Origin of the sequence: Kribbella hippodromi (assembly GCF_039531045.1) — a bacterium.
GTDB classification, from domain to species: domain Bacteria; phylum Actinomycetota; class Actinomycetes; order Propionibacteriales; family Kribbellaceae; genus Kribbella; species Kribbella hippodromi.
Genome location: NZ_BAAAPH010000028.1, coordinates 1 through 55050 on the forward strand (window position 1 = coordinate 1; position 55050 = coordinate 55050).

The following is a 55050-nucleotide window of genomic DNA, read 5'->3' on the forward strand; positions in this document are numbered from 1 at the left end:
TTGTCTTCCTAAGACCGCTTGGCCTCCGACTTGCCCCGGCGCCCGCGCCTGCCCCGTGCCCGCGCCCGCCCCCCGTCCGCGCCTGCCCCCTGTGCCCGCGCCCGCCTCGGCGCCGGCCCCGCCCCTGCCCCCGCGCTGCAAGCCGCACGCCGCCGCCCACACCCACGCCGACGCGGACCGCTCCCAGCACCATTTGAGGGGTCAGCCCCTGAGGTGATGGGTTGCCCCCCGAAAATCCCAGGGGGCAACCCACCGTTTGAGGGGTCAGCCCCCTGCGGTGATGGGTGGCCTCCGAAAGTCCCAGGGGACAACCCGCCGTTTGAGGGGTCGGCCCCTGAGGTGGTGGGTTGCCCCCCGAAAATCCCAGGGGGCAACCCGCCGTTTGAGGGGTCAGCCCCTGAAGTGGAGGGGTGGCCACTGAAAATTCCAGGGGCAACCGTGCAGTTCAGGGGATGTCCGGCTCTTGTGATTGAGGTGTGGGTCAGTTGCCACCGGGGGTGGAGTTGCGAGGCACCGGCCTGCAACCGCGAGCGTCATCGGCCGCGCTCGCAGTGGACGTTCGGCCGCTCGACAGGTAGTGCACTCCCGAGACGCCGTACATCTTGGCCCTTCACGCTCAGGTGCACTACCTGGTCAACGCATACATCCAGTCCAACCGCGCACCCCCACCCCACAACTCCAGTCGCCCACCCCGCCCCACACCCCCGACCAGATGGTTCCTTCGCGTCAGATGGTGCTGGTGGTGGGCGAGCCGCGGGGGTGATGGCGGGGTGAAGGTGCGGTAGGTGCGGGCGGGCGGCCAGTGGGTGGGTCTGCCGCGGGTGGTTCACGCGAGTTCGGCGGTGCTGAGGGCGGAGATCTGGGGGAGGGCAGTACTGGGAGGCCGAGTAGGTCAGCGGTCCAGGCGAGGGCGGCGCCGGATGAGACGATGTTGCCTTCGAGCGCGTACCTCGGCCGATGCGTCGGCCACGCCAATGTGCATCCGCTCGGGACGAAGCCATCGACCGGCGTCATCACCGACGACCCAGCCGGTGGCCGAATGGAACCCGATCTAGTCGGTGCCGTACGTCGCCTTGACCATCCCGTACGTGCGCAGCCCTGGCCGTACATCGCAGCATGCGAATCCGCGAGTACCGCGACAATCGGAATCCCGTCCGCGAGACCAGGTACGCCCTTTGTAGTACCGAAGCCGAGTGCGCACTTCCGGCAAGGCCGAGCGGCGTACGCCGAAAGCGTCCGGCAGCTCGGCCGACCAGTCGAGGTCGATCGTGTCGTAGAGCAAGGTCCGCGAGGCATTACCGGCTTCGATCAGATGCTCACGGCAACCAGTCAGGCGATGAACCAGCCAGCTGTCGACAATGCCAACCAAAAGCGGTGCCGGCAGAAGCGTCGGAAGTGCGGTCGAGAAGCCAGCGCAGTTTGGGTGCGGAGAACATCGCGTCGACCCGGAGCCCGGTGCGCCGGCGGACGAGATCGTCACCGGATGCGGGAAGTTGACGGCACCACTCGGCCGTACGCGCGTCCTGCCAGCCGAGCACCGGCCCGGCCGGCGCAGGTCATGAGGCGTGGAGCAATCTGTGCGCGGGCGGCACAATGGGCGTCGTCTACGGCGAGGGCAGCCGGTGGCAATGGCGTTTGCACGCGGACGATCCGGGGCACTCCGAGTTCTTCCTCGCACCGGGCGCGGGCTGGCGGGAGGCGATCGGCTTCGAGGGATCCGCGTACGTCGGCATGCTCGGGAAGGTCCTTGCCGGTCTGCCGACGACCGACATCGCCCCGGACTGGACGCGGGTGATTTCGGGGCGTGCGCTGAGTACGCCCGACGGGGGTCTGATCGTGTACCGCGAGAACGGCGGGCCGGTGATGGTGTTCGACGGCAGCGTGCCGCTTGCGTACACGATCGTCGATCCACGGGACGGGGCGATCGTTGCCGCCGGGGAGCGCGACACGCCCCAGACTCCGATCCCTGGTCCTGGTGGCGCGCCGCGGGTCTACATCTGCCTATAGTCCTGGTTCATCGAAAGGAGCGCCGTGAACAGCAACCGTGCTGCGCGCCGGCCGGCGCTGGACGAGCTGCAGGGCCGGTACGGGCTGCGGGAGGCGGTTGTCGTCGACACGCTCGGGGTTGGTGAGGACGTACTGCCGGCGCTCGGTTCGGGCGCGGCGGCGTACTTGGACATGACGCTCACCGGCGGGCATGTCGTGGGCATCTCGTCCTGGAGCGAGACGCTGCTCAGCGCGGTCGACCGGATGCCGCGCAAGAGCGTGCCGGTGGTCGACAAGGTGGTCCAGATCGTTGGCGGGCTCGGTGATGCGGCGGTGCAGATGCAGGCGACCCGGCTGACGGCGCGGTTCGCCGAGCTGACCGGTGTACCTGCCGGCGCCCGGGCTGGTCGGGACACCCGCGGTCCGGCGGGCGATGATGAACGATGTGTCGGTCCGGGACGTTCTGGGCACCCTGGGGACAGCTCACCGACGCCCTGGTCGGGATCGGCAGCCTGGAGCCGTCACCGCTGCTGCAGCGCAGCGGAAACGCGGTCGCCGAGGCCGACCAGGACGAGCTGCGCAGGCTCGGTGCGGTCGGGGACGTGTGTTTCCGGTTCTTCGACGAAGAGGGAAAGCTTGTGCGTTCGACGTTCGACCAGCGGGTCATCGGGGTGACCGCGAAGGAGTTGCTGGCGGTACCACGCCGGATCGGGGTGACCGGCGGCGACCGCAAGTACTCGGCCATCCGCGCGGCGTTGCTCGGCGGCTGGGTGAACATCCTCATCACCGACCTCGCGATGGCTCATCGCTTGCTTGATGGAGCCTGACGAGCAGCGGGAGGTTTACGCGACCATCGACCTGGCGTTGCGGGTCGGTGAGGTGTTGCTGTCCAGCGGCGCCGGTACGGCGGATGCGACCGCGACGATCCTCGGTGTGACCGCGGCCGGTGGACTGCGGGGATGCGAGGTGGACATCACCTTCACGTCGATGGCGGTGTCGTACCAGGAGGCGCCGGATGTCGCGCCCGAAACGCACATCCGCCTGGTCAGGTACCGGTCGCAGGACTTCAGCCGGCTGACCGACGTCGACCGGCTGGTGCGCCGCTTCGCGCGGGGTGACGTGACGCGCGAGGAGGCTTCGCGGGAGCTGGCCCGGCTGACGTCGGCCGGGCCGCCGTACCCGCGCTGGAGTGCCGTGCTCGCGTGGGGCGTGATGGCCGGCGGCGCGACGCTGCTGCTCGGTGGTGGCTGGCTGATCACGGCGGTAGCCGTACTGACCGCGGTCGTGATCGACCTGAACAACCGGTGGTTCAACCGGCAGCGGCTGCCCGCGTTCTATCAACAGGTCGCCGGCGCGTTCGTGGCGACAGCGGTCGCGCTCGGTCTGTACGCCATTGACGCACCGGTGAAACCATCGCTGGTCGTTGCCGCCGGCATCATTATGTTGCTGGCCGGAATCGCTCTCACCGGTGCGGTCCAGGACGCGATCACCGGGTACTACGTGACCGCCGCGGCCCGAAGTCTGGAAGCGATGCTGCTCACCGGCGGCATCATCGCGGGGGTGTCGCTCGGGCTCGCGCTGGGCCTGAAGTTCGGGCTGAACGTCGGGATCGAACCGCAGGCGATCCAGCTGGCGAACCTCCCGGTGATGGTCATCTCCGGCGCGGTGATGGCGACCGCGTTCGCGTACGCGACGTACGCACCCCTGCGCGCGCTGCTGCCGGTCGCGGTGATGGGTGCACTGGCCTCGCTGGTCTTCACGTTGATGACCCGGGCGTCCTTCGGGCCGGCCTGGTCGACTGCCGCGGCCGCGTTCGTCGTCGGGCTGGGCGGGTACTCCAGCGGGCGGCGGACCGGCGTACCGCCGCTGGTCGTGGTCGTCGCGGGCTCGATCCCGCTGCTGCCCGGCCTGACCATCTACCGCGGCCTGTACGAACTGACGGCCCGCGGCAACATCTTCGGCATCGTCAGCCTCACCACCGCGGTCGCCATCGGTGTCGCGCTGGCCTCGGGACTGATCCTCGGCGAGTACGTGGCCCAGCCGATCCGCCGCGAAGCCCGCCGCCTGGAAGACCGCCTGGCCGGGCCCCGCCTGGTGGGTCCCCGCCGTCCGATTCGCCGCCGTACGGGCCGAACCAGACGCCGCCGGCGCGCGGCCTAGCGGTGTGAGCTGGGGTGGGCTGGGGTGTGAGCTTGGGGTGGGCTGGGGTGTGAGCTTGGGGTGGGCTGGGGTGTGCGCTTGGGGTGGGCTGGGGTGTGCGCTTGGGGTGTGGGCTGGGCAACAGTTCGGGTCGGCGGTGCCGTGGTTTAATGCCGCTTGGTGCGATTCCACGGTGTGACGGTTGGATGTGATCCAGGCCCGTCGGCTCTGCCGGAAGGCGGAGCGACCCGGTACGACCGGGGCCATGCGGTGATACCCCGCTTCAGCTCGGACTTGGTGCCCGTGAGCGGCGTTGCTCAGCGGGCACTTGAGGTCCCTGGCCATGAACGAATGCCGGGAGCGAAGCATGTTCACAGGTCTGATCGAGCACGTCGGCACCGTCACCGGGATCAGCGGTGACCTACTGAGGGTCCGGACCGGCGTCACGGTCGCGCCGGGTGCCGCGGTCTGCCTCGACGGGATCCGGTTCAGCGCCGAATCGGTGTCGCCCGGGGAGATCGACGTCGTGGTCACGGAGGAGACCCGCCGCCGTACGACCTTCGACCGGGTCTGCGAAGGCACGGTGCTGCACGTTCAACTGCCGGTTGCCGTCGGCGACCGGATCGACGGACACCTTGTCCAAGGGCATGTCGAGGGTGTCGGCAAGGTACTGCGCGTCGACGTGGAGCCGGCCGGGCATCGCGTCTGGATCAAGCCGCCGGAGCGACTTCTGGCCCGGTTGGTGGCGAAGACGTCGGTGGCGATCGACGGGGTCAGCATCACGGTCGCGGAGGTACTGAAGGACCGGTTCTCGGTCGTACTCGTCCCGGCCACGCTGACGAAGACGAAACTCAGCGCGCTGGTGGTCGGGAGCCGGGTCAACTTGGAGAGCGATCTGCTCGTCCGGATGGCGCGCGAGGGGCACGGGCCGGAGTTCCGGCGGGCAGTGGCGCGGTTGCCGTGGGCCGGGCAGCTCAGCGGCGAAACCGGCGTGCAGAAGGTGGTCGCGCAGATCGCCGCGGGTGGTGGGGTTGTCGTGTGGGACCCGACCGCGGAAGGCGAGGGCGACGTGATCTTCGCGGGCGAGCGGTTCCGGCCGGAGGCGATGCGGTTCCTGCTGACACAGGCTTGTGGGCATACGACGATCCCGTGTGCTGCCGACGTACTGGAGCGGTTGGAGATCGGGCCGATCCCGGGCGGTGGCGACCGGCAAGGTACGGCGATGCATGTACCGGTCGATCTCGCCGCGTCGGACGGGACCGGGGTCTCCGCCGCCGATCGAGCTGCAACAATCCGCCGCCTGGCTTCACCGGATGCCGTACCGACTGACTTCTTGCGCCCTGGGCATGTGTTCCCGCTGGCCGCACGCCCTGGGCTGCTGGCTGAGCGCCGCGGGCACACCGAGGCGACCGTCGCGTTGTGCGTAGCCGCTGGGTTGGCGCCGGTCGGAGTGTGCTGTGAGGTGATGCGTCCGGACGGAGTGATGGCCGGCGCGGCCGACCTCGAACAGTTCGCCCTGCGCTGGGAGCTCCCGATGGTAGACATCCACGACCTGGCCCGCTGGCTATGACCAACCAGCCTGCACGCCGACCTGCATGCCAGCGCGCATGCCGACCTGCACGCCAGTGAGCGTCGACCTGTGAGCGTCGACCTGTGAGCGCCGACCTGTGAGCGCCGACCTGTGAGTGGGCGGTCGCGTGACGGTGCTGGGCTGTACGACGATCCGGACTTCCTGGACGGCTACCGCCACCTACGCCGTACTGGCCAAGGGATCAACGATGAACTGGAGATCCCAGCCATGGACGCCGTCCTCAGGACTTTGCCGGTTGCCGGCGCTCGGGTGGTCGACCTGGGCTGCGGCGAAGGCGGACTCGCCGTGCGCCTGGCCAAGGCGGGCGCTGCCGACGTACTGGCTGTCGACGCCTCACAACAGATGCTCGCGGCGGCGGTCCAGCACCCGCGAGTCAGGTACCAGCGCGCCGACCTCACAACCTTCGACCTACCACCTGGCTCAGCGGACCTGGTCGTCAGCAGCATGGCCCTCCACTACGTCGAAAACCTCGACACCCTGCTCGCCCGAACAGCCCACTGGCTGTCCCGCAGCGAACGCAAGCACCCACCGGGCGAGGCTGGCTCTCCGCCAGCCGCGCGCGTGGTGGTGCCCGGTGGGGCCGAGGCGCGGCCGATCGAGCGTGAGCCGGCGTCCAGTTGGGGCGAGGCGCCGCGGGTCGGGCGTGAGCCGTCGTCCAGTGGAGGTGAGGTGACGCGGGTCGAGCGTGAGCCGTCGTCCAGTGGGGGCGAGGTGACGCGGGTCGGGCGTGGGGCGTCGTCCGGTGGGGGTGAGGGGTTGCCTCGTGCGGGAGGGGCGTTGGTGTTTTCGGTGGAGCATCCGGTGATGACGGCGGCGGTGGCGGTGGACTGTGGGGTGGACGACTACGCGGACGAGGGTCGGCGGGAGCGGACCTGGTTTGTGGAGGGGGTGGTGAAGTACCACCGGACGATCGGCTCGATCGTCGGCTCCCTCCGGCGCCACGGGTTCCAGCTGGAACTGATCGACGAACCCCTCCCGACCCGAGAACAAGCGGCCGCCCACCCGCACCTCGCCATCCACCGCCGCCGCCCACCGATCCTCCTGGTCGCCGCCCGCCGAACCTCCTGATCGCAGCCCGCCGATCCTCCTGACCGCGCCCGCGCTTGACCTTCCATCACGCTCCGCCGAACACCACCGACATCCCGCGCCGGGGTGACGTTGATTTATCCGTGTGTGTAACCAGCGCGCTGGGGGAGGACTTCGCGATTCAGGTATCGCACTGCCGTCACTGGGTCAGGAAGTCACGCAGCTCGGCCGCGACCAGTTCCGGCCGTCCGCCCTGGGATCGGTTGTTGGCGGTGTTGTGGTTCGCGCCGCGCAGTTCGCTGCGCCGGCTGTCCGGGAGGAGGCGATGGAGCGCGGTCAATGCGGCCTTCAGATAATGCGGACTCCGGCTGCCTCCCAGCAGGAGAACCGGGTGGTCGAGCGCCTTGAACCGCTCCAGGTCGGCACTGCCCTCAGCCGAGAGTTGGAAGTCGTAGCGCAGAGTCGGCAGCAAGCTGGTGAAATCCGGTTCGTCTCCGGCGGACTGTTCGCCCGCGATGAACTTGCGGATCAGCGCGACCGCGATCCGGCGCGGCAGGATCCGCAGGAAGGCCGGTCCGACCTGCAGTCCCTTGAGTGCCGTGACCATCGCCTCGGCCGGCTCGCCGCGGCGAAGCGCGTCCTCGTACGCCGGGATGAACGTGTCGCCGATCGGGTCCTCGCCCGGGATCGACAGCGCCGGCTCGTAGCCGGCGACCCGTGTGATCTCCGCGACCTCCAGCCCGGCCTGCAGTGCGATCACCGCACCGGAGCTGACCCCGAAGATCTGGCCGGCTCCGGTCGCCCGAGCGACACCGGCAACATCCGCAACCTCCGTATCGAGCCCGTACCCGTCGCCGTGCGGCCCGCTCGAGCCCCGGCCGCGCCGGTCGAGGACGTGCACGGTGAACGAGTCAGACAGCGCCGCGGCCAGGTCGGCGTAGGACGCTGCGGACTCCAACGCTCCGTGGACGACGATCAGCCCCGGCCCGGTGCCGAGCGTACGAAAGCCGATCGTGGTGCCGTCCGGTGCCGTGATGGTGTCCATGATTCTTAGGGTAACCCAATTAGTTGGGTTACCCTAAGAAGATGCGAGCCTCAGTCGACAACCCACCGGCCGGCGGGTTGCGGGCCCGGAAGAAGGCGAAGACCCGCGCGTCGATCGCCGCCGCCGCGGCTCGTTTGTTCGCTGCGTCGGGGTTCGCGGCGGTGACGATGCTCGACGTTGCTCGAGCCTCGGAGGTCTCGGAGCAGACCGTCTACAACTACTTCCCGACAAAGGAAGCCCTGGTCTTCGATCGCGTCGATGAGCTCCGTCGCCTCCTCCTCGCGCCCGCCGGAGTGCCTTCGACCGGGCAGCCGGGCGCGGAGCCGATGGCTGCTGACGGTCTGGTCGATCAGTTCGGGGTGTGGCTGGAGCGTGGTGTGCTCGGCCTCGCGGGCCGCCGTTCGCTGCGGCAGCCCGGTGGGATGCCCCGGCTTGTTGCCACCGATCCCGGACTGCGCAGGCATCTGCTCGGACACGCGCGGGACCTGGCCTCGGCTCTCGCCGAGCACTGGACGGAGCACGAGCAGGTCGATCCACTGGCTGCCCGCACCCTGGCCGACGCGCTGCTGCAGCTCTTCGTCCGTGTCGTCGAACGCCTCGGCACGCTCGAGTCCGAAGCTGAGCTGAGCGCGTTGGCGGCGGAAGCCCGCCGTACCCTCGACCTTCTTCGGCCGCTCGCCCGGATGGGCACGCGATGACTTGGTTCGTGACCGGTGCGGGTCGGGGTGTCACCGCCCGCGCTTGACGTTGATTTATCCGCGTGTGTAACTTTTACTCATGCGGATAAATCAGGCGACGGATCGGGAGCGGAGTACGGCGGCTCGGCGGGAGCAGATTGTCGCGGCGACGATCAAGGTGCTTGCCGAGCGTGGCTACGGGGCGACTTCGTACGACGCGATCTGCGAGGTCGCCGGGTTGAGCAGCAAGCGGCTGATCTCGTACCACTTCTCGACCAAGGACGACCTGCTCGCCGAGGTCCTCCACCGGGTCACCACCGACGCGGCCGCGGTGATGCGCCCGGCCATCGAGGCAGCGACCGGCGCCGACGGGAAGCTCGCGGCGTACATCCGGTCGAACGTCGAGTTCATCGCCGCCCACCCGGCGCACATCCGGGCGGTGCAGCAGATCGTGTACGGCGGCGCGCCGGTCCCCACCGAGGAAGCGGATGCCGCCGTGTCCCGACTGAATCGGTTGTTCGACGAAGGGCAGCGCACGGGCGTGTTCCGGAAGTTCGACACGCTGCTGATGGCGTACACCGTGCGTGCCGCCATCGACGCCTCCGCCGGTCGCCTGATCGCCGGCGCGGACCCCGAGAACTGCGCCACCGAGCTGGCCGAAACCTTCCACCGGGCCACCAGGATCCAGCGATGAGCCCGCAACAGCAGGATTCGGCGCGGAGCCCGCACCACGAACCAGCGGTGGGCCCGCCGCATCACGAACCAGCGGTGGGCCCGCCGCGACGCGAACCGGCGGTGAGCCGATTCGGGCCGGGTGGTTCGCGGTCGGCGCCGCCCGGGGTTCAGCGTGAGGCCGGTGGGTCGCAAGAAGCGAGCGGCGCGGAGCCGGGTGCGCGGGGCGACGTGCCGGCGGTGGCGAAGGCGCGCTGGGGTGCGGTGTTGGCGCCGGTGGCGGTTGATCTTGTCCTGCCGCTGCTGATCTTCTACGGCCTCCGCCAGTCCGGCGTCGGGATTGTTGGTGCGACCCTCGCCGGCTCGGTGATCCCGGTGGTGCGGACGGCGTACTCGATCGTCCGTGGTCGCAAGGTCGACTGGATGGCCGTGTTCATGATCATCGCGCTCGCGGTCGGTACGGTCGCGTCGCTCGCGATGCACAGCCCGCGGATGCTGCTCGCCAAAGACGGCGTGATCACCGCACTGTGCGGCTTCTGGATGCTCGGAACAGTTGCCTTCGGCAAACCCCTGCTGCTGTCGATCGGCCGTGGTATCGCGGAAGCAAAGCGCGGTCAGGGCGGCGGCGAGATCTGGGCGAGCCGCTGGGACAAAGAACCACGGTTCCGGCATGGCGTACGGCTGATCACACTGGTCTGGGGGATCGGGCTGGTCTTCGACGCGAGCGTCCGCGTTGTGATCGCGTACGCGCTGCCGCTTGATGCCGTGCCTGGGATTACGACGGCGCAGTGGATCATACTGTTCGTGCTGCTCTACGGGTTCATGATGATCTACTCCCGCAAGAACGACCTGCTCGCATGACTGACGTACTCGTGGTCGGCGCCGGTCCGACCGGGTTGCTGCTGGCGTCGGAGCTGGTACTCGCGGGCGCTGACGTCGTACTCGTTGACAAGGCCAACGAACGGTCCGGGCAATCGAAAGCATTGTCCCTGCAGCCGAGATCCGTGGAGATCTTGCACTCTCGCGGGTTGCTCGGCTCGTTGCTGGATGATGTGCCGCGGCTGCCGGCGGGGCATTTCGCCGGGTTGCCGGTGCCGCTTGATTATGGCGTACTGGACACTCGATTCCCTTACCAGCTGGGGATTCCGCAGCTGCGGATCGAGCAGCGGCTGGAAGAGCATTTGGCCGGGCGCGGGGTTGGCGTATGCCGGGGGCTGGAGCTGACCGGACTTGAGCAGGACGAGACCGGTGTACGGGCGACGTTTTCCGACGCTGCGGAGATCCGGGCCGGGTGGGTCGTGGGGTGCGACGGGGCGCGGAGCGCGGTGCGGAAGCTGGCCGGGATCGAGTTTCCTGGGCGGGACGGGCGGTTCAGCGCGGTTGTCGCGGATGTTGTTGTCGCTGGGGTTGAGCCGGGGTGGGAGTTGCCGTCGTTGGTGCCGCGGGACGGAGCGGTGATGACGATGGTGCCGTTGGAGGATGGCGTACATCGTGCGCTGTTCACTGGGCCTGAGCAGCAGAACTTGCCGAAGGACTTGCCGGTTGCGTTCGAGGAGGTCGCGGCGGCGTTGCGGGGCTGGTACGGGGATGAGATTGTGCTGCGAGAGCTGCGCTATGCGTCGCGGTTCACGGATGCGGCGCGGCAGCCTGAGCGGTACCGGGTGGGGCGGGTGTTTGTGGCTGGGGATGCGGCGCATGTGCACTCGCCTACGGGCGGGCAGGGGATGAATCTCGGACTGCAGGATGCGTTCAATCTGGGGTGGAAGCTGGGTGCGGTTGTGCGAGGTGAGGCTGGTTCGGGGTTGCTGGACAGTTATCACGACGAGCGGCACCCGGTGGGGCGTGCGGTGCTTGGGAACACTCGCGCGCAGGGGGTCCTGATGGTGCCGGATGAGGATGTCGCTTGTTTGCGCGAGACGTTCGTGGAGCTGCTGGGCGTACCGGAGGCGAATCGGTTGCTGGCGGAGCAGGTTTCCGGGATCGGTGTCGCGTACGCGCCTGGCGACCATCCGCTGGTGGGTCGGCGGATGCCGGACATCACGCTCGCCAACGGGCAGACGCTGGCCGACCGCCTACGCGCCGGCCGACACGTACTGCTGGAGGGGATGGATCTGGCGGCGGGCGGGCTCGGCGAGGCGAATGGGTTTGCGGGTGGTGGAGTGTGTGGGGCGCGGGTTTTGGTTCGGCCGGATGGATATGTGGGGTGGGCGAGCGACGACCCGCGGGCGGTTGTTCCGGAGGTTGGTGGGTTACCGCGGGTGACGGCTGGGAGTTGAGTGGGGTCGGTGGGTGACCGGGGCGGGTGGGAGCCGTTAGAGTTACCGACTGGAAACATCGGCGGGGGGATGAGGAGGAGCGACGTGGCACTGGGTAGGACATCCCCGCGGGATCTGCCGCTGTTCGCGGATCTGTCCGGGCGCGACATCCGGGACATCTTCCGGGCCGGTGAAGAGGTTTCGGTACCGGCCGGGTGGTCGCTGATCCTGGAGCAGACGCCGCCGGACGCCGCGTACCTGATCCTGAGCGGTACCGCCGCGGTCCGCGAGAAGGGCCAGGAGATCGCCGAGCTCGGCCCGGGTGACATCGCCGGCGAGGTCGCGGTCCGGAAGAACACGTTGCGTACGGCAACCGTCACCGCGAAGTCCCGGCTCCAGCTGCTGCACTTCACCCGCGAGAAGTTCGACGACCTGACCCGCCGCCTCCCCGCCTTCCGCGAAGCCATCGACGCCACCATCCAAGAACGCCGCGGCACCTCCTGAACCCCGAACACACCCAGAACATGAGCAAGCCCGAATCCTCCGGCGCGAACTCCCACCGATCACCCACCCCGAACAACAGCACTCCCGGCGCGGACGAGCGCGATGCTGACGACCGCTCCGCCGCAAAAGACGGTGGTTCTGGTGCCGGCGACTCTTCCGGCGTGGGATCCCCTGGCTCTTCCGGCGCGGAGGAGCGAGCGGCTGGGCGGGTGGATTTGGGGGGTGTGCAGCGGGAGTTCGAGCGGACTTTGCTGGGAGGTGAGCGGAAGTTCACTCGGGTGCAGGTCTCGGAGCGGGCCGGGATTTCGATTGAGCGGGCTGAGCGGATGTGGCATGCGCTTGGGTTCGCGACCGTGCCGGATGATGAGGTGGCGTTCACCGACGACGACGTCGAGGCGTTGCGACTGGTAGCGGCGTTGGAAGACGACGGTTTCATCGAGCCGGAGATGGAGTCTTCTCTGGCCCGCAAGCTCGGCCAGACCCAGTCGCGGCTGGCGTCGTGGCAGTCCGCGATGTTCCTCGAGTTCCTCGGCAGCACCCAACTACCACCCGAAGAAGCGATCGAAGTCGCCGGATTGTTGCTCCCAGCAATGGAACGGCTGCAGACGTACGTCTGGCGCCGCCATCTCGCCGCCGCGGCCGGTCGTGCGGTCGCGGGCTCGGACGAGCTGGCCCGCGGCGTCCGCGCGGTAGGTTTCGCCGACATCGTCAGCTACACCCGCCTCACCCGCCGACTGACCGAGTCCGAACTCGGCGCCCTGATCGAACGGTTCGAAGGAACCGCCGCCGACGTGGTCGCACTGAACGGCGGCCGGGTGATCAAGTCGATCGGCGACGAGGTGCTCTTCGTCGCCGACACCGCCGCGCAAGGTGCGGCCGTCGCGCTCGCGCTCCAAGACGCGGTCACCGCGGACGACGAGCTGCCCGAACTGCGCATCGGGCTCGCGTACGGCTCGATCCTGATCCGCCTCGGCGACGTGTACGGCGAAGTGGTCAACCTGGCCGCCCGCCTCACCACCGAATGCAAACCCGGCCGCGTCCTCGCCGACCGCGAACTGGCCGCCGCCCTCGACGGCCACCCCGCGTACGCCCTGCACCGCCTCCGCCGCGTAGCCGTCCGCGGGTACCGCCACCTGGTCCCGTACGCAGTGCAACGCGCCGAGTGAGGTGCCGAAGGACAGGTAGTGCACCGCCGAGACACCGTACACAAAACGACTTCCACGCTCAGGTGCACTAGGTCAGGCCCGACCACCTCCTGTCCTTAGGTACCCAAGGTAAGTTTGGCCGCGTGCGTGAGGTTGAAGGTTCTACTGAATTGGCCCGGGTCTGTGGGGGCGAAACGCTGATTCTCTGGGCGGCGCAGGGGTTCGCGACCGGGGCGAGGGCGTGGGTCGCGGGGGATGCGGTCGCGGTCGCGTCGCCGGCGGTGTCGAAACACGATCGGCTCGCGGTGGCCGGGCCGGTGGATGATGCCGCGAAGCTTGTCGCTGAGGTCGTCCGCGAGGTCGGTCCGTCGTACCGGCCGTTCGGCGAGGAGTACCTGATCCGTGGACTGGCCGAGCGGGTGCCGGGGATGGAGTTTTCGGCGGCGTTCGGCTGGATGGACAGCGCGGCCGGGCCTGACGTGACGACGACCGCCGGTTGGCTCGATGGGGACGACGGCGTGGAGGAGCTGCTGCTCGGTGCGTCGCCTTCGTCGTACGCGTGGCCCGGTCAGGCCGGCGTACGGCGCTGGGCCGGAATCACCGGTGACAACGGTGAGCTGCTGAGTGTCGCGGCGGATGCCTGGAGCGCGCCGGAAGTCGGCTTCCTGGCCGGCGTCGCGACGAATCCGGTTGCCCGGGGCAAGGGATTGTCGCGGCAGGTGTGTGGCTTCGTCACCGCCGAGTTGGTGAAGCGCCACGGGCGGGCCGCGTTGATGGTGGATGGTGACAACGCGGCCGCGATCGCGGTGTACGAGCGGTTGGGGTACACGTACCGAGAGGTTGCCGCCGCCGGCCTGCGGTAGCTACCGGGTCGGAGTCGAGCTGGGCCTGACCGTGGACGAGCTCGGCAGCGGCGTCGGCCGACCGGCGCTGGGCCTCACGGCGGTGGGCTTGAGCGCGGTAGGTGGGGCGAACGGAGCCTTGGTGCTGTCCTTGCAGTTGTCCGGCCCCGCGTACCCGCCCGAATCCGGCATCACCACCGCCTGCGGGAACACGTTGCCGGTCTCCCGCCGTCCCGACCCGAACGCGTTCGCGCAGTTCTGCAGATCCAGGTCGATCGGGTTCCCGTCCTGGTCGTACAACCGGACCGACACTTGCTTGCCCTGGGCATCGAACGGGTAGATGTTGCTGATCGTGACCCCGTTCAGCATCAGCCCGTCCACGGACTGCGCCCGCCCGGTTGTGGCCGGATGGCCGCGGAAGTCGTTGTAGTTCTTCAGGAATCCGAACGACGCGCCCGAGTACGCCGCCGCGAGGAACGACGGCACCGCGATCGCCGCGGCCACGTTCAGCGGCACCACGTACCAGAGCCAGCGGCGGTCCTGCTGGGTCTTGCGGCCGATCCAGATCGACACCGCGGCGCCGGCGATCGCGCCGACCACGGTGACCGAGTTGGCGCCGAACAGCGCGAAGAACCCGCCCGCGCCGATCACGCCGCGGGTCACCCACCAGACCGGCTGGCCGATCGTCACCAGTTCGTGCCGGATGTGCGGTGGGATCTGGTCGATCCAGCCGCGTACGGAGGTCGCGCCGCGTGCACCCTGCGGTGTGTCCAGCACGATCCGCGGGTCATTGCCCTGCAAGGCCTGTACGCCAAGGAATGCGGCACCGAACAGTACGCCGAGCCCGAGTACGCCGAAGAACGCGGTCTCGTTCCGCGACCAGGCGAAGATCGCGACCGCGATGAAGAACGGCCCGACCGTACCGGCGACCGCGCCCCAGCGCAGCGCGTTCCAGCCGGCGCTCAACTGGCTCTGGCTGATGGCCGGCGAGCGCGGCGGGTACCCGGCGGAGGTGCGCAGCTCATTGGCGTACTGGCGTGGTGTGCCGAGACGTTGCTGCAGATCCGCGAGCGTCGGCTCCGCGCCGAACTCGGCCGCCACCTCGGTGAGATGACCGCTGACGTCCTGCACCACGTCCTCGAGCTCACCGGCGGGCAGGTCGCTCAGCTCGGCGCGTACCTGGGCCAAGTAGACGGCGCCCGCGCCAGTCAGAGTGCTGTTCACGCAGCCTCCTTCGCCAGCAACAGCGCGGACATCGAGCCGGCGAAGTGGTTCCACATCTGAGTGGACCGCGCCAGCAACTCACGCCCGTCCTGGTTCAGCCCGTAGTACTTCCGGTGCGGCCCTTCTTCACTGGGTTGCATGTACGAGGTCAGTGCCCCGGCCGCGTACAACCGGCGCAACGTCCCGTACACCGACGCATCCGCGACATCCTCCAACCCAGCCGCCCGCAACCGCCGCAGCACGTCGTACCCATACCCGTCCCCATCCCGCAGCACGGCCAGCACCGCCAAATCCAACACACCCTTGAGCAACTGACTCGTCTCCACCACCCACCACCTCCCCGCCGCACACTACTCCACAATGCGGAGTACCACGTTGTCCATGAACGGAGACACAAGTTCATTGTCTTCGAACGAAGACAATGAAATAATGTCCACGAACGTAGACAAAGAGACGGGTGCCATGGACGAGATCGTCATTGGTGATTGGTCGAAGCTCGGATCGACAGTCCGGGCGCAGCGGCTACGGCTCGAGTTCAGCCAGGCCGAGGCTGCCGCGCGTGCGCAGGTCTCCCGCTCCTGGCTGGCAAAGGTGGAGAACGGGCACCGCGGCGTGGAGCTGGAACAGCTGATGCGGCTGCTGGCCGCGCTGGGGCTGACCATGATCCTCCGCGCTTCGGAGCAACCCGAAGCGGACCAGCAGCTGACCGGCCACCGCCTCCGCCGCGCCGCGGATCGGCGCCGGGCCTGGTACGGCGACGAGGAGCCGTCCGGCAATGACTGAGCGACTCGCGGTTGTGCTGTACGACGAGGTCGCCGGCCACCTGGAACGTGCCGGCGCGGACGTGATGCCGACGTTCACGTACGCCGACGACTACGTCCGGTCCGGAACCATCCCCTTGTCGCTGCGACTGCCGATCGGAGCGCGTACGTACCCGGCCGGCCGAGTCGAACCGTACCTTCGCGGCCTGCTGCCGGAGAATCCGCAGACACTGGGCCAGTGGGCCGATCGGCTGAACACGACAGCGGACGACATCTTCGGAATCCTCGCCGAAATGGGCTGGGACTGTCCTGGCGCGGTTCAGTTCTGCGCGCCGGAGCGGCTGGAGGAACTACGGAACCGAGGGTCTGAAACCCATCCCGTCGGGGAGTCGGAGATCGCCGAGCGGTTGCGGCGGTTGGTGGATCAGCCCGCGACCTGGTCGATGCCCGCCGAACACTGGTCCCTCGGTGGTCAGCAGGAGAAGGTCGCGCTGACTTCGATCGACGGGCAGTGGTACGAGGCGCGCGGCTCGGCCGCGACGACGCACATCGTCAAGCCGGGTATCAAGGCGCTTCTGCACCAGGTGCTGATCGAGCACGTCACGATGGCCGCGGCCGGGAAGCTCGCGGTCGATGTCGCGCCCAGCTCGATGCTGCGATTCGAAGATCAGTGGGCGATCGTGGTCGAGCGGTTCGACCGGGTGGTGGACGGCGCGGCGATCAGGCGGATTCATCAAGAGGACTTCTGCCAGGCGCTGGGCCGGTTGCCGGCCGTGAAGTACGAGAGCAGAGGAGGGCCTCGGCTGTCCGACCTGGCCGCGCTGGTCCGGCGGCAGTTGACGGAACCTGAGGACGATCTGCTGGCGTTGGCGGACTTCGCCGCCGTCAATCTCGTCGCCGGCGCACCGGACGGTCACTCGAAGAACATCTCGCTGCTTCTGGATCCGGCCGGCTCGCGGTGGATCGCGCCGCTGTACGACCTCGCCACCGGTCTGTCGTACGACAGCAACCGGGTGGATCGATCAGTGGCACTGTCGATCGGTGGCGAACGGGTCTTCAGCCGGATCAGGCGCAAACAGTGGGAGAAGATGGCGCGGGTGCTCGATCTTCCGGCCGAGCTGTTGATCGGCCGGGTTCGCGCGCTAGCCGAGCGCTATCCCGATGCGTTCGAGACGTCCCTCACCGCGGTTGCAGAAGTGCCCGGCGCCGACCAGGTTGCCGACCGCACCCTTCCGCAACTCCGCACCCACTGCAAGAGCGTCCTGCGACAGCTGCACTAGAGCTCCGCGTCGGGGCGATCCCTGGCGTCAGTTCTTTGGATCGTGGAGGTTGGGGCGTTGGGTGGGGGTGGTGATGTCTACGTCGATGGGGGTGAGTTTGGTTGGGGCGGTGAGTTTGCCGGTGGTGACGGGGATGTTGAGTTTGCTGGCGGCTACGTCGATGTCGACGGTGGCGCCGGTGTCGTTGGGGGTGGTCCACTCGGGGTCGGAGAGGGTGATCGCGAGGCCTACTACGCGGCCCTTGGGGATGACCTCGTCCTGGGCGCGGAGCGGGACGGTGACGGTGGTCCACTTGCCGCGGGTGAGGGGAGTCGGCTTGGACAGGGACTTGCTGTGCGCGGCGTCGATCCAGCCGCGGCTGATGATGCCGTGGTCGCTCTGGGTCGTGAGCTTGTCGACGGTGTAGTAGCAGCTGTCGTCGTAGTCGGTGCTCGAGCCTTCGCAGGTGCTGTTGCTGGTACGCCGGATGCCCGAGTACCGTTCCGCGTCGCCGTACTCGATCAGGCGCGCGGTCACCGGCGTGGTCGCGGAGTCGGACTTCAAGCGGAGTGTCACCGACGGCGTACCGCTCACGCGCAGCGGCGTGGTCAGCGGTGCGGACAGGAACATCTGCCGGCCGGCGATCACCTCGGTCGGGTCCGCGACGATGTCGTCCTCGGTCAGCTCGGGATCGTCGGTGATCGTCACCGAACCCTTGCCCGCGGCACCTATTTTCCCAGCCGACAACGGCACCTGCACGGGACGGTTCACGGCCGGCCAGGTCTTGTAGTTCTGCCACACGTCGGGCGAAGTCTCGATCGAGACCGCGGGCTCTTTCATCACGCCGTTCTGCAGACCCTGCAGCCAGTAGTCGAACCACTTGTGCAGCTCGTCCACCCACGCGTCCCGCCGGAACTCGAACGGGTCCACGTGGTCCTCGAGCCCGAGCCACAGCTTCCGCGGCACGTTGTTGCGGGACAGCGCGGACCACCACTGCGAGAAGTGATTGGTCTGTACGTTGTAATCGCTCAGCCCGTGCGTCATGAAGACGGACGCCTTCACCTTCGACGCGTTCTTGGTGTAGTCACGCTCCGCCCAGAACGACGTGTAGTCACCGGTCTCGTCGTCGTCGCTGTCACCGAGTTGGCCGCGTACGTCGTCGCAGGCCGCGCTTTGATGGCCGACGTACCCGCCCAGCCAGGGCATGTAGTCGTCCGAGTACGGGACGCCGCCGGAGCGGGTGTAGTCGTACCAGGAAGAGATCGCCGAAATCGGCACGATCGTCTTCAGGCCTTGCACCCCGGTCGCCGCGACACCGTTCGCGAGCGTGCCGTCGTACGACTTGCCGATCATGCCCACGGAGCCGGTCGTCCAGGTCGCTTTCACCGGCCGCCCGTCGGCGGTGTGCGCGGTGTTGCGGCCGTTCAGCCAGTCGATCACGTCCACGACGGACTGGATCTCGTCCGGGCCGCCGACATCGCCGCAGCCGGTGGACCGCCCGGTACCGAGCACGTCGACGCCGACCATCGCGTACCCGCGCGGTACGAAGTAGTTGTCGTAGTACAGCGGCATCTTCCGGATGTCGCCGTCGCTGTCGTACGTCTTCTTCTCGTTCTCGTTGCCGCGTCCGCAGCAGGAGTAGTACGGCGAGGCGTCCATGATGACCGGGATCTTCACACCGGTGAGCGCGGTTTCACTCGGCCGGACGATGTCCACGGCGATGACGTCGTTCTTGCCGTCGGAGTCGGTGTCGAGGTCGGTGTCGACGTACACCGACTCGCGGATCGCGTTGGCGTAGTCGTAGACCGGCTGCGTGCTCTTGGTCTTGGTGTCGACATACTGCGGCGCGCTGGGCGCGGCCGCTTTGACGCCCGGCGCGTCGGGCACGTCCGGGATCGGCGCAGCCACTGCCGGACCGGTCACGGTCGCGAGGCTGAGCACGGCGGACGAGACCAGGATCGTCACCCTGGCGCGGACGGTCGTCATGGCTGGGAAGGCTAGTCACTCCGGGGCCGCAAAGCCAGGTTCTGCCGAGATTGGCAGCGACCTGCCCGATACTCAGCGTGATACCGGCGTGATCGCGGCGTGATTCGGTAGGGTGACCGCCACCGCCCACCGGGGGGACGCACGAAAGGGTAGGCCAATGAATCTGCGAGCACCAGTGACGTTGCTGGACGTCGCGCAGCGGGCGGGAGTGTCGGTCGCGACCGCCTCCCGGGTGCTGAACGGCGGCGATCGGGTCCCACGTCCCGAGCTGCAGGAACGGGTCAAGGCCGCGGCCGACGAGCTCGGCTACACGCCGAACGCGCAGGCACAGGCGCTGGCCAAGTCGTCGACGAACGTGGTCGGCATCCTGGTCCACGACATCGAGGATCCGTACTTCGCGGCGATCGCGAACGGCGTGATGCGCGCCGCCGACGAACGCAACCTGCTGGTGATGATGGCCAGTACGTTCCGTGACTCCGATCGTGAGATTGCTTACCTGTCGTCCTTGCGGGCACAGCGGGCCCGGGCCGCGGTGATGATCGGCAGCCGCCGGACCGACCAGGAGAGTCTGTCCCGGACGGCGGCCGAGGTGGAGAGCTTCCTCAACTCCGGCGCGGGTCTTGCGTTGGTCAGCCAGTCCGGGATGCCGGCGCACACGGTCGAGCCGGACAACCGGGCGGGCTCGGCGGATCTGGCCCGCGCGCTGGCCGGGCTCGGTTGGCGGAAGTTCGCCGTGCTGGGTGGTCCGGAGAGCCTCGCCACCGCGCGGGATCGGCGCGACGGTTTCGTCGCCGGGCTGGCCGAGTCGGGTCTGCAGCCGGTCGCGGTCGAGGCCGGTGACTTCACCCGCGACGGTGGGTACGCGGCGGCTGAGCAACTGCTCGACCGGCGCATCGAGCTGGACTGTGTGTTCGCGGTCAACGATGTGATGGCGGTTGGTGCGATGTCCGCACTGCGCGCGCGGGGCGTCGACGTACCGGGCAAGCTCGGTGTGGCCGGATTCGACGACATCGCCACCTTGCGGGACGTGTGGCCCGGGCTGACGACCGTACGGCTGCCGCTGGAGCAGATGGGCCGGCGCGCGCTGGAGCTGGCGGTCGAGGGCGGCGAGGCGACGACCGAGACGTTCAAGGCGGAGGTTGTGCTGCGGGAGAGCACCGCACGGAGCTGACGTAGGTGGGCTGAAATATGCTGCCTGGGTGACTGTTTCCGAGATCTTCGACCCGTCGGCCTGGAAGCAGGTGGACGGCTTCGAGCTGACCGACATCACCTACCACCGTGCGGTCGACGCCGGCGTCGTGCGCATCGCCTTCAACCGGCCCGAGGTACGCAACGCGTTCCGGCCGCAGACGGTCGACGAGCTGTACCGCGTCCTCGACCACGCCCGCATGTCGAGTGATGTCGGGTGCGTGCTGCTCACCGGCAACGGCCCGTCGCCGAAGGACGGCGGCTGGGCGTTCTGCTCAGGTGGCGATCAGCGGATTCGCGGCAAGGACGGTTACAAGTACGCCGAGGGGACGACGGCTGACACGATCGACCCGGCGCGCGCGGGCCGGCTGCACATTCTCGAGGTGCAGCGGCTGATCCGCTTCATGCCGAAGGTGGTGATCTGTGTCGTTCCGGGCTGGGCCGCGGGTGGCGGGCACAGTCTGCACGTGGTCGCGGACCTGACGCTGGCGTCGGCGGAGCACGCGCGGTTCAAGCAGACCGATGCGGACGTGGCGTCGTTCGACGGTGGGTTCGGCTCGGCGTACCTGGCCCGGCAGGTCGGGCAGAAGTTCGCCCGGGAGATCTTCTTCCTCGGCGACGAGTACACCGCCGAGGATGCGTGCCGGATGGGCATGGTGAACAAGGTCGTACCGCATGCCGAGCTGGAGACGGTGGCGCTGGAGTGGGGCAAGAAGATCTGCGCGAAGTCGCCGACCGCGCAGCGGATGCTCAAGTACGCGTTCAATCTGATCGACGACGGTCTGGTCGGGCAGCAGCTGTTCGCGGGTGAGGCGACCCGGCTGGCGTACGGCACCGACGAGGCCGCCGAAGGCCGGGATTCGTTCCTGCAAAAGCGTCCGGCCGATTGGTCACCGTACCCGTACGCGTTCTAGATGCCTTGGGCAACTTGTTTCAAGGGACGGCTCTGGCTCGCTCTTAACATCATTCCCCGGTGTCTTCACAGAAAACATCGTTCGAACTGGTGACAGTTCGCGGTAAATCACTTACCGTCTGAAAGCATGGACAAACTCTCCCGTCGCGGGTTGCTGACGGGTGCCGGGGCAGTTGTTGCCGCCGGCACCTTCGGGCTGCCCACGGCCACCGCCCGGACCCTGTCCCTACCCACTTCCAAGCGCTTCAAGATGAGCGCGACCACCAACGAGTTCTTTCGCAGCAAGCCGTTGCACGACGCGACCGTGATGCAGTCGTTCGCGTTCGACACGCCCAACAACCGGCTGTTCGCCGCGCAGGTCCGCGGCGGCAGCGTGAGCAACGGTGGCGACCTGACGCTGACCCGGCTCGATTTCTCCGGCAACGAGCTCGGGTACATGTACCTGACCGGCTTCGGTCATGCCGTCTCGATCGGAGCCGAAGCATCCGGCAGTACGACGTACATCTGGACCGAGACCGACGTCGACACCTCGAACGGACGCGGTCGCCAGATCTGCCGATTCCCTTGGCAGAGCGGGAAAACGCTGACGTCGTCGGCGGTGACGAAGTGGAAGCCGGTCTCGAACGGAACGGTCTTCACCCCGGCGACCGATCAGCGCTTCGGCCGGCTCGGCGTACGTTATGCGCTCTCGGACGGGATGCACATCAACGTGTACTCGTTGGCTGCCGCGCGGGCCGGTGATTTCTCCACGGTGCTGGCGTCCTTCAAGCAGCCCGCGCTCACACCGGAGATCGACTTCCAGGGCTGGACGTTGTACGGGTCGTACGCGTACTTCTGGGAAGGCGAGGCGTACCCGGGTGAGCCCGACGAGACCAAGGCGAACTCGAAGCTGTGGTGCTACGACATCAATGCCGGTGAGATCGTCGACTCGTTCCTGACGCTGGCCGGGAAGAGCCTGACGTACCGCGAAGCGGAAGGCATGGCGGTCTACGGCTCCACGGACGCGACCGCCCGCCTGTACTTCGGCTTCGCCTCCGGCCTCACCGGCGCCCGCCGAGCCAACCTCTTCTACCGCAACACGCTGGTTTAAAGCGTTACTGGGCGACGCCGTATAGACGATCACCTGCGTCGCCCAGGCCCGGCACGATGTAGCCCTTCTCATTGAGGTGGGAGTCCATCGCGGCGATCACCAGGTTGCACGGCACGTCCAGGTCGGTCAGTTCGCGTTCGACCCGCTGGACGCCCTCGGGGGCAGCCAGCAGACAGATCGCGGTGATGTGGTCGGCGCCGCGGTCGACCAGGAACTGGATCGCCGCCGCCAGCGTTCCGCCGGTGGCCAGCATCGGGTCTAGTACGTAGCACTGGCGTCCGGACAGGTCCTCCGGCAACCGCTCGGCGTACGTCGACGCGGTCAAGGTCTCCTCGTTCCGGATCATGCCGAGGAACCCGACCTCGGCGGTCGGCAGCAACCGGGTCATCCCCTCCAGCATGCCGAGCCCGGCGCGCAGGATGGGTACCACGAGCGGCTTCGGGGAGGTCAGCTTGACGCCCTGGGCGGCCGCGACCGGGGTCTGGACGGTGACCGGACCGGTCCGGACGTCGCGGGTCGCCTCGTAGGCGAGCAGCGTGACGAGTTCCTCGGTCAGCCGCCGGAACGTGGGTGAGTCCGTGTGCTCGTCGCGTAGCGCGGTGAGCTTGTGAGCGACGAGCGGGTGGTCCACGACGAGGATCTGCATAAGCCCGAACGGTACCGTCGGCGATTCGCGACCGGAAACAGCGCTCGCTGCCAGACTTGAAGCTGCACCGGAATCTGCCCTGACCTCGCCCCCCAGGGAGTACGCCGATGGCCGAGAAGAGCCCTGAGCAGCTGGACCGCTTGCGCCGCCGTGCCGCGTTCCTGCGCGAGCGCGACGAGGCCCGCGCCCTCCGGGACCGGATCGCACCCCGCCGCGCCCGGGTCCGCCAGCTCCGCGAGGCAATGCGCCGAGCCACCTTCCACCACTGACCCCGGCCGCCCCCACACTCCCCAAACCGGTTTGGGGCACCTAACGGTCCATTCCGGGGGTACAACGCTCCCCGCTCCACGTGCACACCCGCCCCAAACCGGTTTGGGGCACCTGACGGTCCATTCCGGGGGTACAACCTTCCCCGCTCCACGTGCGCACCCGCCCCAAACCGGTTTGGGGCACCCAGCGGTTCATTCCGGGGGTACAACTTTCCCCGCTGCACGTACACAGCGACCCCAAACCGGTTTGGGGTGGCTGATACCCCGTCGCGGCGCGTGCGCCTGCGAGGGCGGCGAGATGCAATTGTGATGGCCTGGCGATCCGGAAGCTCCCGTGGATCGCCGGAGTCTGGGACGATGAGGCCGTGTCTGATGCCTTGGCTGGGACCACTGACCTCGACTTCGCGGTCGCCGCGTACACCGAGGACGGGAACTGGACGGTGACTCCACTCGTGCTCCGCGGCGAGCCCGACCTCTCCACACTGGTGTCGGCGCTGCGCCGGTACCCGGGCGAGGGCGGCGTCCTCGGGATGGTGTCCGTGGACGAGGACTTCTTCGTCCTGGTCCGGGTGCTCGGCGGGCGGGCTCGGCTGCTGATCTCCGATGTCACCGCGGCGACCGAATGGCCGCTGGCCCGGCAGATCGTGGACGAGCTGGACATTCCGCTGGCCGATGACGACGACGAGCAGGTCCCGGCCGGCGACCTGACGATCATCGCCGACCTGGGCATGAACGCGATGGACCTCGGCGCGCTCTGTGACGACGTCGACCTGCTCCCGGAGGAGATGCTCGAGGAGATCGCCGAGGAGCTCGGGTTTGGCAACCAGTTCCACGACGCGCTCGAAGCCCTTGGCTAGCCCGCTGCTGCGGCGCGAGTGGTCGCGGTTGATGGCGCTGGCCCTGGAGGAGGGCGAGCTGGCGCTGCCGGACGTACCGATCGGGGCGCTGGTGGTGACCGAGGACGGCGAGATCATCGGCCGCGGTCACAACGAGCGCGAGGCGACCGGCGACCCGACCGCGCACGCGGAGGTGCTGGCGATCCGGGCGGCGGCCGAGCACGTCGGTGAGTGGCGGCTGACCGGCTGCACGCTGGTGGTCACGCTGGAGCCGTGCACGATGTGCGCCGGGGCGATCGTGCTGTCCCGGCTGGACCGGCTGGTGTTCGGCGCGTACGACGAGAAGGCCGGCGCGGTCGGATCGCTCTGGGACGTCGTCCGGGACCGCCGGCTGAACCATCGGCCCGAGGTGGTGGGTGGGGTGCTGGCCGACGAAGCGGGTGCCAGGCTGCGCGATTTCTTCATCGGCCACAGATCTTGATAGTGTCCTCGGCGGTGGCGTGTCCGAGCGGCCGAAGGAGCGCGCCTCGAAAGCGCGTGACGGGCAACCCCCGTCCGAGGGTTCAAATCCCTCCGCCACCGCCATGCGGTTGGATGGTTCCGCACGAAGTGTGGGACCATCCAACCGCATATCAAGTGCTGTGGGATTTGGGAGGAGCCTGCGACGGTTCCCTCCGCCACCGCCAACCGCCTCTTGGGGCGGCAGATAGCCGGAGACCCTGATGCTGTGTGATGCGTCAGGGTTTTCGTCTCTCTGGACCTGACTCGGGACCTGACGCTCGACGAGAGGCCCCCATGGACGTTGCCGAGCTCGACCGGATTCTGCTGGCCGGTGCGGCGATCCTGCTGGTCGCCGTGGTGGCCGTGCGGTTGTCAGGCCGGATCGGGCTCCCGTCGCTGCTGATCTACCTCGGGATGGGCCTGCTGCTCGGCGAGTCCGGCCCCGGTCACATCGACTTCGAGAACGCCCAGCTCGCGCACGCCCTCGGGTTCGCCGCCCTGGTGGTGATCCTGACCGAGGGCGGTCTGACCACCCGGTGGAACGAAGTACGCCCGGTGATGCCGCTCGGGCTGGTGCTGGCCACGCTCGGCGTCGCGGTCAGCGTCGGCGTGGTCGCCTGTGTGGCGCATTTCGTCCTCGGACTCAACTGGCAGCTGTCCGTGCTGCTCGGCGCGATCACCTCGCCCACGGACGCGGCGGCGGTGTTCTCCGTCCTCCGAAAAGTGCCGATCCGGCCGCGCCTTCGCGGTGCGCTGGAGGCTGAGTCCGGGCTGAACGACGCTCCGACCGTGTTGCTCGTCACACTCGTCAGCACGGGCGAGGTCGGCGAAAAGGGCCTCCTGGCGTTCAGCGGCCTGGTCTTGTACGAGCTGGTGGTCGGCGCGCTTTTCGGTCTGGCCGTCGGCTGGGTCAGCGTCCGCCTGATCCGCCGGATGGCGCTCGGTTCGGCCGGCCTCTACCCGTTGACGGTGCTCTCGGTGGCCTTCATCTCGTACGCCGGTGGTTCCGTCCTGCTGCATGTGTCCGGGTTCGCGTCGGTGTACGTGACCTCGCTCGTACTCGGCCGGGCCGAGCTGCCGCACCGGATGGCGACCCGGTCGTTCGTCGACGGGATCGCCTGGCTGGCGCAGATCGGGCTGTTCGTGATGCTCGGCCTGCTGGCGTCGCCGGGGCGTTTCGTACTGAACGATGTGGTCGTCGCGTTGGTGATCGGCGTGTCGGTGACCGTGGTCGGGCGGTTCGCGTCGGTGGCGGTCTCGGCCACCCCGTTCCGGTTGCCGTGGCGCGAACAGACCTTCATCGCCTGGGCCGGGCTGCGCGGTGCGGTACCGATCGTGCTGGCGACGATCCCGCTGGCCGAGGGCGTACCGCATGCGGACCGGATCTTCGACGTGGTGTTCGTGCTCGTACTGGTGTTCACACTGCTCCAGGGTCCGTCACTGCCCTGGCTGGCGGCCCGGCTGAAAGTACTGGACGAGAACGCGGCGCACGAAGTGGACATCGACGTGGCGCCGCTGGAGTCGCTCGGCGCGGACATGCTCCAGGTGTATGTCCCGAGTGAGTCCAAGCTGGCCGGGGTGGAGATCGGTGAGCTCAGGCTCCCGCCGGGCGTGTCGGTGTCGTTGGTGATCCGCAACAAGCAGACCTTCGTACCCGACCGGCGGACTGTCCTTCGGGCCGCCGACTCATTGCTGGTGGTCGCGCCAAGCCCGGTCCGCGAGCAGACCGTACGCCGCCTGCGCGCCGTGTCCCGGGCCGGTCGCCTGGCCGGATGGTTCGGCGAGCGCGGCCGGGAACAGCACTAGGAGTACGGGGGGGGGCTCAGTTCGGGTTCTGGCCGGAGGGGATCGGCTGCGGGGTGCGGATCACGGGCAGGCAGACCTCAGTGCCGGCCGGGACCGAGACCGATGGGCTGCCCTTCAGCTTGACCGAGCCGAAGCCGGCGCCGATCACCAGGTCGACGGTGTGGTCGGTGCGGCCGTCGGCGACCATCACTGCCTTCTGGTTCAGCTGGCCGGCGATCAGCAGCATCTCGGGCGCGTTCGCGCTGGCGCCGCGCAGCGACACCACGTCGACCTTGTCGCCCTTGGGCTCGTTCGAGATCTTGTTGATGTTGAACCCGCGCTTCTTCAGCGCCTCCGCGACCCGGCCGGCCGATCCGGCCCGGGCGCCGCCGTTGTACACGTTCAGCACCACCTGCTTGGGCACCAGGCGGTTGTTCGGCAGCTTCTGCGCGACGCAGGTCGGGTCGGCGCTGCTGCTGATCGCCTTCCAGCCCCACCAGCCGCCACCGGCCAGGATGCCGAGCAGGATCACCATCGTGATCGGCGTACGCCACCGGGCCCGCGAGTGCGGCCTCGGTTGCGGATGGATCGCTGTCATCTGCTCCACCCCCCGTGAGCGGCAGCCATTGTCAGTCCACTACCAGGACCCGGGCATGCAGAACCTGACGCTGCTGCAGGGCGGCGCGGAGCGCGCGGTGCAGCCCGTCCTCGAGGTACATGTCGCCCTTCCACTCCACTACATGCGCGAACAGGTCGCCGTAGAAGGTCGAGTCCTCGTCCAGCAGCGCGTTCAGGTCCAGGGTGCCCTTGGTCGTGACGAGCTCGTCCAGCCGCACCTGCCTCGGCGGCAGCGAAGACCAGTCCTTCGGCCGCAGCCCGTGGTCCGGGTACGGCTTGTCGTCCCCGACACGCTTGAAGATCACCCCCCGAAGTCTAGCGGGGTTCCAGGTCGTGTGAGAGGTCATCAATGTCACCGGAATAGTCCGGTGACCTGAAGCAACCTTTCGGCGCCGTCAGGCGTCGTCCACCGGCCCCGGAGGACTAGCATTCCGACGGGTAGATCAGGCACGAAATCAGGCACCGAAATCAGGCACTAGTCAGGCAACCGGGGAAGGCACGCTAAGATGGCCGAGAAAGCCGACGTGGTGGAGACCGTCAAGCAGGGGTACGCGTTCGATGGGGCGGCGCTCGAGCTGGGCGCGCTGCTGGTCGACGGCACCCCGAAACCGGAGGCGGCGGTCCGGATCCCGCTCGGGATGATGAACCGGCACGGCCTGGTCGCGGGCGCCACCGGTACCGGTAAGACGAAGACGCTGCAGCTGATGGCCGAGCAGCTCTCCGCGGCCGGCGTCGCGGTCTTCGCGGCCGATGTGAAGGGCGACCTGTCCGGGATCTCCCAGCCGGGCGCGGGCGGCGACAAGCTGCTGGCCCGGACCAAGGCGATCGGCCAGGACTGGACCGCGACCGGGTTCCCGACCGAGTTCTACGCGCTTGGCGGGCAGGGCACGGGCATCCCGATCCGGGCCACGATCACCTCGTTCGGGCCGGTGCTGCTGTCCAAGGTGCTCGGGCTGAACGACGTACAGGAATCGTCCCTTGGGCTGATTTTCCATTACGCCGACAAGGCCGGGCTGACGCTGCTGGACCTGAAGGACCTGCGCGCGGTCATTCAGCACCTGACCTCGGACGAGGGCAAGGCGGACCTGAAGGACCTCGGCGGACTGTCCGCGGCCACCGCTGGCGTGATCCTGCGGGCGCTGATCGGGTTCGCCGACCAGGGCGCCGAGGCGTTCTTCGGCGAGCCGGAGTTCGACACCGCCGATCTGCTGCAGCAGCGCGACGGCAAGGGCGTCATCTCGCTGCTCGAGCTGCCCAACCTGCAGGACCGGCCGGCGCTGTTCTCCACCTTCCTGATGTGGCTGCTCGCGGACCTGTTCCACGACCTGCCCGAGGTCGGCGACGTGGACAAGCCGAAGCTGGTGTTCTTCTTCGACGAGGCGCACCTGTTGTTCAACGACGCGTCGAAGGCGTTCCTGGACTCGATCGCGCAGACCGTGCGCCTGATCCGGTCGAAGGGCGTTGGCGTCTTCTTCGTCACCCAGACCCCGAAGGACGTACCGGATGCCGTCCTGGCGCAGCTCGGTTCACGCGTACAGCACCAGCTCCGGGCGCATACGCCGAACGACGCGAAGGCGCTGAAGGCGACGGTGTCGACCTTCCCGAGTTCGTCGTACGACCTCGGTGAGGTGCTGACCCAGCTCGGGATCGGCGAGGCGATCGTGACCGTGATGAACGAGTCGGGCGCGCCGACGCCGGTCGCCTGGACCCGGCTGCGGGCGCCGCAGTCGCTGATGGCGCCGGCCAGCGCGGAGCAGCTGACCGCGACGGTGCAGGCGTCGCCGAACAATGCGAAGTACTCCGAGACAGTGGATCGCGAGTCGGCGTACGAGATCCTGGCCGCGAAGGTGCAGGCCGGGGCCGAGCAGGCGGCGGCCGAGGAACAGGCCAAGCCGGAGCCGGAGTCGCGGCCGCGGGCGCAGAAGCCGGAGAAGACGATGGTCGAGCAGGTGATCGGGTCGACCGCGTTCAAGCAGTTCGCCCGGACGGCCGGCCGGGAGATCGTCCGCGGGCTGTTCGGCGCGGCGCGCCGGAAGTAGGCCTGGACGCGGGTTTTTCCTGCGCTGCAAGGGAAAACCCGCACTGATAGTTGATCAAACGACTGAATGCGGAAGGATTGTCGATCGTTTCCAAGTCGTCATCCACAGCCGCGCCGTCGCGGATTGGGACCTGACGCTCACTCGTCGTACCGTGTGAGGTAATGGTTGCGCAGAGTAGGCGAGCGGTACGATCCTGGGCGCTCTGGACCCTGACGGTCCCGGCGTTCGCCCTCGTCGTGCTCGTCGACCTCGGCGCCATCGGGTACGCCGTGCACGCCTTCGCCGGCCGGCCGGACTGGCGCGGGCTGGATGTGGTCATCGCGCTGACCGTGTCGGCGCTGATTTCGGTCGAGGGCGCCCGCCGGGTGGAGAGCCGGCGGCGCCGCGGCGGTGCGCTGCACAAAGATCTGGCGCCCGCCTGGATGATCGCGGCGGCGGTGATCCTGCATCCGGCGCTGGCGATCCTGGTCGCGCTGCTGCTGCGGATCTGGTGGCGGATCCGGGCCGGAAAGTGCATTCCGTATCGCTGGGCGTTCTCCACCGCCGTACACGTCCTCGCGGTGGGCGCGGCGCATGCGGTGTTCGTTTCGGCTCGGCATCTCACCGGTGACAGTGGGCTCGGGCTGGTCGTGTCGATGATCGGTGGCGCGGCCGCGTACGTGGTGACGGACACCTTGCTGTGCGGGCTGGCGATTTCGCTGATCGTGCCGGGGAGCAGCCGGCAGGAGACGGTCGGCGGACGGGACGACGTGTGCATCGACGCGACCGCCGCCACCTTCGGTGTGCTGCTCGGAGGCGCTTGCCTGATCAGTCCGTGGTTCGCGTTCGTGGCGATCCCGGTCACGCTGACCGCGCAGCGTGCGTTGCTGCTCGGGCAGCTCGAGACCGAGGCGCAGACCGACCCGAAGACCAGCCTGACCCGGGTCGACTGGTGGCGCCGGCGGACCGATCAGATGCTGCGGACGTCGCGGAACCAGCGCGAACCGATGGCGGTCCTGCTGATCGACATCGACCACTTCAAGCTGGTCAACGACCGGCACGGCCACCTGGTCGGCGACGAGGCACTGCGCGCGGTCGCGACGATCCTGCGCAGCGCGATCCGGGTGAAGGACGTGATCGGGCGGTTCGGTGGTGAGGAGTTCGTGATCGCGCTTCCCGACACCGGGATCGACGAGGCGACCGTCACCGCGGACCGCCTCCGGAACGCCGTCGCCGCGAGCCCGCTGGCCGCGATGTGCGCCGGTGTACTCGACGATCCCGATCTGGATCCGGACACGTTCCACCTGACCGTCAGCATCGGCGTCGCCGTGTACCCGGGCGACGGCGGCACCGTCGACGACCTCCTGCTCCGCGCCGACCGAGCCATGTACGCCGCCAAATCCGCCGGCCGAAACCGAGTCCGCCTAGCCGCCGACACCGTCCCCGCCGGCCCCCTGGCCCCGCTGAGCCCGCACCCGATCCACCGCCCAACCCTCCCCGGCCCAGTCGGCGGCGCCGCCACCCACTCTGCGACGGTCGCCAGGCCCTCCGCCGACGCCACCGCCACGCACCACTCCGCGACCGCTGCCAGGCCGGCGACCAACCGCGCGACAACCCCAGCCACCACCCCGGCCGCGCATCCCACCGACCGCCCGCTCACCTCGGGCGTCACCCCCACCGACCGCCCCTGACCAAGCACCATCGGGGACCCGCATCGCCTCGACCGGGTCCGCATGTTCGGCAGCTCGACAGTACGTATACGCCCACTGCGCCTTCCTCGAACCGCACGCCCGCGTGCGGACGCGGGCAGTGGAGGTATACGTACTGTCGAGCTGCCGCACTCTCAGTTGTTGGGTGTGGAGAACCTTTTGGGGGTGGGCGGCGTCTTCAGGTGTGGGGCCAGCAGGAACGGAGTGCAGATGCCGGGTACGGGGAGTCGTGACGACGACTTCACGGGTTTTGTCCTGGCCAGGTCCGCCCGCTTGGTGCACTTCGCGCGGATGCTCTGCGGCGACCTCGAACTCGCCGAGGACCTGGTTCAGAACGCACTCGAGAAGGCGTACCTGCGCTGGGATCGGATCGAACTGGCCGATCCGTTCGCGTACGTACGCCAGGCTGTGGTCAACCAGCACCTCTCGTGGTTGCGGCGCCGGCCGTGGCGTGAGCGCCCGAGCGGGCACGCGTCCGAGATCGAGTTGTTCGTAGACCCGGTTGAACCTGACCAGGCAGGGACTGTTCATCGTCAGGTGGCAGTGGGCGCCGCGCTGGCCGCACTCAGCCGCCGCGAGCGCGCGGTCGTGGTGCTCCGCTACGTCGAAGACCTGACCGAGCGGGAAACCGCGGCGGTGCTGGGCGTAGCGGTCGGCACCGTGAAGAGCGCCAACGCCCGAGCCCTCGACAAACTCCGAGCAGCCCCCGAACTGACCAGCGTGAGGGGGCACGCATGAACACACCCGAAGAACCCGGTACGCCGCGTGAGCTGCGGCCCGGCGGCGAGGAATGGTCGCGGGATGACGAGCGGCGGGTAGTTGAGGAGGCGTTGCGGGGGGCGTTGGCGCTGGATTATTCGATTGGGGCGCTGGATCCGGCGCGGGTGATTGCTCGGGCGCGTCGCCGGCGGGTGCGTGAGCGGGCGGCGGTGGGTGCTGCTGCTGCGGCGACGGTTGCGGTTGTGATCGGGGGAGTTGTCGGCAGCGGACTGCTCCGCGGCGGGGCGCCTGAGCCCGCGACCCCACCGGGCTACCAGCAGACCCCGAGCTCGCCGTACGCGACTCCCAGCAGCCCGGTTCCATCCGTCACCCCAACCAGCCCGAACCCGCCTTCCATGACGCCAACCCCGACCATGCCGCCGCCCGGCACGACCCAACCGAACCAATCCGCCCAACCGAACAACAGCATCCAACCGAGCAACAGCCCCCAATCGAGCGGCGGCGTGGCACCGAACCCGACCGGTTCACCGACCGAAACCAGCCCGCCGTCGGCACCACCGACCCAGCCGATCAGCCCGACCGGGCAGCCGACCCACGCCGCCCGGTCGACCCCCGCACCCCCGCCGGCCGCGACCCCCACCAGCACCGGCCCGCCAACCTCCGCTCCCTTCCAGAACCCACCGGCCACCCGCACCCCGGCAACCGCCACACCGCCGACCAGCACGCCGGTCTGAAAAGGAGTCGGGCGGGCGCAGAACCTTTTCCCGTACCGGCCGCGTCCTTCAGCCCGACAAGCTCATCGAACAGGTGCGGAGGGCAACGAATGAATCAGGATCACGGGAAGCGGCGGCTGACGCGGATGGTGCTGGCGGGGGTGGCGGTCGCCGCGGTAGGTGGCGTGGTGCTCGCCGGTACGGCGATGGCTCGAAGCAACGGTTCCGACGGCGGACCGGCTGCGACGCCGACCAGCGCGAGCCCGACGCCCACCGATCAAACGCCGACGGTGCAGCCGCCGCCCTCGATGACTCCGGTCCCGTCGCAGTCACCGACGCGGGCGACGCCGACGGAAGCAACGCCCAGCCCGATCAGTACCAGCATCCCGGCCTCCCAGACCCCGCGACCGGTTCCGCCGCCGACCGAACCGCCGTCGGCAACCCCGACCCAACCGTCGACCCGTCCGCCGAGCGCGACGCCGAGTTACCCGCCCACGGCGACCCCGACCTACCCGTCGCGCACGCCGACCGTCTCGCCCAGCTACCCGCCGACGATGACCCCGACCCGCCCGGCGACCGCCTCGCCGTCGGCACCGCCGTCTAAGACGCCGACCGTCGCCCCGCCCGGCAAGTAGGCGGATTTCCAGCCCATCACAACACCGCAGCCGCACCCCACCGAGTACGTCGGTGAGCGTGCGGCTGCGGTACGTGCGGCAATTGCGATGTACTGGAGATTCAGCAGGCGCCGAAGGTGCCGGCCGAGATCCACGCCTTCGCGACGTACATCCCGGCGTTGACCCGGAGCCAGACGTTGCTCGTGCCCTGGGATCCGGTCACGTTCTCACCGGTCGTCTGGCACTCGACGGTGACCTGCGCCGACTTCCCGGCCATACCGACAACCGCGCCGGTCGAGTTGGGCGCATTGCGTACGTTCAGGTAGCCGGACGAAATCGACACGGTGCCGCGACCGCCATCGCCGGTCCACAGGTACGTGACGTCGACCCACGAGTTGTCGGCCAGCTTGAGCGCATCCCAGAAGACACCGTCGGCGAGATCGATCCCGGCGGGGTTGGCGACCGTACGCCCGAACTGATCCTTCTTCCCGTTGTACCCGTCCTGGTACGCGGCTTGTGCTTCGGGCTTGCCCTGCGGAAGGTCCTTCCACATCTCGCGGGTCGCGCTCGGGTTCCAGTAGTCGTCCTTGGTGTTCCACGGTCCGACGTCCCACACCGGTTCGAAGGCGCAGCGCGAGGCAGTACACACCTTGACCGAGTAGGTGCCGGAACCGTTGCCGGAAAGGCCGCGTCGTGACGGCAGGGCGACGAAGTGATCGCGGTCGACGATCACGTGACCGTTGGCGGTCGTACCCCCGACCAGGCCTTCCCGGGTGGCGAACACCTTGGACTTGAGCGGTGCGGCCTGGATCGTCATGTTGCTGGCGGCAACCTTGTCGGTGGGCTGCACGGTGACATCACCGACGGACGGTTTCGCGCCGGTCGGCGGGGCCAGGACGATGATCCGGAGCTGTACCTGGTCGCTGGCGCCGGGCAGCGCGGTCGGCGTACCGGCCTTGGCCGCGGTCCATTCCGACCACCGGCCGTGCACCCAGGCGCGTACGTAGACGTCAGCCGATGAACCGTTCGGCGTACTGGCCTTGTACCCGACGATCACGCTGGAGGCCGGCGTACTGAAACGGACCGGGTTCAGCTCGGCGAGACCGGAGCGTTGTTTGAGCTCGGATGCACCGATCGCGGCCGCGGCGTCGCCGAGGATGATCCGGTTGCCGTCTTGTTCCACGTTGCTGGAGCCCGGGATCGGCTGGGCGGAGACCGCGACCGGTGGCGCGGCACCTGCCGTTGCGGCGGTACTTGGTGGGGCGAGGGTAAAGGTCGCGGCAAGGATTGCCGCTGCTGCCGTCAGACCGAGGGCAGGGGTGAACCTACGAGTGATACGCATGGGCGGAAACCTCCGGGGCGGTGAAGGTGTGTGCACCCAATGTGACTCATGAACGTCACCTCTGGCTAGCCCGTCAATAAATTTCCTCGAACCAGTTGGTGACAGAACAGAACCTGATCGGTTGCTCAGCGGGTTTGGACCGGTGTGACAGAGGCTGAGGAGAATCGATGACCGGGACCGCGGACGCCGACTTCGAGCGTTTCGTCGTGGCGCAGTCGACACCCTTGCTCCGGTTCGCGGAGATGCTGTGCGGCGATCGGCACACCGCCGAGGACCTGGTGCAGCAGGCGTTGATGCGGTCGTACCCGAAATGGCACCGGCTGGAGGGCGACCCGCTGCGGTACGTCCGCCGGGTGCTGGTGAACCGATTCCTCAGTCAGGCCCGCCGGCGCTGGAACAACGAAGTACCCAGCGACCCGGTGCACAACGACTGGGACCAGCGAGCGGTGGCGGACTTCGCCGCGGACGTCCAGACCAGGGAGGCCGTGCTCGCGGCGCTGTCCGGTCTGACCGTCCGGGAACGAGCCGTGGTCGCGCTGCGCTACTCGCAGGATCTCTCCGAGGCCGAGACCGCCGACCTGCTCGGCATGGCGGCCGGGACCGTGAAGAGCACGGCCTCCCGCGCGCTGGCCAAGTTGCGTCTGGCACCTGATCTGATCGACAGCGGAGTTGGAGGAAACTGATGGGTGACGAGCAGCGGGTGCGCGACGCGCTCACGTACGAGATGGAGCCGTGGCAGCCGGATGCCGCCGAGCTGATGCGGCGCGGGAAGCGGCTGACCTGGCTGCGGCGGGGTCTGGCTGCGGCCGGGGTGACCGCGCTGGCTGGGACGGTTGCGACGGTGTCGGCTGCGGTCGGCGGGCCGGCGCCGGTGAAGAACCTGCTGGCGGGCGGCGGGAAGCCGCCGGTGCCGGCGGTGAGCCCAAGCACGCCATCGGTGGACCCGACTTGTCTGCCGACGCTGCCTAAGTTGCCTAAGGCAACAGTAACCGTCGACCCGAACAATCCGACGCTGCCAGGCAAACCGACGCTTCCAGGGAAGCCGAACCAGCCGGGTACGCCGTCCTTCCCGACCGCAACCCTCCCAGCCAACCCGACCCTGCCGTCGACGAAGCCGACCCTGCCCGGCAAGCCGGTTGTGCCGACCGTGCCGAGCAAGCCGGGCGTGCCGTCAGGGAAGCCGACGTTGCCGGGTAGGCCGACCGGGGCGCCGAGCCTGCCGACCGGAAAGCCCACCCTCCCCGGCGACCCGAACGTGCCGGCCACGCCGACCCTGCCGGGCAAGCCGAGCCTTCCGTCGGCCAAACCGACGCTGCCTGCGAAGAACCTCCCGGGTACGCCGACGCTGCCCACGAAGCCGGGTCTCCCGTCGACCAAGCCGACCCTTCCGGGCAAGCTGCCGACCGGCGTCCCGTCGGCGCAGCTGCCGGACTGTGTACACGGCGTACCGACCGCGCAGCCGTCCGCCCCGAAGCCGACCGTGCCGAAGCCGACCGCGCCGCAGCTCCCGACGCTCCCAGCCAAGCCGACCGTGAACGCAACCCTTCCCGCCGCCAAGCCGACCGTCCACGTCAGCGCCGGCGTCAAGGTCACAGCCGACCCAGGCAAGCCGGCCGCCAAGCCCACCCTCCCGGCGAAGCCGACTCTCCCGGCCGCGACCCCAAGCCTCCCGTCGAAGAAGCCGTCGGTCCCGACCCCGACCTTCCCAACCACCTTCCCCGCCCACCGGTAGTGCCGAGCGTGCGCCCACCCGGCTAGCGGAGCGTGCGCCCAACCGGTGACCCCGAGTGCGTTCCCCACCGGCCACCCCTCTTCCGGCCGGTTGGGATTCCGGCCACCGGCGAGTGGACAAACCCTGCAGGTCTACTCGCCGGTGGCACCATCCGCGAGTTCGCGGGCCACGTCCAGGTGGCCCGCGTGCCGCGCGTACTCCTGCAGTACATGGAAGAGGATCCAGTTCAGCGTCGGCCGGTCGCCGGTCCCGAAACGGCCACCGGCCGGCGCGACCGTCGCCGGATCAGCCCCGGCCACCACCTGCCGCGTGAACTCACCACCCGCGTGCAACTGCACCAACAGACTCGCCAGCGTGTCACCAGGTTCGAGCGCCCACCGCCCGTCCGGATCATCGCCGGAATCTCCCCACGGATGATCGACCTGCTCCGCGGTGAACCCCCAGCGCAACCACCGGCGCTCCATGAAAACCAGGTGTTTCAGCAGCTCCAACGGCGACCACCCCGACGGCATCCGGCTGGTACGGAGCTCGGTCTCGCTCAACCCGGTCAGCTTCTTCTCGACGATCCCGCGGTACTGGTCGAGGTACTGAAGATGAAGCTCGATCGTGTCGGCAACCTCCCGCGCGGGCTTCACGACACCGCCCGCAAGTACTCGGCGGTCTCGTCGTCGGCCGGGTAGAACGATTCGATCATCAACTCCGACACGGTGACGTCGAGTGGCGTACCGAACGTGGCGATCGTGGTCAGCAACGACAGCTCCTTCCCGTCGTGCCTTAGTTTGAAGGGGATCACGACTTCCGCGCTACCAGGTTGCGTCGGCCGATCAGCTGCGGCGTACGCGCACAGCTCGTCATACAAGTCCTGGAGCTCCGGATCCGCCGTACTCGCCACTTGCCGTTGCAGCGCACCGAGCGCCGCGGCGCGGACGTCCGCGATGTTGTCGATCCGCTGGGCCAGACCGTCCGGGTGCAGGGTCAGCCGGAGCGCGTTGATCGGTGCCTGCAGCAACGAATCGTCCACGCCGGTGGTGAAGATGCCGATCCCGGCGTTCGCCTCGACGATGTTCCACCAGCGGTCCACGACCAGCGCCGGGTACGGTTCGTGTGCTTTGAGCAGTCGGCGCAGGGTCGTACGGATCGCCAGCATCGCCGGTGAGTGCAGTGACGCCTCGCTGTAGATCGGCGCGAAACCACCGGCCAGGAGTAGCTGGTTGCGGTCCCGGAGCGGTACGTCGAGCTGCTCGGCGAGCCGCAGCACCATCTCCCGGCTCGGCCGGGACCGACCGGTTTCCACGAAACTCACGTGCCGGGTGGACACCTCGACGCGGTTCGCCAGCTCGAGCTGACTGAACCGCCGGCGCTCCCGCCAGCCGCGCAGAAGCTCGCCCACCGGGCGCTGGAACGTTTCCTCGATCGTCGCTGCCATGCTCCGACCGTAGCGGGTGGCATAGACAAGGCCATTACCTCCGAGGTCATCGACGGTCCGCGGCTCCGGCGGCAGAGTTCTGGTCAACGGAACCGAACGAGGAGGAAACACCATGAACGCAAGCACTCTGGCCGACCAGTACTTCGCCACCTGGAACGCGGCCGACGCGGACCGCCGGGCCGAGCTGATCGCCGGCACCTGGACCGCCGACGCGACCTTCCAGGACCCGAGCTTCGAGGCCACCGGTCCGGACGAACTGAACAAGCTGATGGGCGCCGCGCAGCGGATGTTCCCGGGGTTGTCCTTCGTCCAGGTCGGGAAGATCGACGAGCACCACGGGTACCTGCGCTGGACCTGGCACCTCAAGGCCGAGGGCCAGGAGCCGGTCGCCGGTGGCACCGACATCGTCGTCCTGGACGCCGACGGGAAGATCCAGAAGCTGATCGGCTTCCACGACTTCGCGCCGGCGCACTGAGCCGATATCACGGGCGGCGTCGCGACGTACCGGATTCTTGTCAGACTTCCGGCTGATCTTGATGTCGCCGAACGGCGGATGCGACCGGCACGTCGCGCCGCCTAAGTTGCAGGCATGTGGAAATCGTTGACAGCGGCATCGATAGCAGGGGCCGTGCTGGCGGCCGCCGTTGGGGTGAGTACGGCGGCCGCCGCGGGCCCTCTGGACTGGAAACCCTGTAAACCGGGCGCGATCGAGCAATGCGCGACCCTGACCGTGCCGCTGGACTGGTCGAAACCGGCCGGCTCGACCACCGGTGTGTTCGTCGCGAAGGTCCCGGCGAAGGACCAGAAACACAAGCTCGGCGCGCTGTTCTTCAACCCGGGTGGGCCGGGTGGCGCCGGCGGCTCGATCTTCGCCGCCGGGCTCGCGGACGCTGTGCTGCCACAGTTCCGGGAGAAGTACGACCTGATCAGCTTCGATCCGCGGGGGACCGGGAGCAGCAGCCAGCTCAACTGTGGGCCGGTGCTGCGTCGTGGCGTGCCCGTGTTCCCGAAGTCACCCGCGGAGTATGACACGATGGTGGCGTCCAGCCGGGCGACCGGTGAGCAATGCCTGAAACAGCACGGCGAGCTGATGCGAAACCTGGATACCCGGACGGTCGCGCGCGACATGGACGCGATCCGCGGCGCGCTCGGCGAATCGAAGTTCAACTACATCGGTTTGTCGTACGGGTCGTACCTGGGCACGATCTACGCGCAGCAGTTCCCGCACCGGGTCGGCCGGATGGTGCTGGACGGGATCGTCGACCACAAGCAGGGTGCGCTGAAGTTCATGCTCGACGAGGCGCGGGCGATGGAGGACGGTTTCAACCGCTTCGCCGCCTGGTGTGCGAAGGACACCTCGTGCGCGCTGCACGGGCAGGACGTCGGCAAGGTGTACGACACCACGCTCCGTACCGCCGACCAGACGCCGTTGAAGGGCCCGAACGGACCGGTCACCGGCGACGTGATCCGGATGGCGATGCCGACGCTGCTGCCCTTGACCGCGATGGTCTCGGACAACTGGCCCGCACTCGCAACCGCGCTGGCCAAGGCGGCGAAGGGTGATGGCACCGACTTCGCGAACATCAGCTACCTGGGCGATCCCGAGACCGGGTACGCCGCCGTGTCCTGCATGGACTTTCCCGGCGAACTGCGCGGCTACGCCGACGCCCGCGCCCGACTCGACCTCGCCAAGTCCGTCGCGCCACGCCTCGGCGCATCAGTCGAAGGCTGGGGGATGACCGCCGCCTGCTCCGGCTGGCCCATCCCCCCAAGCAACCCATGGCAGGCAACACCGATCCACGACGCGGCCCCGATCCTGATCACCTCCACCCTGCACGACCCGTCCACCCCCGTCACCAACGCCCGCAGCCTGCACCGCCAAATAGCCAACAGCCACCTACTAACCACCAACACCTTCGGCCACACCGCGTACTACAACTCCCCCTGCGCCCGAGCCCGAATCACCGACTACCTACTGAACAGCAACCTCCCAACCAAAACCTGCTAGCCCAGCGAGGCCCTTCGGCTGCTGATGATGGGTGGGTAATTGGGTGGAGGAGGTTCGGGGGTGGGGCGCACGATGGTGCGTATGCTCACTGCCGACGAGCTGGAGGTCTTTGAGCGTGATGGGATCGTGAAGATCCCGTCCGCGTTCTCCGCTGGTGAAGCCGTGCGGATGCGGGATGTGCTCTGGGGTGAGCTGTCTACGCGGTACGGGATGGACCGCGACGACCCGACGACCTGGACCACGCTGCGACCAACCGGTCTGAAGACCACCAAAGCCGACCGCGGCGCGAACGCGATCCTCGGTCCACGGGTGCGCTCGGCGCTGGACAGTCTGCTCGGGGATTGGAGTGAGCCACCGCACCAAGGGCAGGTACTGGTGACCATGCCGGAGGGAGTGCCGTGGGCGGTGCCGCACCGCCAGTGGCACACGGACGTCGGTTTCGACACCCCGCCGGACGCCGTGAAGATCTGGGCACTGCTCGCCGACCTCGCACCGGGCGGCGGCGGGACGCCGCAGGTGGCCGGTTCGCATCGGGTGATCGAGCGGTTTCTGACCACAACCGGCGAGCGTGAGTTCAAGGCCGTCCGCGACCAGGTGCTCGCCTCGGACCCGTGGTTCCGCAACCTGACCTCGGCGCACCGGTCAACAGATCCGACCCAGCCGGCTGACATCGACGGCCTCCCGGTACGTGTGGTCGAACTGACCGGCCGCGCGGGCGACGTGTACCTGACCCACCCCTGGATCCTGCACTCGATCGCACCCAACGCGTCCAACTCACCGCGGATGATGCGCAGCCGCTTCATTTCAGGTCGGGCTTCAGCTATTTCAGGTCGGGTTTCAGCTGAGGAGTGAACGGGTGAGGCGGGCGCAGCGGAGGGGATCTTCGGTCAGGCCGGCGGAGAGGGACCAGAGCCAGTAGTCGACGGTTCGCCAGATCACCCAGTCGCGGGCGCGATCGCGGTCCAGACCGGCTTCGTGGACGGCGAGGTCGAAGTACTCGACCACATTGTCCATTTCGTCGAGGCGGGTCCACAGTACGCGGCCGAGGTCGTACTCGATGTCGCCCTTGAACAGCACGGGATCGACAGTCAGCCAGTCCTCACGCGTACCGGCCAGAACCTGATCCGAGTGAAAGTCGCCATTCACCGCGAGTGGCGGGTGCGTGCCGTCCGGCTGTGGGGAGGCTATCGGGTGGGTCTGGTCCGGGTTGGGCAGGACCGTCGTGCGTGAGTGGATCTGGTTCGGGTTGAGCGTGATTGTTGAGCGCTGGTCGTGCGGGGCGATTCGGATCGCTTCGCGGAGGATGGCTGCGTCGAAGGGGCGGCCGAGGCGTTCCCATTGCGGTTCGAGTTCCGGGGTTCGCGTACGCACGATGTCCTCGGTCGAGCGTGCTTCGTCCGGGGCAGGCACGGCGAGGCGGCGCATCAGTTGTCCGAGTACGGCGACCGCCTCGTCCACCGGGCGGGTTGTCAACGGTGTGGACAGCCGTTCCAGGAGCATCGCGCCGGTGTTGGCATCGGCGTCGTACAGGAGCGCCATGCCTCGCCCCGCCCACCACCGCAGCGCCCACACCTGCTCGACCACCTCGTCCCCCGGCGGAGACATCCGCAGGACGAACCGGTCCCCACCTCGCGACACCGGCACCACGATCGCGTTGGACCCGTGTGCAATCGCTCCCACGATCTCCAGGTCCCACCGCGCACACTGCTGCTCCACCGCGGCCGGCAGCCCGCGCAACCAGTCAGCTCCCTCGGTCCACCACCGCGGCATCGCCAGGAACCCGGCCGGAAGCTCAATCACCGCATCAACCTACCGACGCCCGCCGACCTGCGCCCCTCAATTGCCCCGAACCCCGGCTTGCCCCTCCCCGAAGTGGAGGGTTGCCCCCTGAGGTGGAGGGTTGCCCCCTGAAGATCCGAGGGGTCAACCCTCCGGCTGAGGGGGCAACCCAGGCTGTGACAGGCAGCTGCGGCTGGAGCAGGCGGTGGGGAAGGAGCGGCTGCGGCAGCGGCGGCGCGGGCAGACCTGTGGAGGGCAGCTGCCGAAGACGGCGGTGGTGTGGGGAGAGCTGTGGAGGGCAGCCGCTGAAGACGGCGGTGGCGCCGCGAGAGCTGTGGAGGGGCAGCCGCCGAAGACGGCGGCGGTGCGGGGAGAGAAGACGGCGGTGGTGCGGGGAGAGTTGTGGTGGGGCAGCCGCCGAAGAGGACGGCGGTGCGGGGAGAGAAGACGGCGGTGGCGCCGCGAGAGCTGTGGAGGGGCAGCCGCCGAAGAGGACGGCAGCGCAGGAGGGGCTGTTGAGGTGAGTACGGACTCGGCGGGTGCACCCTGGGAGAGACGCACCCGCCGGGCCGGTCGTTCTCCCGCCCCTCAGTGGGAGAACTCGCGGCTCGGTGAACACCACCCATGCCCGAATGGGGCTGACCGAACCGCGGGACCACCTAGAGGTACCCCAGGGATCGGGTTCGCACACCTTCCGGCACGCGGTTCGGCCGGAAAACTTCACATACTTCGAACGTTCAGGACTGTAACGCCCGCGATCTGACCCGGCGGGCGCCGTACGCTGGACGCCGATTTCGCCCAGCGGGGGCCGATGGGGCGAACCATCCAGGGGGAAGGAACGGCGATGGCGGAAGTGCCCGACGAGGTGTTCGACGAGGAGCTGACCGAGGACCAGCTGGACGAGCTGGAGGCGCTCGGCGCGGCCGAGGACGCGGAGCTGATTCTCGGTCCGGTGGCTGGACAGAAAGATGCCTGAGGCAAGGATTCGCTGGCGCGGGTTCACGATGAACAAGCGCACCATGGCGATGGTCGAGACCGCGGAGCAGCTCTACCACTCGAAGTTCGCGATCCTGCAGGGCTCGTACAACGCCGGCGGCGTGGAGGCCTCGGCGGGTACGCATGACGGTGGCGGCGCGGTCGACGTGGACGTACGGACGAAGAGCGCCGCGCAGCGGGTCGCGGTGGTCAAGGCGCTGCGCCAGGTCGGGTTCGCCGCCTGGCTGCGGACGCCCGCGCAGGGCAACTGGCCGTACCACGTGCACGCGATCGCGGTCGGCGACAAGGACCTGTCCCGCGGTGCGGCGCTGCAGGTCGTCGAGTACCACCGCAAGCGCAACGGCCTGGCCAACCGCGGCAAGGACGACGGCCCGCCCGGGTACTACGGGATGACCTGGGAGCTGTACCTGAAGGCGCATCCGCCGAAGGAACCGGTTCCGGACTCGACCATTTCGCTGGCGGCGATGGCGTACGCCCGCACGCACGACGCGATGACCGGGGTTTGGGGCGCGGATCGGGCCCGAGTGGTCGCCTGGGCGGCGCATCCGCGGGTCGGGGCGATCACCAAGGCGGAGACGGTCCCGCCCGCCGGCGTACCGTGGCATCTGCACTTCCAGCGGGTGATCCGGAAGGTGCAAATGCACTTCAAGCTCGAGGTGACCGGCATCTTCAACTCCGCCGTCGCGGGCGTGATGAAGAAGTACGGGTACACGATCGTCGCCTGAACGAGCCACCGGGTACGCGACAAGGCCCCACCGGTAGCAGCCGGTGGGGCCTTGGTGGTCCACTACCGCCCGGGCATCCCCGGTGCAGCTGTGGAGGTGGAGAGCGGAACCGACGCCGATGCAGGGGTCAAGACGTCGGCTCCGCTTGTCTATGGAGTTCTGTGCTCTATAGTTCTGGCCGCCCAGACCTGCGCGTGATGGAACTCGAGGTGCTGCCGCATCTCCGCCGGCGTACCGCCCGGGGCGCCGAGGCCGAGATGGTTCATCGTCGGGACGACCACCGCGCGGACCTCGGATCGCTTGACCTCGTCGAGCAAGGCGTGGAAGGCGGCGGACTCGGCCGCGTCGCGTTCGGTGTACACGGTGCCGAGGGTGAATCCCTCCGCGCTGGCGAAGGCGACCAGTGAATCGGTCGCGGCGGCCAGCTCCTCCGCGCAGCTCAGCGCGTCGGCCCGTACGTACCCGAGCAACGTCGGCCGGGTGGTCATCGGGTGCTCTTCACCGGTACCGGCTCGCTCGTCACCCGGAGGGAGGCGAAGCGGCGGCGCATGGCTTCCTCGTACTGGACTGCGTGCTCCGCGTCGGCGGTGTGGTCCGCGATCGGGTGAGCGCCGAACCAGACTCGCACCCGGCGGTGCGTGATGGTGTTCTCCAGCGTCTCGGTCATCGCGATTCCTCTTCGGCAGTCTCGGGACCGGACGGCTTTGTCCGGCAGGAATAGAAGACCGCACCGGTGGCTGCCTTCGGAACACTTCGGTAGGGACCTTTACAGAGGCCTAACGCAGAGTAGGGAAACCTTCGAACGCGCAGGTCAACGCCGTCTCCGCAGCGTCACCGAACCGTTGGTCACGCCAAGCGAATCGCTGTCAAGAATGTTTGCAGCTATTCACCGGTAACGATTCGGCGACGCCCCGGGTTATTCGATCAGGGCCGAAATCTATGACGTCCTGCTAACTTCACGCGGGCGGGCGATCACAATGAGTCCGCGACCGGCGATCAACAGGCCGAGCGCGGCCGCGATCAACGGCACCAGCAGTGCGGCGCGGAAACCCTCGATCGTCAGTACATCGGTCGCGGTCAGTACGGCGGCGACTGCGGCGAGTCCGAGCGCGCCCCCGAATTGGAAGGATGTCGTGAGTACGCCGCCCGCCAGGCCTTGCTCCTCCTCGGATACTCCATCGGTCGCGGCAATCGTCAGCGGTCCGTACGTCAGCGCGAAGGCGAGACCGAGCAGGATGAACGCCGGCAGCATCGCGGTATAGGTCCAGTCCACTTTCAGTGGCAGGAATACGGCATAGGCCACTGTGGCGAGAACGAAACCGCCGAATACCACCCGCAGATTGCCGAAACGCTTCACCAGCCACGGTGTCAACGTCGGCGCGAGCACCGAATCGATCCCGATGACCATCAAAGCGAGCCCGGTTTCCAGCTCGGACCAGTGCCGCAGTTCTTGCAGGTACAGCACCGCGATGAACTGGAATCCGACGAACGAACCGACCAGCAGGATCGCGCCGAGGTTCGCCCGGACCAGGCCCGCGTTCCGGAGGATGCCCAGCCGGATCAGTGGTGCCTTCGCCCGCTGTTCGATCACGATGAACAGGGCGAGGACGGCCAGGCCGGCGATCCCGGTGCCGACGGTCTGGGCGCGAGCGACATCCGGTGCGCGGACGACCGTGCTGATCAGCAGCATCATCGCTCCGGTCAGCGTCAAGGTGCCGACGATGTCGAAACCTTGGCGCGGTCCGGGAACGCGCACGTCCCGCGGGATCAGGGCGATCGCGCCGGCCAGGATGATCGCCGACAGCAGTACCGGCGCGAAGAACACCCAGCGCCAGTCGATCGAGGTGAGAAGTCCGCCGGTGACCATCCCGAGCGAGAAGCCACCGGCCGCGGTACCGGCGTACACGAGCAGCGCGCGGTCCCGCTGCGGACCTTCGGCGTACGTGGTGGTGATGATCGACAGGCCGGCCGGCGTCATGAACGCGGCCGCGATGCCGGTGACGAACCGGGCCAGGATCAGCACCCAGCCTTCGTTCGCGAATCCGCCCAGGCCGCTGAACACCAAGAAGATCACCAGCCAGCCGACGAACATCCGCCGCCGGCCGAGCAGGTCGGCGGCCCGGCCGCCGAGCAGTACGAAGCCGCCGTACGCCAGGGCGTACGCGCTGACGATCCACTGCAGTTGGCCGGTCGCGAGACCGAGCTCGGCCCGGATGGACGGCAGCGCGACGCCCATCATCGAGACGTCGATGCCCTCCAGGAAAATCGCGCCGCAGAGCACGAAGAGTACTGCCCAGGATCTCCCGGTCATCCGCTCCTGGGTAATGGTTGCCGCCACGGCTGCTCCTCAGAAAAGGGTTGGTTATCTCTTGTAACTGACCCCATCTTGGGGAACCATTGCGACTTATGGAAGAAGGCACTTTGAAGGAACCGAGTCACTCCTCGTGCACCGAGGACGCGTTCCAGTGGGACACCCGGGAGGACTGCGACGTCCGGCAGATCCTGGACCGGATCGGCGACAAGTGGTCGCTGCTCGTGGTCGCGCTGCTGGACAACCGGTCGATGCGGTTCACCGAGCTGAAGCGCACGATCGACGGGATCAGTCAGCGGATGCTGACGGTCACGTTGCGCCAGCTCGAGCGTGACGGACTGGTCCGGCGAACCGTCCATCCGGTGGTGCCGCCGCGGGTCGACTACGCGCTCACTCCACTCGGCGTGACCCTGCACGCGACGATCCAGTCACTCGTCAACTGGACCGAAACTCACCAGGCCGAGATCGCCACGGCGCGCGCTCAGTACGACGCGGCTACCGTGCCGTCTTCGTGAAGTACGCCGGGTGACGCGGTACGACGAGCAGCGTCAGCGCGGCGGCGATGACTGCGAGAGTGGCGATCAGGTTCAAGGTCAGTGGCAGGTCGAGAGCGAGCGTGATGGCCGGCGCGGCGAGTGCGCCGATGAGTAGTGCGAGTGAGTCGGCGGTGAAGAACAGCGCGCCGACGCTGGCGAGTTGGGTGATCGCCAGCAGTTCGCGGATGCCGAGTACGCGGCTTGCTTTCGTACTCAGGGCTGCGCCGATCAAGTAGCCGGCTCCCAGTCCGGAGATCAGATAGCCCACGACGTACCCGGGTGCTTGCAGGCGGTTGACCGTGAACGGTACGAGGAGGGCGGTCAGGCCCGCATTCGCTGTCAGGAAGGCGGTTTGGCCGATGAGTACGCCGCGAAGTGCACGGTGCCGTACGACGACTTTGAGTCCTTCGAGTGCGCGGGGTGGTTCGGTGGCGGTTGGGTGTCGGCGGGTGCGGATTGTTGCGATGACGATCGCGGAGATCAGGTAGCTGGCGATATCCACAGCCAGGACGAACTCGATTCCGGGGCCGGCCAGCAGCAGTGCGCCCAGCGGTGGCGCGGCGAGGCGGATCGCGCTGCTTGTCACTGCGGTCAGGGCGTTTGCTGCCGCGAGTTCGGCGCCGGTGCCGACGACGGTTGGGCGCAGGGCGCGGGCGGCTGGGCGGAACACGGTGGTCGCTGTGTTTTCGAGCAGGATCGCGACGTAGATCAGCCAGAGGTGGTCGCGGTCGGCGAACAAGATCAGTCCGACCGCGGCGGCGCTGACGAGGTCGGCGATCCACATTGCTCGCACCAGGTCCCAGCGGTCGAGCAGGACGCCGGCCCAGGGGCCGATGGTGAGGGCGGGCAGGGCTTCGAGGGCGAGCGTGAGGCCGGTGGCGACCGTTGAGCCGGTCAGGGTGAATACGTAGAACGGGATGGCGACGACCAGCAGCCACGATCCGATGCCGGACACGGCTCCGCTGAGCCACAGGCGGCGGAAGTCTCGGTTCCTCACGTCGCGGAAATCTATCCTCAGAAGATAGACTGCGGCAAGTCTTTTCTGTGAAGATAGTCAGCATGGAGTTGGGTGAGGTGTTGCGCGATCGGCGGAAGGCGGCTGGGCGGACGATCGCGTCGGTCGCGGTCGATGCGGGATTGTCGGTGCCGTACATCGCGAACCTGGAGAACGGCCGGGGGAATCCGACCCTTGCGGCACTCGAGCGGCTCGCGGCCGCGCTCGGGGCGCAGCTCGAGGTACGAATCGGCGATGAACCCCCGGCCCCGGCCCCAGTTTCGGCCGGAGCCGAGCTGGTGGCTGCGTCCGAGCGGGTGGAGGCGGTGGTGGCGGAGGTGGCCGACGGCAGGTCGCGCGCGGCCGTTCGGCGCGATCTGATCGCGACCCTCGACTCACTCGGCACGGTCCTCGGCCGCCCACCGAACGCCGCCGACCTCAGCCGCCTACTCGACCTCCTCCAACTCGCCTGACCAGGCGCACCCGGCCGCGCGCTGACCGCCCATCCGGCCGTGCGCCGATCACCCGCCCGGACGCGCGGCCGATCGCCTACCCGGTCGCGGGGTCTGGTTGGGGCGCCGTAGGGTCCTGGGCATGGAGATTGGTACGCGGATCGCAACTGCCCAGCTGGCCGGCGCGGCTCGGTCGAAGCGGCAGATTGTCGCCGGGCCGTTGGTCGGCCTGCTGCACGACAGCGACGCCTGGTACCTGTCCGGCGTACTCGCCGCCGAGCCCGGTCAGCCGTTCGAAGCCGGCGACGTCGAATGGGCGCTGAACACGATCCGGCAGGCGTTCGCCGCGGAAGGGCGCTGGGTGAGCGCCGAGCTGGTCGACGAGGCGAACCCCGGCCTGGCGCAGGCGCTCGAAGCCAACGGCATGGCGATCGTCTCGCATCTCCCGCTGCTGGTGGTGCAGCCGGCCGAGCTCGTCGTACCCCCGTCGTCCGAGGTGACCGTGAAGACCGTCGCCTCCGAGGAAGATCAGAAGATCGCGAACGCGGTGTCGGCAGCGGCGTACGAGATGGATGACGCCGACTTCACCTTCAAAGCTGATCCGGCTGACGGCGGGGCAGTCCTCGTGTACGCCGATGAGGTACCGGTAGCGACTGCCGCGTGGACCGCGATCGCCGACGGCGTGACCGAGATCGCCGGCGTCGGCACGATCCATTCACACCGGCGCCGCGGCTTCGGCGCGCTCGCCACCGCGCACGCCACCCAACAGGCCTTCACGCTCGGCGGCGCAACCCTGGCCTGGCTGACCCCCGGCGACGACGGCGCCGACCGCGTGTACCGCCGCCTCGGCTACACCCCCAGCGCCACCGCCGTCCACCTAGGCGACCCCGGCGGCCACCTCGCCGACCTCCGCTAACCGCGCGACCTTCGTCAGCTAGTCGGCTCGCAGCAAGCGGGTGATGCTCGTACGGAGTACTGAACTGGCCTTTCTCGGACTCATGCGCCCGGCAGCCATCGCCTCGCCCGCCGCATGCCCGAGCGCGACCAGCGACGTCACCAACCAGCCGGCCGGAAGCTCACTGGTGATCTCACCAGCACGCTGACCGCGCCGAATCACCTTCTCGAAGCGATCAGTCACCGGGTCATGGCGCTCGTCTGATCCACCCGTCGATGGCAGCTGCAGCAGCAGCGGATGCGCCTCGAACACGCGCCACCCCAACTCGACCAGCTTCTGCACGCACTCCAGCGCAGGCTCTTCGTCGAGCTCGAGCGCGTCAATCGCCTCGACCGTCTCGCGGGTGAGCTCATCCACCACCGCGTTGAGGAGTACGTCGCGCGACGGGAAATGCGCGTACACCGTCTGCCGCGTCACCCCCGCCGCCTCGGCCACGCGCTCCAGTCCGGCATCGATCCGCTCGTCCAGCACGCTCACCGCCGCGGCCAAGATCGCCGCCCGGCTCCGATCGGCATCCGCCCGCCGCCTACGCCCATTCTCTGACACCTTGTAAAGGTTATCTGATCGGCTTATCTTTGACGGCATGTCAAATTTAACTCCATCCCCGCCACCACAGGAGCCGACCTCGTCCGCGCTCGCGCCGTCGCCGCCGTCGCCGCGGTCCTTGCCGCCGGCCTCGTCACCGCGCCCGGCGGAGTCGTCTGCATCGAATCGTTCCGGCGCACGGGGAGGCGCCTGGACGCCGACCTGTCCCGACGCCGCGCCACGGGAGTTCATCGCGGACTTCTACGAATCGTTCACCCGTGAGGTAGTCGCGGGCGGCGACGCCGGTGAGATCGTCGACCGGTACTTCGCCCCCGGCATCACCCAGGTCGCCGACGGCATCACCCTCGACCGCCAACGCCTGATCGACCACCTCAGCCCGGTCCGAAAGAACCTCACCGCTTGCCGGTACGAGGTACACGAGGCCCTCCGCACCGGCGACCAACTCGCGGCCCACTTCACCATCCACGCCGAACTGCGCCACACCCGGACGATCTCCACCGAAGTCTTCCTCTTCGGCGAACTGACCCCCGACAACCGCTTCCGCCGGACCACCCAATCCACGCGCGAACTGAAGCCCCAACCCATCACGCCCGCCGCGCCGAACCCGACAACCACCGCGAGGACCGCATGACGAGCCACAACTCAGCGACGGCTGACGATCCCCCTCGACCCACGGACGAGACGAGCACCTTTCACGTACTGGGCATGACCTGCGCGCACTGCGTCAGCTTCATCACCGAAGAACTGGAAACCGTCCCCGGCATCACCAAGATCGCCATCGACCTACCCACCGGCGAACTGACCGTGACCACCGACCGCCCGCTCACCCCCACCACCATCCAAACCGCGGTCGAATCCGCCGGCTACACCCTCACCCCCTGACCCGCTCAGGGGTCGACCCCTCAGATGAAGGGTTGCCCCCTGGGATTCTCGTGGTGCAACCCTCCATCTGAGGGGCCAACCCCTTTCAAACGTCGGCATCCGGCCCCACGCCAGGAACCGCACTCATCAGCGCGGCGGTCGCGGCCGGTTGAGTTCGCCGCGTACGCCCGAACGCCGACGCCGAGCGAAAGCACGCCCCGGCCGTACTGCGCACTCTGGGGAAGCCGCTCCCGCGTACCAGCGCATGCTCGACGAAAGGCCGTACTTGCTGACAGGGCGCCGAACGGTGCTCACCCCGCGCCCAACTGCAGTCCGTGGTGTGAATGGCTAGTGGCGTAGCGCGGTCAGCCGGCACGTACGGACGTGTCGACGGCCGAAGCAGCCGGAGCCCGCGCTGTGTTCGACCCCTAGGAGGTGAGTGCCCGACGTCCCAGTCGTGCGAGGCGGCGGTTGAACGTACGCCGGTCGGCCTGCGCCTACGTGATCTCGCGCGGCGGATGAGATGAAGCCGGGGCGTAGGTGCAGTTCCAGCGGTGCGGAGGTGGGTGCCCGACGTCCCAGGGTCTGAGTCGGCCCACGTGTATCCGATGTCGCGCGGTGGATGCGATGAAGCCGGAGCCAGGGCGCAACTCTACGGCGGGGGGAGGTGGGTTGCCCGACGTCCCCGGGCTTGGTGGTGCTGGCCTTGTGGGTGGGGACGTCGGGCGGGGCTGGTGTCAGCGGACGGTGAAGCCTGCTTTGCGGAAGGCGTCGGCGAGGGAGGTTTCGTCCATGGGGGTGTCGGACTGGCCGGCGCGGCCGCCGGAGTTGCCGGAGCCGCCGCGTCCGCCTGCGCCGCCGCGTCCGCCGGGACCGCCGCGACCTGGACCGCTGTCCGGCCCGCGGCCACCGGAGCCGCGGCCGTCGGCCCCGCGACCGCCTGCGCCACCGCGACCATCACCGCCGCGACCGTCACCACGGCTGCCTGCGCCGCCGCGGTCTGCGCCACGGTTGCCTTGGGAGCGGGGCTGGTTGGGGCGGCCCGAGCTGGAACCGGGCTCGTCTTCCATTCGGAGGGTCAGGGAGATCCGCTTGCGGGGGATGTCGACTTCGAGGACCTTGACGGTCACGATGTCGCCGGGCTTGACCACCTCACGGGGGTCCTTCACGTAGTTCTTCGACAGCGCCGACACGTGCGCCAACCCGTCCTGGTGTACCCCGATGTCGATGAACGCGCCGAAAGCGGCAACGTTCGTGACCTGGCCTTCGAGCCGCATCCCGGGCTTCAGGTCGGCGATCTTGTCGACGCCCTCGGCGAAGACAGCGGTCTTGAAGGCAGGACGAGGGTCGCGGCCCGGCTTCTCGAGCTCGGCGAGGATGTCGGTGACGGTCGGCAGGCCGAACATGTCGTCGACGAAGTCGGCCGCGTTCAGCCGCTTCAGCTCGGCCGAACCGATCAGCGCCTTCACGTCCGACCCGGTCGCGTCCAGGATCCGCCGGACCACCGGGTACGACTCCGGGTGCACGCTCGACGCGTCCAGCGGGTCGTCGCCGTCGGGAATCCGGAGGAAGCCGGCCGCCTGCTCGAACGCCTTCGGGCCGAGCCGGGCGACATCCTTCAGCGCCGTACGGGACTTGAACGGACCGTTCTGGTCGCGGTGCAGAACGATGTTGTCGGCCAGGCCCGGCGTGATTCCGGAGACTCGGGTCAGGAGCGGCGCGGACGCGGTGTTCAGGTCGACGCCGACCGCATTCACACAGTCCTCGACGACCGCGTCGAGGGAGCGGGACAGCGAGTTCTCCGGGAGGTCGTGCTGGTACTGACCGACGCCGATCGACTTCGGGTCGATCTTCACCAGCTCGGCCAGCGGGTCCTGCAGCCGGCGCGCGATCGAGACCGCGCCACGCAGCGAAACATCCATCCCGGGCAGCTCCTGGGAGGCAAAGGCGGACGCCGAGTACACGGATGCCCCGGCCTCCGACACCACTGCCTTGGTCAGCTTCAGCTCCGGGTGCTTGGCGATCAGCTCGGCGGCCAGCTTGTCGGTCTCGCGCGAGGCCGTACCGTTGCCGATGGCAATCAGATCGACGTTGTGCGCGGCCGCCAGCGCGGCCAGGGTGGCGATCGACTTGTCCCATTGGTTCTGCGGGACGTGCGGGTAGATGACGCCGGTGTTGACGACCTTGCCGGTCGCGTCCACGACGGCGACCTTCACGCCGGTCCGGAAGCCCGGGTCGAGGCCCATGGTGGCGCGGGTGCCGGCCGGCGCGGCCAGCAGCAGGTCGCGCAGGTTCGCCGCGAAGACCCGGATCGCCTCGTCCTCGGCGATCTGGCGCAGCCGCATCCGCAGGTCGATGCCGAGGTGCACCAGGATCTTCGTCCGCCACGCCCAGCGCACTGTCTCGACCAGCCACTTGTCGGCGGCCCGGCCCTGGTTCTCGATGCCGACCTTGCGGGCGATGGCCGACTCGTACTCGGTCGGTCCGTCGGCTTCCACGCCCGCGGGCAGTGGCTCGACGGTGATCGTCAGCACGTCCTCCTTCTCGCCGCGGAACAGCGCGAGAATCCGGTGCGACGGCATCTTGGTGAACGGCTCGTCGAAGTCGAAGTAGTCCGAGAACTTCGCGCCGTCGGTCTCCTTGCCCTCACGCACCGCGGACGCCAGCCGGCCCTGCGACCAGAGCCGCTCACGCAGCTCGCCGATCAAGTCCGCGTCCTCGGCGAACCGCTCGACCAGGATCGCCCGGGCGCCGTCCAGCGCGGCCTGCGGGTCCGGCACCTCGGCATTCACGAACACGGCCGCGGCCGCGAACGGCTCGACGTCCGGGTCTGCCATCAGGCCGTCCGCGAGTGGCTCCAGACCGTTCTCGCGGGCGATCATCGCCTTGGTCCGGCGCTTCGGCTTGTACGGCAGGTAGATGTCCTCCAGCCGGGACTTGGTGTCCGCGGCGAGGATCTGCGCCTTGAGCGCGTCATCCAGCTTGCCCTGGCTCTCGATCGAGTCCAGTACGGTCTGCCGGCGCTCCTCGAGCTCCCGCAGGTACCGCAGTCTTTCCTCGATGGTCCGGAGCTGGGCATCGTCCAGCATCCCGGTGACTTCCTTGCGGTACCGCGCGATGAACGGGACCGTCGACCCCTCGTCGAGCAACGCCACCGCCGCTCGCACCTGGTTGTCACCGACCTCCAGCTCGCCCGCGATCCGCTGCTCGATCGACTGCACCACCACTGTCCGTTCCCCTCTACCGACAACAACCACCGAGCATTCTGTCCCGGCCAGTCCCCATATCCTTCCCCATCCCACCCCCACCCCGGAAACCCGATCCCCTCCCCCTGTGGACAACCTCGTGCGATCATCACCCCGGGGAGGGGAACATGAGCCAGTTCAAGAACTACATCGAGAGCTACCATCCGACGCTGCTGTATCGCGCTTTCGGCGTGGTGCTCCCGGCGGCCTGGATCGTGAAGGCAGCCAACACCCACACCTTCGAGGACATCTTGTGGGCGTTCTTCCTGCCGCTCAGATGGTTCCTGAGCCGCCCGTTGAGCCTGTACATCGCTGTCCCGGCAGCTGTCGTACTGATGGCAGTCGCCACAGTCCAGCGCCGCGCTCACATGAGATCGGAGTTGTCGTGATTTCGGGTGTACGGCGCGTGGCCGGTGCGCTTCGTGGGCTTGATGACGCGTATGCGGCGAGGATCCGGCGTAGGCCCGGGCGGACGATGCGGTTGTTCGCACTGGCGTTCGCGCTGGTGCTCCTGTACGCGCTGACCGAGGCGGCAGACTGGCATGACTACGTGAAGGGCGGGTCGGAATTCATGCTGGCAGGCCTGATTGCTGTGGCGCCGCGCGGGATCTACAACGGGCAGCTCGATGCGTGGACCAAGCGGCATAAGGCTCTGTCCGGGCTGATGTTGGTGGTGTTGGCCGGCGTGATGGGCTTCATTGCCATCCCAGACATCGTGGCGGACTGGAAGTTCGCGTTGGCGGTGGGACTGCCTGCGGGCTGCCTTGCTGTCTTCTCGCCGGCGTTGCGGCGGCGGTTGGTGAAGACGGACGAGGGGCCGGCGTCCGAGGTGGACGGCGACCCCTCGTCGTAGTGCGTGGTCAGGCGGCTTCGCAGGCGAGGGCTTCGGAGGTGACGGGCTTGGGTTGCTTCTTGGGGCGCATTACCGTCAGGGCGATGGCTACTGAGGCGGCGACGATCAGGGCTGCGATGGCGAAGGAGAAGTGGTAGCCGTCGGTCAGGGCCTGGAGGGGGGACTTGGAGCTGGTGGCGGTATGGGTGGCGGAGAGGGTGGCCAGGACGGCCAGGCCCAGTGCGGCGCCTACCTCGCCCATGGTGCCGATCAGGCCGGACGCCAAACCGGCGTCTTCGGGCTTCACGTCAGCCATCGACAGACCCATCAGCGCGGGGAAGCAGATGCCTCCGCCAAGACCGAGCAGGGCCAGCACAGGCAGTACGTGGATGAAGTAGTTGCCACCAACCGGTGCCTGCGTGAACAGCGCCAGGCCGACCACGATCAGCGACAGACCGGCGATCAGCGGGCGTCGCGCACCGAAGCGCATCACCAGCTTCTCGGAGTACTTCACCGACAGCAGGCCCATCAGCACCGTGGTCGGCAGGAACGCCAGTCCGATCTCCAGTGCGTCATATCCGAGTACGCGCTGCAGGTACAGCGACCCGAGGAAGAAGATCCCGAACATCCCGGAGCTGGACAGTGCCTGGATCAGGTTCGCGCCGGTCAGTGTGCGGGAGCGGAAGATCCGCAGCGGCACCAGTGGGGTAGCGGCAGTCGCCTCCCGCACGATGAACCCGGCGAGCAGCACCAGCGTCACGGCGGTCAGCAGCAGCGTACGCGGCGCGGTCCAGCCCAGCTCAGCAGCCGGCTTGACGATGGTGAACACACCAAACATCAGCGCACCGGTGATCAGCACAGCACCTGGTACGTCGGTCCCGCGCCCCAGCCCAAGGCCCTTGTCCTTCTCGATCAGCTTGACGGCCAGTACGGTCGTCAGCACGCCGAGCGGCAGGTTGACGAAGAAGATCCAGTGCCAGCTGATGGCCTGAGTCAGTACGCCCCCTGCGAGCAGACCGATCGACCCACCGGCCGATGCGACGAACGCGTACATACCGATCGCCTTGGCCTGCTCGCGCGGCTCGGGGAACAGCGTCACGATCATGCCGAGGATCACCGCGGAGGTCAGTGCGCCGCCGACGCCCTGGATGAACCGGGCGATCACCAGCATCTCCTGAGTCCGCGCCAGCCCGCACAGTACGGAGGCGGCGGTGAAAACGATCAGTCCGGCGGTGAAGACGTTCCGCCGGCCGAGCAGGTCGCCGAGTCGTCCCGCCAGCAGGAGCAGGCCGCCGAAGGCGATCAGGTACGCGTTCACCACCCACGCGAGGGAGGAGCTGGTGAAGCGGAGGTCGTCCTGAATGGCCGGCAGGGCCACGTTCACCACGGTCACGTCGAGCACGATCATCAACATGCCCGCGCACAGCGTGTAAAGGGCCAGCCAGCGCGAGCGGCCGCCCTGCGTGGCCGGCGTGGTCGCCAGGGTGTCGGTCGTCGCGTACATTCCGGTTCTCCTTGCAGTCCGTCGTAGTGGCCTTACACCTCTACGTCGAACTCGGAGAGCTCAGATTGACACGT

Annotated in this window: 60 protein-coding genes, 1 tRNA gene and 2 pseudogenes (1 of these 63 only partly in view); 41 read left to right on the forward strand and 22 right to left on the reverse strand. The window is 68.3% G+C overall.

Annotation, left to right across the window (positions count from 1 at the left end; all coding sequences use genetic code 11):
• Nucleotides 1-1051 precede the first annotated feature (1051 nt).
• Nucleotides 1052-1369 (reverse strand): FGGY family carbohydrate kinase, encoded by a 318-nt coding sequence (locus tag ABD260_RS32255; RefSeq protein WP_344239755.1) that lies wholly within the window; start codon nt 1367-1369, stop codon nt 1052-1054.
• Entirely contained in the window at nt 1317-1538 is a 222-nt protein-coding gene (locus ABD260_RS37690; RefSeq protein WP_425553448.1) for an FGGY family carbohydrate kinase, read from the reverse strand. The genes ABD260_RS32255 and ABD260_RS37690 overlap by 53 nt, the downstream gene beginning before the upstream one ends.
• 31 nt (nt 1539-1569) lie before the next feature.
• Here ABD260_RS37690 and ABD260_RS32260 point away from each other — a divergent pair.
• The 6 genes and pseudogenes from ABD260_RS32260 to ABD260_RS32285 form a co-directional block, all read left to right on the forward strand.
• Nucleotides 1570-2007, forward strand: a pseudogene (locus ABD260_RS32260) (apiosidase-like domain-containing protein); the annotation flags it as partial.
• Nucleotides 2008-2031: 24 nt separating this feature from the next.
• Nucleotides 2032-2313: pseudogene (locus ABD260_RS37695) on the forward strand (sugar-binding domain-containing protein); the annotation flags it as partial.
• 116 nt (nt 2314-2429) lie between these two features.
• Nucleotides 2430-2813: a sugar-binding domain-containing protein gene (locus ABD260_RS32270; RefSeq protein WP_344239759.1), complete on the forward strand. Its 384-nt coding sequence runs from the start codon at nt 2430-2432 to the stop codon at nt 2811-2813.
• Complete coding sequence (locus ABD260_RS32275; protein ID WP_344239761.1) at nt 2803-4146, forward strand: threonine/serine exporter family protein; 1344 nt, start codon at nt 2803-2805, stop codon at nt 4144-4146. The genes ABD260_RS32270 and ABD260_RS32275 overlap by 11 nt, the downstream gene beginning before the upstream one ends.
• 346 nt (nt 4147-4492) lie before the next feature.
• Nucleotides 4493-5695 (forward strand): 3,4-dihydroxy-2-butanone-4-phosphate synthase, encoded by a 1203-nt coding sequence (locus ABD260_RS32280; RefSeq protein ID WP_344239763.1) that lies wholly within the window; start codon nt 4493-4495, stop codon nt 5693-5695.
• Between the two features lie 111 nt (nt 5696-5806).
• Nucleotides 5807-6784, forward strand: coding sequence for a class I SAM-dependent methyltransferase (locus ABD260_RS32285; protein ID WP_344239765.1), 978 nt, complete (start codon nt 5807-5809; stop codon nt 6782-6784).
• A gap of 157 nt (nt 6785-6941) precedes the next feature.
• Here the strand turns inward: ABD260_RS32285 and ABD260_RS32290 are convergent, their stop codons facing one another.
• On the reverse strand, nt 6942-7787 hold the full coding sequence (locus ABD260_RS32290; protein ID WP_344239767.1) for an alpha/beta fold hydrolase: 846 nt from the start codon (nt 7785-7787) through the stop codon (nt 6942-6944).
• A 41-nt stretch (nt 7788-7828) separates the two neighbouring features.
• Here ABD260_RS32290 and ABD260_RS32295 point away from each other — a divergent pair, with 41 nt between their 5' ends.
• From ABD260_RS32295 to ABD260_RS32325, 7 genes are all read left to right on the forward strand, one after another.
• Nucleotides 7829-8485 carry a TetR/AcrR family transcriptional regulator gene (locus ABD260_RS32295; RefSeq protein ID WP_344239769.1) on the forward strand — a complete coding sequence of 219 codons (657 nt, stop codon included), beginning with the start codon at nt 7829-7831 and terminating at the stop codon, nt 8483-8485.
• A gap of 79 nt (nt 8486-8564) precedes the next feature.
• Entirely contained in the window at nt 8565-9158 is a 594-nt protein-coding gene (locus ABD260_RS32300; RefSeq protein WP_344239771.1) for a TetR/AcrR family transcriptional regulator, read from the forward strand.
• A 101-nt stretch (nt 9159-9259) separates the two neighbouring features.
• A complete protein-coding gene (locus ABD260_RS32305; protein ID WP_344239773.1) occupies nt 9260-9997 on the forward strand; it encodes a VC0807 family protein in 738 nt (245 codons plus the stop codon).
• Nucleotides 9994-11412: an FAD-dependent monooxygenase gene (locus tag ABD260_RS32310; RefSeq protein ID WP_344239775.1), complete on the forward strand. Its 1419-nt coding sequence runs from the start codon at nt 9994-9996 to the stop codon at nt 11410-11412. The genes ABD260_RS32305 and ABD260_RS32310 overlap by 4 nt, the downstream gene beginning before the upstream one ends.
• An 84-nt stretch (nt 11413-11496) precedes the next feature.
• Nucleotides 11497-11895: a cyclic nucleotide-binding domain-containing protein gene (locus ABD260_RS32315; RefSeq protein WP_344239777.1), complete on the forward strand. Its 399-nt coding sequence runs from the start codon at nt 11497-11499 to the stop codon at nt 11893-11895.
• A 209-nt stretch (nt 11896-12104) separates the two neighbouring features.
• The gene (locus tag ABD260_RS32320) at nt 12105-13061 is read left to right on the forward strand and encodes an adenylate/guanylate cyclase domain-containing protein (protein ID WP_344239779.1); all 957 of its coding nucleotides are present in this window, start codon (nt 12105-12107) and stop codon (nt 13059-13061) included.
• A gap of 122 nt (nt 13062-13183) precedes the next feature.
• On the forward strand, nt 13184-13903 hold the full coding sequence (locus tag ABD260_RS32325) for a GNAT family N-acetyltransferase (protein ID WP_344239781.1): 720 nt from the start codon (nt 13184-13186) through the stop codon (nt 13901-13903).
• On the opposite strand, the gene ABD260_RS32330 is transcribed toward ABD260_RS32325, so the two are convergent.
• Together ABD260_RS32330 and ABD260_RS32335 are read right to left on the reverse strand one after the other, a co-directional pair.
• Entirely contained in the window at nt 13904-15106 is a 1203-nt protein-coding gene (locus ABD260_RS32330; RefSeq protein ID WP_344239783.1) for an HAAS signaling domain-containing protein, read from the reverse strand.
• Entirely contained in the window at nt 15103-15432 is a 330-nt protein-coding gene (locus ABD260_RS32335; protein WP_344239785.1) for a PadR family transcriptional regulator, read from the reverse strand. The genes ABD260_RS32330 and ABD260_RS32335 overlap by 4 nt, the downstream gene beginning before the upstream one ends.
• Nucleotides 15433-15535: 103 nt before the next feature.
• Between ABD260_RS32335 and ABD260_RS32340 the strand changes: the two genes are divergently transcribed.
• Together ABD260_RS32340 and ABD260_RS32345 are read left to right on the forward strand one after the other, a co-directional pair.
• Nucleotides 15536-15889 (forward strand): helix-turn-helix domain-containing protein, encoded by a 354-nt coding sequence (locus tag ABD260_RS32340; RefSeq protein WP_344239787.1) that lies wholly within the window; start codon nt 15536-15538, stop codon nt 15887-15889.
• Nucleotides 15882-17147 carry a type II toxin-antitoxin system HipA family toxin gene (locus tag ABD260_RS32345; RefSeq protein WP_344239789.1) on the forward strand — a complete coding sequence of 422 codons (1266 nt, stop codon included), beginning with the start codon at nt 15882-15884 and terminating at the stop codon, nt 17145-17147. The genes ABD260_RS32340 and ABD260_RS32345 overlap by 8 nt, the downstream gene beginning before the upstream one ends.
• 27 nt (nt 17148-17174) lie before the next feature.
• Here the strand turns inward: ABD260_RS32345 and ABD260_RS32350 are convergent, their stop codons facing one another.
• The gene (locus ABD260_RS32350) at nt 17175-19112 is read right to left on the reverse strand and encodes a Xaa-Pro dipeptidyl-peptidase (RefSeq protein ID WP_344239791.1); all 1938 of its coding nucleotides are present in this window, start codon (nt 19110-19112) and stop codon (nt 17175-17177) included.
• Between the two features lie 157 nt (nt 19113-19269).
• Here ABD260_RS32350 and ABD260_RS32355 point away from each other — a divergent pair, with 157 nt between their 5' ends.
• From ABD260_RS32355 to ABD260_RS32365, 3 genes are all read left to right on the forward strand, one after another.
• A complete protein-coding gene (locus ABD260_RS32355) occupies nt 19270-20283 on the forward strand; it encodes a LacI family DNA-binding transcriptional regulator (protein ID WP_344239793.1) in 1014 nt (337 codons plus the stop codon).
• 28 nt (nt 20284-20311) lie between these two features.
• A complete protein-coding gene (locus ABD260_RS32360) occupies nt 20312-21214 on the forward strand; it encodes a 1,4-dihydroxy-2-naphthoyl-CoA synthase (protein WP_344239795.1) in 903 nt (300 codons plus the stop codon).
• Nucleotides 21215-21340: 126 nt separating this feature from the next.
• The gene (locus ABD260_RS32365) at nt 21341-22303 is read left to right on the forward strand and encodes a phage baseplate protein (RefSeq protein WP_344239797.1); all 963 of its coding nucleotides are present in this window, start codon (nt 21341-21343) and stop codon (nt 22301-22303) included.
• A 4-nt stretch (nt 22304-22307) separates the two neighbouring features.
• Here ABD260_RS32365 and upp read toward each other — a convergent pair whose 3' ends face one another.
• The gene (gene upp, locus ABD260_RS32370) at nt 22308-22949 is read right to left on the reverse strand and encodes a uracil phosphoribosyltransferase (RefSeq protein WP_344239799.1); all 642 of its coding nucleotides are present in this window, start codon (nt 22947-22949) and stop codon (nt 22308-22310) included.
• A gap of 107 nt (nt 22950-23056) precedes the next feature.
• Between upp and ABD260_RS32375 the strand changes: the two genes are divergently transcribed.
• From ABD260_RS32375 to ABD260_RS32395, 5 genes are all read left to right on the forward strand, one after another.
• Entirely contained in the window at nt 23057-23218 is a 162-nt protein-coding gene (locus tag ABD260_RS32375; RefSeq protein ID WP_344239801.1) for a hypothetical protein, read from the forward strand.
• Nucleotides 23219-23583: 365 nt separating this feature from the next.
• Entirely contained in the window at nt 23584-24075 is a 492-nt protein-coding gene (locus tag ABD260_RS32380; protein ID WP_184838149.1) for a tRNA adenosine deaminase-associated protein, read from the forward strand.
• Between the two features lie 31 nt (nt 24076-24106).
• Nucleotides 24107-24535, forward strand: coding sequence for a nucleoside deaminase (locus ABD260_RS32385; protein ID WP_344239957.1), 429 nt, complete (start codon nt 24107-24109; stop codon nt 24533-24535).
• A 13-nt stretch (nt 24536-24548) separates the two neighbouring features.
• A tRNA-Ser gene (locus tag ABD260_RS32390) sits at nt 24549-24639 on the forward strand.
• 210 nt (nt 24640-24849) lie between these two features.
• Nucleotides 24850-26361 (forward strand): potassium/proton antiporter, encoded by a 1512-nt coding sequence (locus ABD260_RS32395; protein ID WP_344239804.1) that lies wholly within the window; start codon nt 24850-24852, stop codon nt 26359-26361.
• A gap of 16 nt (nt 26362-26377) precedes the next feature.
• Here the strand turns inward: ABD260_RS32395 and ABD260_RS32400 are convergent, their stop codons facing one another.
• Both ABD260_RS32400 and ABD260_RS32405 read right to left on the reverse strand, forming a co-directional pair.
• Entirely contained in the window at nt 26378-26938 is a 561-nt protein-coding gene (locus ABD260_RS32400; protein ID WP_344239806.1) for a LytR C-terminal domain-containing protein, read from the reverse strand.
• A 31-nt stretch (nt 26939-26969) separates the two neighbouring features.
• Nucleotides 26970-27263, reverse strand: a complete 294-nt coding sequence (locus ABD260_RS32405; RefSeq protein ID WP_130386840.1) for a type II toxin-antitoxin system VapB family antitoxin — start codon at nt 27261-27263, stop codon at nt 26970-26972.
• Between the two features lie 201 nt (nt 27264-27464).
• On the opposite strand from ABD260_RS32405, the gene ABD260_RS32410 reads away from it, so the two are divergent.
• From ABD260_RS32410 to ABD260_RS32420, 3 genes are all read left to right on the forward strand, one after another.
• Complete coding sequence (locus ABD260_RS32410; RefSeq protein WP_344239811.1) at nt 27465-28997, forward strand: helicase HerA-like domain-containing protein; 1533 nt, start codon at nt 27465-27467, stop codon at nt 28995-28997.
• Between the two features lie 161 nt (nt 28998-29158).
• Complete coding sequence (locus ABD260_RS32415) at nt 29159-30667, forward strand: GGDEF domain-containing protein (RefSeq protein ID WP_344239813.1); 1509 nt, start codon at nt 29159-29161, stop codon at nt 30665-30667.
• 228 nt (nt 30668-30895) lie between these two features.
• Nucleotides 30896-31423, forward strand: coding sequence for a SigE family RNA polymerase sigma factor (locus ABD260_RS32420; RefSeq protein ID WP_344239815.1), 528 nt, complete (start codon nt 30896-30898; stop codon nt 31421-31423).
• 292 nt (nt 31424-31715) lie between these two features.
• Here the strand turns inward: ABD260_RS32420 and ABD260_RS32425 are convergent, their stop codons facing one another.
• Nucleotides 31716-32114 (reverse strand): hypothetical protein, encoded by a 399-nt coding sequence (locus ABD260_RS32425; RefSeq protein WP_344239817.1) that lies wholly within the window; start codon nt 32112-32114, stop codon nt 31716-31718.
• 114 nt (nt 32115-32228) lie between these two features.
• Between ABD260_RS32425 and ABD260_RS32430 the strand changes: the two genes are divergently transcribed.
• On the forward strand, nt 32229-32753 hold the full coding sequence (locus ABD260_RS32430) for a hypothetical protein (protein WP_344239819.1): 525 nt from the start codon (nt 32229-32231) through the stop codon (nt 32751-32753).
• Nucleotides 32754-32853: 100 nt separating this feature from the next.
• Here ABD260_RS32430 and ABD260_RS32435 read toward each other — a convergent pair whose 3' ends face one another.
• Nucleotides 32854-34074 carry a hypothetical protein gene (locus ABD260_RS32435; RefSeq protein WP_344239821.1) on the reverse strand — a complete coding sequence of 407 codons (1221 nt, stop codon included), beginning with the start codon at nt 34072-34074 and terminating at the stop codon, nt 32854-32856.
• A gap of 167 nt (nt 34075-34241) precedes the next feature.
• Between ABD260_RS32435 and ABD260_RS32440 the strand changes: the two genes are divergently transcribed.
• Together ABD260_RS32440 and ABD260_RS32445 are read left to right on the forward strand one after the other, a co-directional pair.
• Nucleotides 34242-34757 carry a SigE family RNA polymerase sigma factor gene (locus ABD260_RS32440; RefSeq protein WP_184838133.1) on the forward strand — a complete coding sequence of 172 codons (516 nt, stop codon included), beginning with the start codon at nt 34242-34244 and terminating at the stop codon, nt 34755-34757.
• Entirely contained in the window at nt 34757-35806 is a 1050-nt protein-coding gene (locus ABD260_RS32445) for a hypothetical protein (RefSeq protein ID WP_344239825.1), read from the forward strand. The genes ABD260_RS32440 and ABD260_RS32445 overlap by 1 nt, the downstream gene beginning before the upstream one ends.
• Nucleotides 35807-35937: 131 nt before the next feature.
• On the opposite strand, the gene ABD260_RS32450 is transcribed toward ABD260_RS32445, so the two are convergent.
• Complete coding sequence (locus ABD260_RS32450; RefSeq protein ID WP_344239827.1) at nt 35938-36441, reverse strand: DinB family protein; 504 nt, start codon at nt 36439-36441, stop codon at nt 35938-35940.
• Nucleotides 36438-37232 (reverse strand): helix-turn-helix domain-containing protein, encoded by a 795-nt coding sequence (locus ABD260_RS32455; RefSeq protein ID WP_344239829.1) that lies wholly within the window; start codon nt 37230-37232, stop codon nt 36438-36440. The genes ABD260_RS32450 and ABD260_RS32455 overlap by 4 nt, the downstream gene beginning before the upstream one ends.
• A 112-nt stretch (nt 37233-37344) precedes the next feature.
• On the opposite strand from ABD260_RS32455, the gene ABD260_RS32460 reads away from it, so the two are divergent.
• From ABD260_RS32460 to ABD260_RS32470, 3 genes are all read left to right on the forward strand, one after another.
• Nucleotides 37345-37707 (forward strand): nuclear transport factor 2 family protein, encoded by a 363-nt coding sequence (locus tag ABD260_RS32460; RefSeq protein ID WP_344239831.1) that lies wholly within the window; start codon nt 37345-37347, stop codon nt 37705-37707.
• Nucleotides 37708-37821: 114 nt separating this feature from the next.
• The gene (locus ABD260_RS32465; protein WP_344239833.1) at nt 37822-39240 is read left to right on the forward strand and encodes an alpha/beta hydrolase; all 1419 of its coding nucleotides are present in this window, start codon (nt 37822-37824) and stop codon (nt 39238-39240) included.
• Between the two features lie 81 nt (nt 39241-39321).
• Nucleotides 39322-40092 carry a phytanoyl-CoA dioxygenase family protein gene (locus ABD260_RS32470; RefSeq protein WP_344239835.1) on the forward strand — a complete coding sequence of 257 codons (771 nt, stop codon included), beginning with the start codon at nt 39322-39324 and terminating at the stop codon, nt 40090-40092.
• On the opposite strand, the gene ABD260_RS32475 is transcribed toward ABD260_RS32470, so the two are convergent.
• Nucleotides 40078-41040: an aminoglycoside phosphotransferase family protein gene (locus ABD260_RS32475; RefSeq protein ID WP_344239837.1), complete on the reverse strand. Its 963-nt coding sequence runs from the start codon at nt 41038-41040 to the stop codon at nt 40078-40080. The two genes, ABD260_RS32470 and ABD260_RS32475, sit on opposite strands and share 15 nt — an antisense overlap.
• A gap of 823 nt (nt 41041-41863) precedes the next feature.
• Here ABD260_RS32475 and ABD260_RS32480 point away from each other — a divergent pair.
• Both ABD260_RS32480 and ABD260_RS32485 read left to right on the forward strand, forming a co-directional pair.
• A complete protein-coding gene (locus ABD260_RS32480; RefSeq protein WP_344239839.1) occupies nt 41864-41995 on the forward strand; it encodes a hypothetical protein in 132 nt (43 codons plus the stop codon).
• Nucleotides 41988-42740 carry a hypothetical protein gene (locus tag ABD260_RS32485; protein ID WP_344239841.1) on the forward strand — a complete coding sequence of 251 codons (753 nt, stop codon included), beginning with the start codon at nt 41988-41990 and terminating at the stop codon, nt 42738-42740. The genes ABD260_RS32480 and ABD260_RS32485 overlap by 8 nt, the downstream gene beginning before the upstream one ends.
• Before the next feature lie 149 nt (nt 42741-42889).
• Here ABD260_RS32485 and ABD260_RS32490 read toward each other — a convergent pair whose 3' ends face one another.
• The 3 genes from ABD260_RS32490 to ABD260_RS32500 all read right to left on the reverse strand — a co-directional run bounded on the left by ABD260_RS32490 (nt 42890) and on the right by ABD260_RS32500 (nt 45078).
• The gene (locus ABD260_RS32490) at nt 42890-43228 is read right to left on the reverse strand and encodes a hypothetical protein (protein ID WP_344239843.1); all 339 of its coding nucleotides are present in this window, start codon (nt 43226-43228) and stop codon (nt 42890-42892) included.
• Nucleotides 43225-43407, reverse strand: coding sequence for a hypothetical protein (locus ABD260_RS32495; protein WP_344239845.1), 183 nt, complete (start codon nt 43405-43407; stop codon nt 43225-43227). Before ABD260_RS32495 ends, ABD260_RS32490 begins: the two co-directional genes overlap by 4 nt.
• Before the next feature lie 270 nt (nt 43408-43677).
• The gene (locus tag ABD260_RS32500) at nt 43678-45078 is read right to left on the reverse strand and encodes an MFS transporter (RefSeq protein ID WP_344239847.1); all 1401 of its coding nucleotides are present in this window, start codon (nt 45076-45078) and stop codon (nt 43678-43680) included.
• Nucleotides 45079-45161: 83 nt separating this feature from the next.
• Here ABD260_RS32500 and ABD260_RS32505 point away from each other — a divergent pair, with 83 nt between their 5' ends.
• Complete coding sequence (locus ABD260_RS32505) at nt 45162-45566, forward strand: winged helix-turn-helix transcriptional regulator (RefSeq protein WP_344239849.1); 405 nt, start codon at nt 45162-45164, stop codon at nt 45564-45566.
• Here ABD260_RS32505 and ABD260_RS32510 read toward each other — a convergent pair.
• A complete protein-coding gene (locus tag ABD260_RS32510) occupies nt 45547-46584 on the reverse strand; it encodes an MFS transporter (RefSeq protein WP_344239851.1) in 1038 nt (345 codons plus the stop codon). The genes ABD260_RS32505 and ABD260_RS32510 overlap by 20 nt on opposite strands.
• Nucleotides 46585-46646: 62 nt before the next feature.
• On the opposite strand from ABD260_RS32510, the gene ABD260_RS32515 reads away from it, so the two are divergent.
• Nucleotides 46647-47054, forward strand: coding sequence for a helix-turn-helix domain-containing protein (locus tag ABD260_RS32515; protein WP_344239853.1), 408 nt, complete (start codon nt 46647-46649; stop codon nt 47052-47054).
• A gap of 121 nt (nt 47055-47175) precedes the next feature.
• Nucleotides 47176-47949 (forward strand): GNAT family N-acetyltransferase, encoded by a 774-nt coding sequence (locus ABD260_RS32520; RefSeq protein ID WP_344239855.1) that lies wholly within the window; start codon nt 47176-47178, stop codon nt 47947-47949.
• An 18-nt stretch (nt 47950-47967) separates the two neighbouring features.
• Here the strand turns inward: ABD260_RS32520 and ABD260_RS32525 are convergent, their stop codons facing one another.
• Nucleotides 47968-48534, reverse strand: coding sequence for a TetR/AcrR family transcriptional regulator (locus ABD260_RS32525; protein WP_344239857.1), 567 nt, complete (start codon nt 48532-48534; stop codon nt 47968-47970).
• A 37-nt stretch (nt 48535-48571) separates the two neighbouring features.
• Here ABD260_RS32525 and ABD260_RS32530 point away from each other — a divergent pair, with 37 nt between their 5' ends.
• Nucleotides 48572-49165 carry a nuclear transport factor 2 family protein gene (locus ABD260_RS32530; RefSeq protein ID WP_344239859.1) on the forward strand — a complete coding sequence of 198 codons (594 nt, stop codon included), beginning with the start codon at nt 48572-48574 and terminating at the stop codon, nt 49163-49165.
• Nucleotides 49162-49416, forward strand: coding sequence for a heavy-metal-associated domain-containing protein (locus tag ABD260_RS32535; RefSeq protein ID WP_344239861.1), 255 nt, complete (start codon nt 49162-49164; stop codon nt 49414-49416). The genes ABD260_RS32530 and ABD260_RS32535 overlap by 4 nt, the downstream gene beginning before the upstream one ends.
• 716 nt (nt 49417-50132) lie before the next feature.
• Here ABD260_RS32535 and ABD260_RS32540 read toward each other — a convergent pair.
• Nucleotides 50133-52616: a Tex family protein gene (locus tag ABD260_RS32540; protein WP_344239863.1), complete on the reverse strand. Its 2484-nt coding sequence runs from the start codon at nt 52614-52616 to the stop codon at nt 50133-50135.
• Nucleotides 52617-52768: 152 nt separating this feature from the next.
• Between ABD260_RS32540 and ABD260_RS32545 the strand changes: the two genes are divergently transcribed.
• Complete coding sequence (locus ABD260_RS32545) at nt 52769-53029, forward strand: hypothetical protein (RefSeq protein ID WP_344239865.1); 261 nt, start codon at nt 52769-52771, stop codon at nt 53027-53029.
• Nucleotides 53026-53493: a hypothetical protein gene (locus ABD260_RS32550; protein WP_344239867.1), complete on the forward strand. Its 468-nt coding sequence runs from the start codon at nt 53026-53028 to the stop codon at nt 53491-53493. Before ABD260_RS32545 ends, ABD260_RS32550 begins: the two co-directional genes overlap by 4 nt.
• Before the next feature lie 7 nt (nt 53494-53500).
• Here the strand turns inward: ABD260_RS32550 and ABD260_RS32555 are convergent, their stop codons facing one another.
• Nucleotides 53501-54976, reverse strand: coding sequence for an MFS transporter (locus ABD260_RS32555; RefSeq protein ID WP_344239869.1), 1476 nt, complete (start codon nt 54974-54976; stop codon nt 53501-53503).
• A 60-nt stretch (nt 54977-55036) separates the two neighbouring features.
• Nucleotides 55037-55050, reverse strand: the 3' portion of a protein-coding gene (locus tag ABD260_RS32560; protein WP_344239871.1) for a DUF624 domain-containing protein. Its footprint extends 604 nt past the window's final position; only the last 14 of its 618 coding nucleotides appear in the window; its start codon lies off the right edge, out of view; it ends in the stop codon at nt 55037-55039.

Bases quoted from the DNA above. Each gene is read 5' to 3' on its own strand.
- ABD260_RS32520 (WP_344239855.1), top strand. From the start codon at position 47,176: ATGGAGATTGGTACGCGGATCGCAACTGCCCAGCTGGCCGGCGCGGCT.
- ABD260_RS32275 (WP_344239761.1), top strand. From the start codon at position 2,803: ATGGAGCCTGACGAGCAGCGGGAGGTTTACGCGACCATCGACCTGGCG.
- ABD260_RS32340 (WP_344239787.1), top strand. From the start codon at position 15,536: ATGTCCACGAACGTAGACAAAGAGACGGGTGCCATGGACGAGATCGTC.
- ABD260_RS32495 (WP_344239845.1), bottom strand. From the start codon at position 43,407: ATGACCGAGACGCTGGAGAACACCATCACGCACCGCCGGGTGCGAGTC.
- ABD260_RS32555 (WP_344239869.1), bottom strand. From the start codon at position 54,976: ATGTACGCGACGACCGACACCCTGGCGACCACGCCGGCCACGCAGGGC.
- ABD260_RS32480 (WP_344239839.1), top strand. From the start codon at position 41,864: ATGGCGGAAGTGCCCGACGAGGTGTTCGACGAGGAGCTGACCGAGGAC.
- ABD260_RS32530 (WP_344239859.1), top strand. From the start codon at position 48,572: ATGTCAAATTTAACTCCATCCCCGCCACCACAGGAGCCGACCTCGTCC.
- ABD260_RS32310 (WP_344239775.1), top strand. From the start codon at position 9,994: ATGACTGACGTACTCGTGGTCGGCGCCGGTCCGACCGGGTTGCTGCTG.
- ABD260_RS32350 (WP_344239791.1), bottom strand. From the start codon at position 19,112: ATGACGACCGTCCGCGCCAGGGTGACGATCCTGGTCTCGTCCGCCGTG.
- ABD260_RS32515 (WP_344239853.1), top strand. From the start codon at position 46,647: ATGGAGTTGGGTGAGGTGTTGCGCGATCGGCGGAAGGCGGCTGGGCGG.
- upp (WP_344239799.1), bottom strand. From the start codon at position 22,949: ATGCAGATCCTCGTCGTGGACCACCCGCTCGTCGCTCACAAGCTCACC.
- ABD260_RS32455 (WP_344239829.1), bottom strand. From the start codon at position 37,232: ATGGCAGCGACGATCGAGGAAACGTTCCAGCGCCCGGTGGGCGAGCTT.
- ABD260_RS32545 (WP_344239865.1), top strand. From the start codon at position 52,769: ATGAGCCAGTTCAAGAACTACATCGAGAGCTACCATCCGACGCTGCTG.
- ABD260_RS32460 (WP_344239831.1), top strand. From the start codon at position 37,345: ATGAACGCAAGCACTCTGGCCGACCAGTACTTCGCCACCTGGAACGCG.
- ABD260_RS32375 (WP_344239801.1), top strand. From the start codon at position 23,057: ATGGCCGAGAAGAGCCCTGAGCAGCTGGACCGCTTGCGCCGCCGTGCC.
- ABD260_RS32400 (WP_344239806.1), bottom strand. From the start codon at position 26,938: ATGACAGCGATCCATCCGCAACCGAGGCCGCACTCGCGGGCCCGGTGG.
- ABD260_RS32435 (WP_344239821.1), bottom strand. From the start codon at position 34,074: ATGCGTATCACTCGTAGGTTCACCCCTGCCCTCGGTCTGACGGCAGCA.
- ABD260_RS32365 (WP_344239797.1), top strand. From the start codon at position 21,341: ATGGACAAACTCTCCCGTCGCGGGTTGCTGACGGGTGCCGGGGCAGTT.
- ABD260_RS32485 (WP_344239841.1), top strand. From the start codon at position 41,988: ATGCCTGAGGCAAGGATTCGCTGGCGCGGGTTCACGATGAACAAGCGC.
- ABD260_RS32445 (WP_344239825.1), top strand. From the start codon at position 34,757: ATGGGTGACGAGCAGCGGGTGCGCGACGCGCTCACGTACGAGATGGAG.
- ABD260_RS32385 (WP_344239957.1), top strand. From the start codon at position 24,107: ATGGCGCTGGCCCTGGAGGAGGGCGAGCTGGCGCTGCCGGACGTACCG.
- ABD260_RS32535 (WP_344239861.1), top strand. From the start codon at position 49,162: ATGACGAGCCACAACTCAGCGACGGCTGACGATCCCCCTCGACCCACG.
- ABD260_RS32290 (WP_344239767.1), bottom strand. From the start codon at position 7,787: ATGGACACCATCACGGCACCGGACGGCACCACGATCGGCTTTCGTACG.
- ABD260_RS32355 (WP_344239793.1), top strand. From the start codon at position 19,270: ATGAATCTGCGAGCACCAGTGACGTTGCTGGACGTCGCGCAGCGGGCG.
- ABD260_RS32270 (WP_344239759.1), top strand. From the start codon at position 2,430: ATGTGTCGGTCCGGGACGTTCTGGGCACCCTGGGGACAGCTCACCGAC.
- ABD260_RS32420 (WP_344239815.1), top strand. From the start codon at position 30,896: ATGCCGGGTACGGGGAGTCGTGACGACGACTTCACGGGTTTTGTCCTG.
- ABD260_RS32430 (WP_344239819.1), top strand. From the start codon at position 32,229: ATGAATCAGGATCACGGGAAGCGGCGGCTGACGCGGATGGTGCTGGCG.
- ABD260_RS32395 (WP_344239804.1), top strand. From the start codon at position 24,850: ATGGACGTTGCCGAGCTCGACCGGATTCTGCTGGCCGGTGCGGCGATC.
- ABD260_RS32465 (WP_344239833.1), top strand. From the start codon at position 37,822: ATGTGGAAATCGTTGACAGCGGCATCGATAGCAGGGGCCGTGCTGGCG.
- ABD260_RS32490 (WP_344239843.1), bottom strand. From the start codon at position 43,228: ATGACCACCCGGCCGACGTTGCTCGGGTACGTACGGGCCGACGCGCTG.
- ABD260_RS32295 (WP_344239769.1), top strand. From the start codon at position 7,829: ATGCGAGCCTCAGTCGACAACCCACCGGCCGGCGGGTTGCGGGCCCGG.
- ABD260_RS32280 (WP_344239763.1), top strand. From the start codon at position 4,493: ATGTTCACAGGTCTGATCGAGCACGTCGGCACCGTCACCGGGATCAGC.
- ABD260_RS32440 (WP_184838133.1), top strand. From the start codon at position 34,242: ATGACCGGGACCGCGGACGCCGACTTCGAGCGTTTCGTCGTGGCGCAG.
- ABD260_RS32300 (WP_344239771.1), top strand. From the start codon at position 8,565: ATGCGGATAAATCAGGCGACGGATCGGGAGCGGAGTACGGCGGCTCGG.
- ABD260_RS32410 (WP_344239811.1), top strand. From the start codon at position 27,465: ATGGCCGAGAAAGCCGACGTGGTGGAGACCGTCAAGCAGGGGTACGCG.
- ABD260_RS32415 (WP_344239813.1), top strand. From the start codon at position 29,159: ATGGTTGCGCAGAGTAGGCGAGCGGTACGATCCTGGGCGCTCTGGACC.
- ABD260_RS32345 (WP_344239789.1), top strand. From the start codon at position 15,882: ATGACTGAGCGACTCGCGGTTGTGCTGTACGACGAGGTCGCCGGCCAC.
- ABD260_RS32470 (WP_344239835.1), top strand. From the start codon at position 39,322: ATGCTCACTGCCGACGAGCTGGAGGTCTTTGAGCGTGATGGGATCGTG.